Here is a 56,771-nt window from a genome sequence, read left to right as displayed (position 1 = left end):
GATTGGCTTGGCGATGGCCGTTGTCGGAATTGTGATGGTGACCAGTGGAGAGCAGCACAGTACCCCAGCCGACAAGACATCGATCTCAACGACGGTGAGGTGTGAATCATGAATCAATTTATGACGCTCTCGTTTGGTTTTGTGGTGCTGGCGGCGATTGTCGATATTATGGCCAACATGGCGCTGACCCGCTCGGATGGTTTTCGCCATAAAATCTGGGGTGTGACAGCGATTGCCTTGGTACTGGCTGCCTTTACTCTGTTGGCTCAGGCTGTGAAAGAGATTGATCTGGCCGTGGCGTATGCTTCCTGGGGAGCGATTGGTATCCTCGGCACGGCTGTGGGTGGTTCAATTCTGTTTAAGCAAAAACTCAAACCGATAGGCTGGGCTGGGATCTTTGTTGTCATCATGGCGGTGGTGGTAATGAAAACGGCCTAAGCGCAAAACAAAGAAAGGGCGGAAAAACCGCCCTTTTTCATTTTCCAATCACACGATGAAACTGGCTCCGTCCTCTGCGCTGGACACCGTTTGTCGCATCACCCGAAACAGATCGCGCCCCCAGGTGGACTGGTCAGTATCGGCGTTGGTTTCCCCAGCCTGACGCCCGTCCATCTCAGAGAGATTTTGTAACACGCCAGACTGGCAGTCGAGCCGCACCATATCGCCATTTTTGATCAGACCAATCGCACCACCACGCAGGGCTTCTGGTGAAACATGAATCGCGGAAGGGATCTTGCCCGAGGCGCCAGACAGACGTCCGTCCGTCACCAACGCAACCTGATAACCCGCCTTTTGAATGTTCCCCAGAATCGGCATCAGCTTGTGTAGCTCTGGCATACCGTTGGCCGCCGGACCATTGTGTGTCACGACGACGACACAATCACGATTGAGCGCTCCCCGTTGATAGGCTGCCTCGACCTCATGTTGACAGCGAAATACCACGGCAGGCGCTTCAATGCACTGCTGATCCTGTTTCACCGCCGATACCTTGATCACCGCACGTCCGAGGTTGCCACTGAGCACCCGGGTGCCACCCGTGTTCTGGAAAACCTCACCGTCTGCGGCGATCACCTCGGCATTCTGTGTCCCATGGCAAGCCGTCCAGCCCAGCTTGCCATGGACTAAGTCTGGTTGGCTGAGCTGATCATCAAAGGTGCCGAATACGGGGGTGACGTCGCGGTGAAGCAACTGTGACAGATCCAGCCTTCTCATCAGGGCGGGGACGCCGCCGGCTTGCTGGAACGCATTCATGTCTGCCGGACCGTTTGGGTATACCCTGGCCAGCAACGGGACCACATCCGACAGGTCACTGATATCTTGCCAGGTCAGCATCAGACCAGCCGCCCGGGCAACCGCGACCATGTGAATGGTGTGGTTGGTGCTGCCACCAGAGGCGAGTAAGGCGACGATGCCATTGATCAGGCTGTGCGCTGTGACCACATCGGCCAGCGGCCTGAAATGGGCAGAGCCGGATGTCATGGCGGCGACTTTTATTGCCGCTGCGTCGGTCAATGCCTGGCGAAGCGGCGAATGTGGGTGAACAAACGCCGAGCCGGGCAACATCAGACCCATGGCTTCAAAAACCAGTTGATTGGTGTTGGCGGTGCCATAGAACGTGCAGGTGCCGGGGGAGTGGTAGGCGCGGCATTCCATGTCCAGCAGCGCTTCTTTACCCACTTCGCCTGCGGCGTATTTCTGGCGAATATCCACTTTTTCTTCGTTACTGATCCCGGTTGCCATCAGGCCGGCGGGTACAAAGGCGGTGGGCAGGTGGGCATAACTGAGTGCGCCCATCAGTTGACCGGGCGCGATTTTGTCACAGATCCCAAGCAGCAGGGTTGCATCGAACACGTTGTGGCTGAGTGACAGCGCCGTGGCCTGAGCGATCAGATCACGCGAGAACAGTGACATGTCCATGCCCGGTTGCCCTTGAGTGACGCCGTCGCACATGGCGGGCACGCCTCCCGCAACCTGAGCGGTATGCCCATACTGGGCGAGCACCGCTTTGATTTGATCCGGATAGTGCTGGTAGGGCTGATGTGCACTCAACATGTCGTTGTAAGCGTTGATCAGCGCGACATTGGCGTGGGTAAAGTCGAGGATCTGTTTTTTTTCGCTTGAGCAGGAGGCGGCGACGGCGTGCGCCAGATTGCCACAGGATAAACCAGTGCGGCCCTTGCCAGTCCGGGCCTGCTCTTGTGTGCGGCACAGAAACGCAGCGCGCGAGTCTCGACTGCGCTCAATCAACCGCTCAGTCACGGCAAGGACGGTCGGATGGGTCATGCGGCGGCCTCACTCTGTTTGAGCAACAGTTCTGCGGCGTGCGCCACCACGTCATCAATCGATCCCTCGATGCTGACCACTAGTGTGCCTGCTTCGTTGTCCGGGCGCTCCAGTGTTTCGAACTGGCTTTTGACCATGTTCTCTTTCATAAAGTGCCCCTGACGCTGGCGCATACGTTCAAGGATCAGCGCCATATCGCCATCCAGAAATAAGAACGTGACATTCTGGTTGCCATCGCGGATCTGGTCACGGTACTTCTGCTTAAGGGCGGAACAGACGATAATGCCGTGCTCATTCTTGTTTTCCAGGCTGTAGGCAGCATCACGAATGCGCTCCAACCACGGTTTCCGATCGTCATCATCCAGCGGTTGGCCCGAGGCCATTTTTTGAATATTTGCTCTAGGGTGGAGGTCATCACCATCGATGAATTTACGTCCCAGCTTTGCTGCCAGTTGTTCACCAATTGTACTTTTACCACAAGCACATACGCCCATTACAATGACGCTACTACCAGCCATAACGACTCCTTTAAACCAAATTTGCGCGTGATCTCATTTTTAAAATTCACTTCAAAATATGGGTTTATCTTATTGATGTTATCGGTAACATGTTACCGGTAACGTAAATAAATGTGAACTATAACACAAACAATAATTCTGAAAGGTGAACACATGGAGCACATCGCCCAAACATCAGATCCTACGTATCTGTTAACCGTGGCAGCGATAGCAATTGCAGCGCTGCTGGTCTTAATCATTAAGCTGAAAGTTCACGCTTTCGCTTCTTTAACTCTGGTCAGTTTAGGCACTGCCATCGCCACTGGCGTCACCACGGACAAAGTGGTGCCGACCATGCTGAGTGGTTTTGGCGGCACACTGGCTTCGGTGGCATTGCTGGTCGGCCTGGGAGCCATGATCGGTAAGATTTTAGAAGTGACGGGCGGTGCAAAAGTACTGGCCGACACTCTGATTGGCCGCTTCGGAGAAAAGCGTGCGCCGCTAGCGCTTGGGATAGCGTCTTTGTTGTTTGGCTTCCCCATCTTCTTTGATGCGGGATTGGTTGTGATGATGCCGATCATTTTCAGTGTCGCGAAGCGTTTCGGTGGCTCTCCGCTGAAATATGCGTTGCCATCGGCTGGTGCTTTTGCTGTGATGCACGCCTTTGTGCCGCCTCACCCAGGCCCGGTTGCCGCGGCGGATCTGCTCGGCGCTAACATCGGTCTGCTGTTGTTCATCGGTATTCTGGTTGCGATCCCGACTTGGTATCTGGGTGCCTACCTGTTTGGTCTCTATTCAGGGAAGAAGTTCGATATTCCGCTGTCGAAAGCGTTTTTCAACACCGATGCCATTATCGATGAAGCCAAATTGCCTAAGTTTGCCACCGTCATGACCATCCTGATCCTGCCAGTGTTGCTGATTTGTCTCGACACGGGGTTGAATACGCTCTCCGTAGCGGGGGTCATTGACGGTCAGTCTCCGGCGGTCGAGCTGCTGCGTATGCTGGGTAAAACGCCAATCGCGCTATTGATCACACTGCTTGCCTGTATGCTGGTGTTTGCTAAAGATTACGGTATGGCGAAGTTGGAAAAATTGTGTGGTGACTCTCTGGCGCCGATCTGTGCCGTGATTCTGGTGACAGGTGCAGGTGGGATGTTCGGTGGCGTTTTACGTGCGAGCGGTATTGGTGATGCACTGGCGGGCGTGCTGGCTGATACGGGGATGCCTGTGATTGTGGCAGCGTTTGTGATCTCAACCTGTTTGCGTGTGGCGCAGGGCTCTGCAACGGTGGCGCTGACCACCACGGCGGCCCTGATTGCGCCAACGGTCGTCGCCACAGCAGGCTTGAGTGAACTGGATCTGTGCTTTATCGTGATCGCCATTGCTGGTGGCGCAACCGTCCTGTCACACTTTAACGACTCAGGTTTCTGGTTGGTGTCACGCCTGCTGGAAATGGATGAAAAAACCACACTGAAGACTTGGACAGTGATGGAAACTTTACTTGGTGGCATCGCATTTATTATCGTTGCAACATTAAGCTTTATTCTTTAGAGGTTCTTTATGACAACCATTGAACAACGATTGAGAGAAATCAAAATCGTCCCTGTAATCGCGATCAATGACGTCGCCCAAGCTGTGCCGCTGGCGAAAGTACTGGTAGAAAATGGCCTACCGTGTGCAGAAGTGACCTTCCGCACGGACGCGGCCGCAGAGTCAATTCGCCAGATGCGTCAGGCGTATCCGGAGCTGCTGATCGGGGCGGGGACGGTACTGACGACCGCGCAAGTGGATCAGGCTATTGACGCCGGCGCAGATTTTATTGTCAGCCCGGGGCTGAATCCGACCACGGTGAAATATTGCCAGCAACGTGGCATTGCGATCATCCCGGGGGTCAACAACCCAAGTTTGGTTGAGCAGGCAATGGAGCTCGGCCTGCGTACGCTGAAATTCTTCCCGGCTGAGCCATCAGGCGGTGTCTCGATGCTCAAAGCACTGACGGCCGTTTATCCGGTGAACTTTATGCCTACCGGTGGCGTAAACCCGAATAATCTAGCCAACTACCTGGCTCTGAATTCAGTGGTGGCTTGTGGCGGAACCTGGATGGTGCCGACCGACCTGATGGACAAGGGAGATTGGGCAGGTATTGCCGAACTGGTGCGCGCTTTATAGGGCGTGTGCGGCACGAATACGAAAACGGCGACCTGAAGGTCGCCGTTTTTTTGTTTATAGATTTTGCCTATCGAATAGATAGTTACAAGCAATTTTCTTTAAGTAGGAGAGCATGGGAATATAGTTTCCGAAAGCAAGACATGGCAAAGCCAATAACTTAAAGGAAAGCAAAGATTATGATTAATACTAAGATCAAACCATTTAGCGCAACAGCATACAAATCTGGCGATTTCGTTGACATTACAGAACAAGATGTTTTGGGCAAATGGGCGGTATTTTTCTTCTACCCAGCGGACTTTACATTCGTTTGTCCGACTGAGCTGGGCGACCTGGCTGACCACTACGAAGAGCTACAAAAGCGCGGCGTAGAAGTGTACTCAGTGTCGACTGACACTCACTTCACGCACAAAGCATGGCACGACAGCTCAGACACTATCGGCAAAATCAACTACTTCATGCTGGGTGACCAGACTGGCACCATCACCAACAACTTTGGTGTGATGCGTGAAGGTCAGGGTCTGGCAGACCGTGCGACTTTCCTGGTTGACCCAGAAGGTGTGATTCAGGCGATGGAAATCACCGCCGAAGGCATCGGCCGTGACGCAGAAGATCTGATGCGTAAAGTGAAAGCGGCTCAATACGTTGCGGCTCACCCAGGCGAAGTATGCCCGGCTAAATGGAAAGAAGGCGAAGAAACGCTGGCGCCTTCTCTGGACCTGGTTGGCAAAATCTAACCACGCCTAATCTATAAACGTTTGATTACGTTTTAAATTAAAGAGTGGACCGGGTGTTTTACCTGACGACCTAAATGCCCGGTTCGCTCTCCCTTTTATCCAGAGTGACCACTCTTAAGAATCAATAACAAAAAGGTATTCCCGTATGCTAGACCAAGCGATCAAGCAGCAGTTATCACAGTATCTGACAAATTTAAAAGAAGACGTCCGTTTAGTGGTCAGCCTAGATGAAAGCAAAGGCTCACAAGACATCCTCGCTTTGGCTAATGAAATTGCGGAGCTGAGTGAATTGATCAGCGTTGAACGTGACGACGCAGCCAGCGAACGTAAGCCGGTCTTGGCCGTGACCAACCCGAAATCGGGCACGCAGTTGCGTTTTGCCGGTGTGCCTATGGGGCATGAGTTCACCTCGCTGGTGCTGGCGCTGCTGCACTCTGGCGGTCATCCGATCAAACTTGAACCGGCGGTCATTGAACAAATCGCCAAGCTGGATAAAAAGCTCGATGTTGAGGTGTTTATCTCGCTCTCATGTCAGAACTGTCCGGATGTGGTCCAGGCATTTAATATGATGGCGGCCATCAACCCGGATATCCGCGCGACCATGATCGATGGTGCGTTGTTCCAGGACGAAGTGAAAGCGCGAGACATCATGGCGGTGCCGAGTGTGTTCATTAACGGTGAACTGTTTGGTCAGGGCCGTATGACATTGAACGAGATTCTGAACCAGTTAGATGATGGTGCGGCTGAAAAAGCGGCGGCCAGCTTGAATGAAAAAGATCCGTATGATGTGTTGGTTGTTGGCGGAGGACCTGCGGGCGCAGCGGCGGCAATTTACGCGGCACGTAAAGGCATTCGTACTGGTATTGTCGCCCAGCGTTTAGGCGGTCAGGTAATGGATACCATGGCGATTGAGAACTTCATCTCTGTGCAACATACCGAAGGTCCAAAGCTGGCAGCCAATATGGCGGAGCACCTTAAAGAATATGGGGTGGACATCATTACAGAGCAACAAGCAGATAAATTGATGGGCGCGGAATTTACCAATGATGGCAAAGTCCATGTCAATCTGCAAAGCGGCGCCACACTGAAAAGTCAAAGTGTCATCTTGAGCCCGGGTGCTCGCTGGCGTGAAATGAACGTACCGGGTGAGCAGGAATACCGTAATAAAGGGGTTGCATACTGCCCACACTGTGACGGTCCGTTGTTCAAAGGTAAGAAAACCGCCGTGATCGGTGGGGGTAACTCAGGCATCGAAGCTGCCATCGATCTGGCGGGTATCGTTGAACACGTGACTGTATTGGAGTTTGCCGATGTACTGCGTGCCGACCAGGTACTGATCGACAAAGCTAACTCATTACCAAACGTTGACATCATTACCATGGCGCAAACCACAGAAGTGATCGGTGATGGCACTCGTGTGACGGGCCTGCAGTACAAAGACCGCAACAGTGATGAGCTCAAACAACTGGAGCTGTCAGGTATCTTTGTCCAGATTGGTCTGGTACCCAACACGGAATGGTTGAAAGACTCGCAGGTTGAGTTGTCTGCCCGCGGTGAAATCGAAGTAGGCAGTCGGGGTGAAACCAGCATGGACGGTGTGTTTGCCGCGGGTGACGCGACGACGGTTCCGTACAAACAAATCATCATTGCGATGGGTGAGGGAGCCAAAGCCAGTTTGGGGGCCTTTGACTACCTGATTCGCAAACAAGCGTAACGGCAAATCTATCCACTTTTAAACGAGCCCAATCGGGCTCGTTTTTTTATTGGTGATGCTGGCCGCTGGTCAGCTCTGAGCTGACAGACTGCAAAAAGGCCGATATTTTCGGCGCCAAGAACTTGCGCCCGGCATAGAAAGCGTACAGCACAAGGTCGTTGGCAGGATACTCTAAGCTGACGGCTTGCAACTGGCCAGTGGCCAGTTCTGTCTCACACATGGCTTGCGGCATGATGGCCAACCCCAGCCCGCGTATCGCCGCTGCTTTAGCGATGTGACCACTGTTGACCCGGAAAGTAGACTTTGGATGGAAGGTGACAGGTTGTTTGTCACCTTGGAATACCCAAGGCGCACCGTTAAGCGCAGACAAGCTGGTGATGCACGGCATGTGCTGAAGATCACTGAGGCAGCGTGGCGTTCCGTAGCGGTCAATAAGTTCCGGTGATGCGACCACAACACTGGACCAACGACACAGCTCAACAGCGACCCAACCACTGTCCGCCAGTGTGCCGCGATTGTAGGTCAGGATCAGATCAAATCCGTCAAGAAAATCTTCTCTTGGGTGCAAACTGGTATCGCACAGGAACTGAACGTCAGGATACGAGCAGCAAAAATCCACGGCAGCCTGAGCCAGTGGAGGAATGTCAGGCATCAGTACTTTGAGTTGTCCGGTGATATGACGGGTGTGATTACTCACTTCGTGCAGGGCATCATGCAAGGCGCTCAACAGATGCTTGGTCGAACTGTAGAGCTGTTCCCCGGCGCGGGTGGGCGTTACCCGACGGGTGGTGCGTTCCAGTAACTTGGTGCTGAGTTTGTCTTCCAACAGAGCAACATGACGACTGACGTTAGAAGTGGGAATGGAGAGGTGTTCGGCAGCCTGTTTAAAACTGTGCTGCTCGTAAACACACTGGAAGCTTTTCAGCCAGATTGGGTCAATATCATCCAACACATTTATTATCCCATTATGTGAAATTATCAAACCAATTTTACGCCCTTTATCTAATAATCTTCAATTGTAAACTGGGGTTTTGCTTTCAAGGGGCATTGCTATGTTGCACAGTTCTACACTTTCCACTCCGCAAAATACGTCACCATTGTTCATCGCGTTTTTGGTGCATTTTCTGTTAGCGCTGGACGCGCTGGTGATTGTGCCATTTAGTGCCGTGATCACGACGCAACTGGCGGTGTCTGGCGCGCTTGCCGGTTATCTGACCATGGCTTATGCGCTGGCTGCGGGTGTGACGTGTCTGCTGTTTAAAGGCGCAGACAACATTAATACGGAGCGGCGACGTTGCCTGACACTGCTGCTTGGCTTGGCGCTGGTAACAGGCGCGAGTGTGTGGGTGGCATCTTTCGAGTGGATGCTCATTGCCAGAGTAGTGGCCGGGGTGTGTGGAGGTGGCCTGGCCGTAGTCAACCTTAACCTGATGGTGTTGCAGGTCGATGATGAACATCGCAGAAAGCACACCGCACTGTTACTGAGTGCTTTTCCGCTTGCTCTGACACTGGGCGTGCCGTTACTGCTCCTGTTGGCCGGAGATCACTGGCAGTGGTCGTTTGCCATCCTTGCGTTGTCACTGCTTGCGGTGTGGCTGGTATTTTTCTTGATTTGCCGCAGAGTAGCCCCGGGATCTGAGCCTGACAGCGGCGGGCAAAATCCGCGTTTTTCCGAAGCAGTCGCTGAGCGCAGAGTATTGTGGTTTGCTGTTGCCATGATCAGCTCGGCAGTGCTGGGGACGTTTGTGGTATCGACTCAGTTTCCGGTGATGCTGCACCTCAATCTGACCATCGGGGCCGGGCTGCTCAGTGGCTGTTATACATTTGGAGGACTGGGCTCGTTTATCGTCATGCAAACTTACGCCCGCCTGAGGTTAACGTCAGGGCAGTCAGGGCAATGGATATTTATACTGACCGCTGTCATGCTGGGCGTAATGGTCTGTGGCTTCAATACACAGGATGTGTGGTTGGCGGCGGGGGCTTTTGTGTTCTTCATTATCGCCAGTTCTGCGCGAAGTTTAATCCTCGCCACTGAGATGATCGCAACATTACCGATCGCTGTGAGAAATCACATCATCGGAATTCAGAACGCGTTGCAACATTTTGCCGTCGGAGTTGGTGGGGCACTTGGCAGCGCGTTGATCGCCACAGATCGACATGGGCAGCTGGATTTTTCCGTCATGCTTTGGGCTGCGGCGGCACTTGGCGTGGTGCCCGTGTTGCTGTGGCGATACCGGCGTTGGGAATCTTGAGGCACTCAAGAAAACAAAAGCGGCCCAAGGCCGCTTTTGGACAGGATTTGGTGTGGTTTAGCCAATCACCATCTGACCCAGAACGTAACCCAGGCAGCAGGCACCCACGACACCGATCAGACCGACCGACATAAAAGAGTGGTTGAAATACCACTTACCGATTTTGGTGGTGCCGGAGGTATCAAAGTTGACCGTCGCAATATCGGATGGGTAGTTCGGAATGAAGAAGTAGCCGTAGACGGCGGGCATGATACCGATCAGCAGCGCCGGATCCAGTCCGAGCCCGAGGCCAACCGGCAACATCATCCGGGCAGTGGCGGCTTGCGAGTTAACCACCACCGACACAATGAATAGCGCCAGTGCGAACGTCCAAGGGTAGTTCGTCACCATCTCGACAATGCCTGATTTGAATTGCGGCATGGCGTACTGAAAGTAAGTGTCAGACATCCAGGCAATACCGAAAATCGCGATGGCGGCCACCATACCGGATTTGAATACCACACCGTTGGGCACGTTGCGCGGATCGGTTTTGGTTGCCAGCAGAATCACACCGCCGAAACACAGCATCATCATCTGAATCACCACGGCCATACTGATCGGCTTGGAGCCGTCAGTAATGGTGCGGATTTCCGGAACCATGGCGATCACCACAATGGTCAGAATCGATAGCATGAACAGCAGGACCGAATTACGCGCCGAGGTTGGCAGCGTTTCGTCCAGTGACGTGGCAGTGGTATTGAGGATGCGCTCACGCCATTCCGGGTCCTGAAGGCGGGCCTGATATTCGGGGTCGTCATCCAGCTCTTTGCCACGCTTTAAGCTGTACAGTGACATCAGTAACGTGCCGAATAGCGTTGCCGGGACAGTGACCAGCAAAATCGACAGCAGGGTAATGTCGTGCTGAATATTGGACAGTTGTGCCAGATAGTACACCACCGCCGCTGAGATAGGTGATGCAGTAATGGCGATTTGCGAAGCAACTGAAGAGGCGGCCATTGGTCGCTCAGGGCGAATACCGTTTTTCAACGCAACGTCGCCGATGATTGGCATGATGGAATAGACAGCGTGACCCGTGCCGAGCAGGAAGGTCATAAAATAAGTCACAAACGGGGCGATCAACGTGACTCGTTTTGGGTTCTTACGCAGTACCTTTTCTGCGACCTGCAACATGTATTTGAGGCCCCCGGCTGCTTCCAGAATCGAAGCACAGGTCACAACTGCAAGAATGATCAGCATTACGGTAACAGGTGGTGATGTTGGCGGCATCTTGAAGACAAAGACCTCAATCACCAGACCGATACCGGACACGACACCCAGCCCGATACCGCCGTAGCGAGAGCCGATATAAAGCATCAGCAAGAGGAATAAAAATTCCAGATAGAGCATATTAACAACCCCTTATAAAATTATGGTTATTAACATTCTCTTATGTAAGATACCAAAAAAATGAAACTCGCTTCACACAACCTAAGTCACCAAAAATGAAATGCTTTTTATCGGATTTTCAGCACATTATTAGCCGGATTCGTGACGTAATTACGGCGATTTTGTAAGGAGAGTGTTGCGCAATATTAATGTGCCAGTTAACGAAAATAAGCCGGATGCATAAAAATCCCGGCAGACCAGCGTTATTTGACATAGCAGGCAACAAAGCAGCGCACCGCGGTTTCGATAGCGGCGTTTACCTGCTCGCAACTAGGCGGTGGTTGATGAGCAAGCAGTTGAGGCCAGAACACGCTCGCTTTGATACTGCCGATATATTGTTCTACGGCCTGGGACACATTCTCCACTTCCAGGACGCCGGCTGCAACGCCTTGTTTGACCCACACGGTTAAACCGTAACTGTCTTCAATCGCGGCGAATTTTTCCATCAACAGGCGTGAGGTGTGCGGACAACGGATGCACTCTGCCATCACCATACGAGCAGTCATCTGAAAGTCTTCAGTATTGATATAACACAGTTGTTGCTGAGTCAGAGTCTGCAACTGTTTGGCGACTGACACAGAAGGTTCAAACTGCAGGGCTTTTTGGTCATCAAAGCGACATATTAGCTTGTCTACAATAACTTCGAACAGGGCGTCTTTGTTGGGGTAGTACTTATAAAGCGTCCGCTTTGATACGCCGGCCTGTTTGGATATCCCTTCCATACTGGCCTGCTCGAAGCCTTTCTGAGAAAAAACTTCAATGGCAGATTTGATGATATCGTCTTGTTTTATATCGCTTCTTTTGACCATGTGGATACCTGTAGAAGACTGAAGTAAACGATGGTGTTTACTTTTAACCTTGTGATGTCTAAAGTATACACCATCGTTTACTTTTCTGGGTAGCCAAATAGGTCATGAACATGAGTAATGTAATCAAAGCCTCGTTTGTTTCTCTTCTGGGTGTGATGGGTATCAATCAGGCCTCCAGAGCAGACAGGCACAGTGAAGCGCTACAACAGAGTGCGCAGCTTCGTGCGGACCGAATCGCTCGCTCCCCGCAATTTCAAGACGGCAAAGCCATCGCGCGCATGCCGGCCGTACCCAGCCCGGAAAGTATGTCGACCACCATGTGGAAGTTCTTTTTTGAACGTGGGCAACTGAAGCCGCAAGTGCGTCTGCCTCATCACCGGGTGGATTTGGAAGCCCTGGCTGAGCCAAGTGACGCGCTGCGTGTCACCTGGTTGGGACACTCTAGCTTGTTCATCGAAATGAACGCTACCCGGATTCTGGTCGATCCGGTATTTGAGTATGCCTCTCCGTGGGTCGCCAAGAAACTGTTTGACCGCAATGTTGACGCGCCAGTCACTCGCGAACGTTTACCCAAACCAGATGTCATTCTGATTTCTCACGATCACTACGATCATCTGGAAGAAGCGACCATTCGTTACTATGCCGATAAAGAAGTGCTGTTTTATGTGCCTCTGGCCGTTGGCAAACACCTGGAAAAATGGGGAGTGTCGCCGAACCATATCCGTGAGTTTGACTGGTGGGAAAGTCATCAGCTCAGTGGCATTGAGTTTACTTCTGCGCCCGCTAATCACAACTCCGGACGTACCGGATTTGATTCGAACACCACATTGTGGTGCTCCTGGGCGCTGCGCAGTGAACAGGGCGCGTTGTTCTACAGCGGTGACAGCGCCTACGATCAGCATTTCAGGCAGATTGGTGAGCGACTGGGTCCGTTTGACATGGCGTTTATTGAAGTGGCTGCCAACGTTAAAGACGGCAAAGGGTTTCCGGTAGAAAATTGGGGACATATGCAGGCGCGTCACACGTTAAAAGCGTTTCAGGATCTTGGCGCCGACAAATTGTTCCCGGTGCACTGGTCAACCTTCGAATTGTTCTCCCACAAATGGGATGAGCCGATGACGGATCTGATTGCGGAAGCAGAAGCCGCCTCAGCGAATCTGGTCACGCCCATGATTGGAGAGACGATTGAAGTGAAAAAAGAATTAAACACGTCATTTTGGTGGAAAAACCAAGAAATGAATTTAGTTAAAGCCAAGCTAAGTTATCAAAACTAGAATATATAACTAACTGACAAGTAGACAGAATATAATCCAAGCCTGCGAATTGCGGGCTTATTTATATGTCTACTAAATTACTGCTATCTTTTTCATATTTTCTTCATATACTGACCAAATAACGCACAATTTGAAGTGTGTCACATTGGTTAGGGAAGGAGAGCGTATGGAAAAAGAGGAAAGTCTGTTTCAGAAACAACGGATTAAGCGGTTTAACAGCTCTGTATGGACGGTGTTGACCGGCGTGCTGCTATCGCGCACCAGTTACTTCATGGCCTGGCCATTTTTGATTGTATTTTTGTATCGAGATTATGGCGCAAGTGCCATTGATGTCGGTGCCATGTTAGCGGCGTCCGCTTTGGTGGGCGCATTCAGTGGCTTGTATGCGGGTTATTTGTCGGACCGTTTTGGCCGAAAGTGGGTGATGATAAGCGGCAGTGCGGTGGCAGCCGTGTCCTTTTCCGGTATTGGTCTGGCGAGCGAAATCTGGCATTTTTATGTACTGATCATTATTACCGGTTTGATGCGTCCGATGATTGAAGCGCCTTCTAAAGCGGTGATCGGTGACAATCTCCCTAACCTGAAAGACCGTGAACTGGCGCTCAACATCCGTTATTTTCTGCTCAATCTTGGCGGTGCGATTGGACCATTGATTGGTATTTCCCTGGCGCTGGCACAGCCACAAAAACTGTTTCTGGTGACTGGTGCTACATATGTTTTGTATGGTATCTGGGTATTTGTCGGTATCGAGCGACGCAAAAAATTCACCAAGCCGGATGTTTCACTGCTGCCGAATTTTCCAGCCACGCTTAGAGTGATCAGCAAAGACAATATTTTCGTGAAACTGATGCTGGCGAACTTTATCATGATGTTTGTTTATGCTCAGGTGGAGTCGTCGATTCCACAGGTCATCGTACGCAGCCCGATCGAAGACTCGGCGCAACTGATCGCTATGCTGGTGTTGATCAACACCCTGACCATCGTAACTTTTCAGTTTCCGATGTTGAAATGGCTCGAACACGTTCCGTTGTTTGCCCGGACCCGGATCGGTATGGCGTTGATGGGTGTCGCGCAACTGGGCTTTTTATTCACGCCAGTGGACTGGCCGATTGGCTGGGCGTTGGCCAGCTTTATTCTTAGCCTGGGGGAAGTGATCGCGTTCCCGACACTCAATGTCCAGATTGACCGATTGGCCCCACCGCATTTGCGTGGCTCTTATTTTGGTGCGGCAGCACTCTACTCGCTGGGTTTCGCAGTGGCTCCGTTGGCTGGTGGTATCGTGATCGAATCACTGAATCCGAACTGGTTGTTCAGTCTGTGTGCCGTATTATGTGGGGTGATGATTTGGTTGTATTGGCGCGCCGAACATTGCGAAGATACGGTTGAGCGCGAGACCACACAAGCGGAAACCGCCTGAATGCTAAGCCCTCGATTGAGGGCTTATTTACGCCACTTTCTCGGCGGCCAGTGTTTCCAGCCGAGCATATATCAGCCGCCAGAGCAACCACGCCACCAAACTCGCCGCAGTAATCAACACGACACTGTTGTCCCAGTTCTCGACAAAGTGGGTGATATCGCCCTCGGTTTGAGCGATGAAATCATTCATACCAGTATCTTGTTGTTGAGAATGTTGACTTGAGTAGACGTCCTTATCTACTTTTTAAAAATCAATCAATTAAGATTTCCTTTTGTTTGGAGCGATACCGCCTGATACAAGTTCACTGGTGGTACGAGTCTGAAACACAAATTTGATAACTCTCAGAGACAGGCGCACACTTTGCTCTTCTCGTGTTAATGAAGGTGTAGTAATGAAAACTGGAGATAAACAGTTTGCTGTGATTGGCTTGGGGCGTTTTGGTTTGTCGGTTTGTCAGGAGCTGGAAGATTCCGGGGCACAGGTATTGGCGGTTGACATCAACGAAGATCGGGTCCGCGAAGCGGCGGGTTTTGTGACGCAGGCGATTGTCGCCAACTGCACCAATGAAGAGACCGTCTCAGAGCTGAAGCTGAGTGACTACGATATGGTGATGGTGGCCATCGGCGCTGATGTGAACGCCAGTATTCTGACCACTCTGGTGGTGAAAGAAAGCGGGGTGAAAGCGGTATGGGTGAAGGCCAGCGATCGCTTTCAGGCCAAGATTTTACAAAAAATCGGTGCGGATCATGTGATCATGCCAGAGCGGGATATGGGCGTGCGCGTGGCACGTAAAATGCTCGACAAACGCGTGCTTGAATTCCAAGAGCTGGGCAGTGGTCTGGCGATGACCGAGATCATTGTTGGTGCGAAATTGATGGGTAAGACGTTGGGGCAGTTGGCCCTGTGTAAAGTGGCAGGAGTGCAGGTGCTGGGCTTTAAACGTGGTCCGGATATCACCAAGGCGCCGGATATGGATCGTAGCCTGGAAATTGGCGACATTATTATTATTGTCGGGCCGAAAGAGGCGCTGGCCAGTCGGCTGAAACAGTTATGATTTTTTCTCAACGGCACGGGGCGATTTACGCCCTGGACAGTGAGAAAGTTCAAAAGAAAGGCGGCGAGCCGCGCATTATTCTCTTGAGTTTTCTTGGTGTCCTGATCCCGTCGGCACTATTACTCACGTTGCCGGTGTTTTCTGTTTCCGGCCTGAGTCTGACTGACGCGCTGTTCACCGCCACCTCTGCCATCAGCGTGACGGGGCTTGGTGTGGTGGATACCGGTCAGCACTTTACCTTGGAAGGTAAGATCCTGTTGATGTGCCTGATGCAAATTGGTGGCCTGGGGCAGATGACCTTGTCAGCCGTATTGCTGTATCTGTTCGGAGTCCGTCTGAGCCTGAGGCAGCAAGCGTTGGCCAAAGAAGCATTAGGACAGGATCGGAGAGTCAATTTGCGCAGCCTGGTCAAGAAAATCATCGTCTTTGCGATGGTGGCTGAAACGCTCGGCTTTGTGCTTCTCTCACTACGTTGGGTGCCAGAAATGGGCTGGCAAACCGGGATGTTTTATGCGCTGTTTCACTCGGTGTCGGCATTTAACAATGCGGGCTTTGCGTTGTTCTCCGACAGCATGATTGGCTTTGTGAACGATCCACTGGTCATCTTCACGTTGGCGGCGCTGTTTATCTTTGGTGGTTTGGGCTTTACAGTGATCGGTGACTTGTCGAGTAACCTGAAAAAAGGCTTCGCACATCTGCATTTGCATACCAAACTGATGCTAATGATGACGCCAGTTTTGTTGGTGTTTGGCACCATCATGTTCTGGCTGCTGGAGCACAATAACCCGTACACCATGGGGACGCTGAATCCGGGTACCCAGTGGCTGGCGGCTTTCTTTCAGTCAGCCAGTGCCCGGACCGCCGGTTTTAACAGCATCGATCTGACGCAGTTTTCTCAACCGGCGCTGCTGATTATGATTGTACTGATGCTGATTGGTGCGGGTTCGACGTCGACCGGCGGGGGGATCAAAGTCTCGACTTTCTCTGTTGCGATTATGGCAACCTGGGCATTCCTGACGCAGAAACGCTATGTGGTTTTGTTCAAGCGCACCATCAGTTGGCCAACGGTCACCAAAGCGCTGGCGATCATCGTGGTGAGCGGTTTATTGTTAACTACAGCCATGTTCTTGCTGATGCTGACGGAACAGTCCAGCTTCGACAAAGTCATGTTCGAGACTATTTCTGCCTTTGCCACGGTCGGGCTGACTGCCGGGTTAACAGCGGAGTTGTCGGAGCCTGGGAAGTGGATCATGATTGTGGTGATGATTATTGGCCGTATCGGCCCGTTAACACTGGCGTATTTGTTGGCGCGTCCGGAACCATCGCTGCTGAAATACCCAGAAGATAACGTGCTGACGGGGTAATTCAGTCCCCGCCGAAGTGATCCGACAATGCGGCGCGGCGGTTTTTCGCCGGGCCGCCGTTTTCTCTGTCAATGGTATGCTCAAACCCTTGCTTGATAAAGCGTTGAGTCGGGCTGTTGGGCTGCAGGCGTTTGAGTTGGGGTGAGCGCTCCGTTCCGGCCATTTCGTAAATCGAGATGCCACTGCCCGTTTCGACGTAGATGCGTTTGCCGGTAAAATCGTATTGGGTGGCGATCAATCGGCCATTCTTGAACACGCCGTGATCATTGAGTGTCAGAGTATCTGTGTTGTAGACCGGTGTCCCGATCTCAATCCAGGTTCCATAGACATGTTCTGGGTTGGTGTAAGCGCGATAGCTAAAATAGATCAACAGGGCAAACCCGGCGGCAAGCGTCGCCAGAATCAAACCTAAGATAACTTTGATTGCACTCTGTTTTGCCATTCCAGACCCAGCGTCGACTCCTACACCTGTAACGGGATTTTTGACTGCCATTCCTTGCATCCCCGGCCACGAGTTATTCCGTACTCCGTATGACAGAGTGTAATAATTGGCTCAAGGTCGCAAATAACACCAGTAGAAATTTGATCTTCTGCTCAAAGGTTACGGCCTGTTATGCAGCGTTATGGATATCCAGATACGGCGTGACCAGTGACTGAACATCGACGTTGGCGTGCAAACGAGCTGCCAGTAAGTATAGCCCACCGATTTTGCGGTGGAGGAAAAGCGCATCCGCAGGTGGTGTATGCCAATAATCTTTTTCCATACTCAGGACGGTGCCGGCATCACGCAGTCGCTGCGCCAGGCCGCTGGCGGCAAAATCATAATCACCCTGATGCAGCATGGGCTCACACGCCATTCTGACCAGTGCTAAGATGGCTTCCCGCTGCTCTGGAGCAATGGTTTGACTGAAAAAGCCAATCTGAGTCAGAGCAGTATCTAGCTTCTCAGTTTCCCCCTTCATTACTGCCGAGAACGCCATGCGATAGCCTTCGCTGATGGTGGTGCGGTATTCACGGGTCGCGCCGAAATCCAATAGGGCGATTTGTCCGCTGGCATGGTTGTACAGATAGTTGGCAAAGTTGGGATCGGTTTGTACCAACTGAAATTCGAACAACTCGCGAAACAACAGAGAGAGTATGTGGGTCATGACCTGATCCCGAATCGGCTGAGCAGCGCTGTGCAGTGATTCGATCGGCACGCCCTCCACATACGACATGCTTAGGACGGTTTTAGAGCTGAGTGCGGGAAACACTTGTGGCACCACAAATGCCGGGTCGCCACTCAATAGCGCTTGGTAACGTCGCAGATAGTGCGCTTCGCGCACGTAATCGGCCTCGTAATGCAACTGAGTTTTCGCCTCTTCCAGTAGTGGCGCGATATCGACCTCTTTAGGGAGCAGTCCAACCACGTTGAGCAGCGTTCCAACATTGTTGACATCGCTGTCGATACTTTTCTCCACGCCTGGGTACTGTACTTTTACCGCCAGCTTGATGCCGTCATCGGTGTAAGCCTGGTGCACTTGTCCAATCGAGGCGCTGGCGATCGGTTTGAAGTTAAACGCGAGGAACTGCTGTTTCCACTCCTGTCCGAGACCTTCTTCCAGTACCGCCGCCAATTGTTTCGTCAGCATGGGATTGGCGTCTGAACGCAATCGCGCCAGTACTTCGGCCAATTCCGGACTGAGGAGATCGCCTGCATCCATCGATAACATCTGGCCGACTTTCATTGCCGCACCACGCAGATGTGCGAGCTGATCCGCGACCCGTTTAAGGTTATTCGGTGTCAGAAGCAGCTCTTTGGCGGAAGGACGTTTGCCTTGCATCCACTGTTTGGTACCCTCGGAGACCACATTGCCAGTCACGCGCGTGGCAAGAGAGGCAAACTGGCCGAGACGAGACAGTCTATGGGTCGGTATTTTACTTTCTCGCTGTGACATCGTGGCGTCCTGTTGGTTGTGATTCCGTCTGACTTCATTATGTCGGTTGATGACGAAGTTCCCTAAATTATTCTCTTTATACGCGCTCGCTTCCATCTGGTTGCATCGATGAGTCGGTGCTCGTGTACTGCGCCAATTATATTTTCATCAACATCTTGTGCCATTCGAGGTTATCCGATACAACTTGAACTCTCAAATCAGAGACAGGAAAAAACAATGATTAAGGAAAATACTTATTTTGAGGGCGGTGTGAAATCGCTTGGTTTCACCCAGCAAGACGGCGACAGCAGTGTCGGAGTTATGCTGCCGGGTGAATACACTTTTGGTACGGCAGCGCCGGAGCGAATGACGGTTGTGAAAGGTGCGCTGATCATCAAGCGAGCCGGAGACGCAGACTGGCAGACATTTGCTGCTGGTGAGTCGTTTGACGTGGCGGGCGATTCATCGTTTGATCTGAAAGTGGAAGTGGCCACGGCTTATTTGTGTGAATATCTGGGCTGAGCCGGATAAAAAAGCCACGCCGTGGCGGCGTGGCAAACAAAAAGTTGAATGACAGTGGATTATCCAACTTTCTCTTACCAATCGTCCCCGAAAGGACACCTAAGAGGGGTTAGTACAATTCAAACTGACTACTGTTGTAATCCCGGATAGCCTGTTCAATCTCAGCAACGCTGTTCATGACGAACGGGCCATAGTGAACCACAGGCTCGTTAATCGGCTCACCCATAAAGATCAGGACACCACTGTCTTGAGCTGCGTCGAGCGTGAACTCGTCCCCTTTGGACAGCAGTGCCATCTCTCCTTGCCGGACTACGCGATCAGCCAGTCTGACCTCTCCTTTATAGTTGTACAGCATGACAGTATGATTGCCGTTGGTTTGCACTTTTAAGGCTTGTCCGGCTTGCGTGCGCCAGTCCGCTACGGTTGCCGGGACGCCGGTGTCGACCAGTGGTCCGGTCAGTTGCTGTCCTTCCAACCGGAGCTCTCCCGCCAGTAACCTGATCAGGCCTTCACTGGCAGAGTGATGTTCGGTGATGGTTTCCGGTTGAAAGTCGTGGTATTGAGCCGGTTGCATCTTGTTTTTGGCGGGTTGGTTAATCCAAATCTGGAAACCGTGCAGAGCTCCATCCTGCATAATGGGCATCTCACTATGGATGACGCCACGGCCTGCCGCCATCCACTGTGCGCCGCCACTTCTCAGCTCACCGAGGTTCCCCATGTGGTCACGATGTTGAAAATGCCCTTGCAGCATATACGTTAAGGTTTCAATCCCGCGGTGAGGGTGAGGCGGAAATCCACCAACATAGTCGGCTTTGTCGTCCGATTTGAGCTCATCCACCATCAGAAACGGTGAGAATCGCGCATTATCAAAACCGGCAACACGACGGATTTTAACGCCGTCACCGTCGGACGTGGCTTGTGACGGAATAATTTGTTGAATGATTCTCGCTTGGCGCATAACGGCCTCCTTAGTGTGTATGCAGGCAGTGTAGCGCGGTAAATTGCGGTCGTGAGGGCGGGCTTTTCGGTGGTCTTATTCGATAATTTCGAACATCAACCGAGGAATAAGCACAATTTACACTCTAGTTACTGCACTATACTGAATTTGAAAGGATTCGCTGAGGAAGAGGAGGTTGTATGGCCGTAACACGCAGAGATCCTGTTCCCCACCATGGTTACGACGAGGAGAATGATTTCACCACAGATCAACGCCGTCGGTACACTCAGGTGGCGAATACCGCTGTCAAACGCCGTCAGGAGCAAGATGAGATCCCGGTTCACAAACGGAAACGGGCTGCGGTGATCCGGCGGGCGAAGCGCATCAACCGCAGTTCACATAAAGTAAAATATGCACTGGCAATGCTAGCGATCCTGGCGGTGGGTTTGTCGGTTATGTACCTGAGTGGCTGAACTCATTTCTGAGCCAGGCTCTGAGTTGCAGCACGTGTTCGTTCTGCAGCTTTTCTCTCTGACAGGTAAAATAAAAATCCTGATGCGGGTTAGTTACCGGCTGGCCTATCTCTCTCAATAAACCGAGTTTAATGTCATCACGCACAAATAAGCGGTGTGTGACGAATACGCCCAGTTTTCGTATCGTCGCCTGCACGGCCTGAATAGAGGCTGAGAAAGAGAGATTGTGTCCTGACGTTGGAAGTGGAAGCTGGTGCGCATCACACCAGACTTGCCAGTCGTGTTTGCGACGTTCATTGGCTGCGATGATCGCGGGATAAGTATTTAGCAGCTCAGCAAGCTCGATGGGGTTATCTCGCTCAAGCAAATCCGGGCTGCACACCATCACCAATTCATCTTTGCCCAACAATTCACAGTAATAATCCTGCCATTCGTCGGTGTGACCGTGAATGATGGCAACGTCTACTCCTTCCTGTTCCAGAACAAAGCTACCTACCAGGGTGGAGATGCGTACGTCGATATTGGGCGCAAACTGATTGAAGCTGTGTACCCGTGGGATCCACCAGTGCATGGCCAGTGAGTTGACCATGTTAAGTGTCAGCCGATGCGAGTGGCGTTTTTCGATCAGATTCTGAGTGGCAACAACGATCTGCTCCAGCGCCGGCGCAATCTGTTTGTAGTATTGCTTACCATTGGCGTTGAGTGTGACGTTGCGACCTGAGCGGTGAAACAGGGGCTGATCCAACTGCGTTTCCAACGATTTGATCGCCTGGCTGACGGCAGAATGACTGACATTTAGCGCTTTGGCGGCCTCGGTCATGCTGCCGGTTTCAGCTACCGCGACGAATGAATACAGCGATTTGAGTGGTGCGAGTTTTTTCATAAGTAAGTTTTTCTTACAGGTTTGGTTAATATTACTCGTTTTTTATTCGCCGGTCATCTCACTACACTACGGGGCAGAAGAGGAGAGAAGTATGTCCCGTTCATTGCGTCCTGTTGTATTTATGCTGTCATCGACATTCAGTCTGTCGCTGACAGGCTTATTGTCTAAGTATCTGGCTGAAGCGATGAATGCTCAGTTGTTGAGCTTTATGCGTTTTGTGGTGCCAGCCCTGATGTTGGCTGGGTTAATGATGCTGACCCGGTTTAATTTACCATCCAGAAGCATGTGGAAGCCGATGTGGATAAGGGCATTGTGTATCGCGGCTTGTCAGGTCTGCTTTATTGTTTCATTACAACATTTGTCCCTGGTTGAGAGTGTGGTGTTGTTCAGTACCGGACCCTTGTTTATTCCAGTGTTAGAAAAACTGATTTTTTCGGTCCGGTTGAGCTGGCTGACGCTGTTCGGGCTGTGCATGACATTCGGTGGTGTGCTACTGCTGGCTGACGATGTGTCTGGTATTCAGTTGCGTCCAGAGTTGTTGATTGGACTGGCGGCCGGACTGTTTAATGCCGGCTCTCAACTCAGCTTATACCGTGCCAGCAAGGGAGGGATGCGAGCCATTGATATCAACTTCTGGACCTTCGTGTGTGCAGCGGTGTTGTTGTTTCCCGTCCTGGTCATTTCGGGAATCAGCTTAAACCCACAAGTATGGGTCGCCCCGCAAGCCAGCACGGTCGCCATTGTGGTCGCATTGCTGACCGCATCTGTGCTGATCGTAAATACCCAGGTATTTCGTTCAAAGGCGTATCAACTGGCGGAATCAAACTCACAACTGGCCCCGTTGATTTTTACCAATCTGCTGTTTACCGCGGTGTGGCAGTTCTGTTTCTTTGATGAGCGTTTCACCGCATTGCAATTGATGGGGATTTCACTCATTGTCGCGGCCAGTGCGGTGAATGTGATTGTCCCAAAGCTGATTCGACGTCGCACCCGTTCACAAACCGGTGAGCTGAATCCGGGGACCTGAATCTGAGGGGCAGGAAAAGCCATCAAGTGGCGCTGACCGCTTGATGGCGTTATAAACAGGTTTTACTTGGCAATTAAACCGTAAGGCATGCCAAGAAAAATGCCTGGATTTGAGGTGAGGGTTGGGGCGACATTGACGCCTTGCCAGTCCAGTAACATGATCGCCAGTACATTGCGATGTTCACCATATTCAAGATCGAAATCGCCGGTGGTTGAGGGAATCATGCCATGGCGTAAGTCGAGCGATGCCTGGATCGCCCGGCGTGTTTTTTCAACCACAGGATCATTATCCAATCCGGCGAGCAGGAAAGTCAGTCCAACTTCAGCGATGACATCTTCCTTAGCTCTGAGCAAAATTGTATCGATGTTGCGTCGCATGTAGTCGTAAATCCACGGGTACTGTTGCTCATCGATCTTATGCTGATAGTACCGTGAATCGGCAAACACAATGTGAGTCATGCCATAGAGCTTGTTGCCGTACTGTTGTTTGGTCAGTTCACTGTCTTCGGAGTCAGGATAGGTTTCGCGGAACGTTTTAATAAACAAATCTACGACGTCTTGTTCCCCCAATTGACGCAACCAGAATGCTTGATTGGCCAGTTGCGCTGCCCAGGCTTTCACCATCTCTTTATTACTGACATACTTGGTAAAATCGTACTGGCGCAGCAATTGACGCAACTGTTTGTCTTTGACATGTTTGAGGCCATATTCGTCTGCCCGAGCCATAGAACCCAGTAAACCGACCCCGATATACAAATACTCCGGCATACTTTTGGTGGCGTTGTAGCGTCGCACACTGCGCTCGTCTTTGTCGTCGAGGTAAGCGTTGAGCCGCTTCTCTGAATAAAGAATCACTTGCTCCGGGGTATTGATCTCTTCAGCACATTCGTTCAAGCGGCTGGCCACACGGGCCAAATCACTCCAGATGGCGGCGGCGTACTTGGGATCGAGCGTTTGACGATACATTCGCAGCGCATAATGCCCTTCTTTAAACGCAGGTAGCGTGTAGAGTTGGGTTTCGTAGGTGTGGCGGATTATGTCCGCGGATTGTTGGTAAGTGGTTTGAGATTCATTCAGTGCCAATGCTGACGCCGATACAAGCAAGACGGCACTGGCAGTAAACGACAGATAAAGTTTTTTGAGCAGCATATCAGTGAACACGTAAACGAAAGTTAATGTAAGTTTAACAACTATTTGCGTGCCGTATGCCAGCCATAAGTCAATATTTAATATTTATACAAAATTGTGATCAAAGCGAATTTATCTGACGGAAAGTCAGGTTAATACGTGCAGATTTTGGCTGGGCGGTTTTAGGGACGCAATGGCGCCAGAAGTGCTGCGTTTCTCCACTCATGATGAGCAGGGAACCATGATGCAGATCCAACTGGCGCCTTTCGCCATTGTGTTTGTGTTTGAGCACGAAACGTCGGCTATCGCCAAGATTTAAAGAGGCGATCACCGGGTTGCGGCCGAGTTCAGGTTCATTGTCCTGATGCCAGCCCATCGAATCCTGCCCGTCTCGGTACAAGTTCGCTAGCACCGAATTAAAACGCGTGCCGCTTGCGGCTTCACAGCGTTGCTTTAGCTCCAGCAACAAAGGGAACCAAGGCAGAGGTTGCATTGTCAGGCCAGAGTATGTGTACTCCGCATCGCCATACCAGGCCTGGAGTCTCGGTTGCGCCACCTGGCGGCCAAACAGGTTGATTGACTCTTGTTGCCACGGCACCTCATTTTGCAGATGTGCGAACACATGATCAGCTTCCTCCGCAGAGAGAAAATTGGCAGACCAGAGCAGGGTGCCATTAGTCAGATCAATCGTTTCTATAAGCGAATTGGGCGTGGAAAATAAATCCAAAATACGTATCCTTGACCAGATAATAATCAACAAAATGTGCAATCTGTAACTGATTACGTTATGTTCTGTTACACGATAAACTCGCTCGGTGTGTGGTTGCTTATGCAAAATAGTCTCACCGAGTGATTTACATAACCAGCATAAATACCATTGCCGGACACATCATAAAAATCATAACCGGTGAAGTGAAAAATGATCAACGACAGTTTGGCTGAACGCGTGCATAGGGGAATTTGAATGTCGCATGGTTCACGCAGACATTGGTCTGTCAGCTTGCTGTTTGCGCTATTTTTAGTCAGTTCGGTCGCGATGATCGAACTGATTGATTACAACCAGAAATCGAAACTAGAGGACGAATTGCTCGAAGAAGGGCGCAAAGATTTGGCCTCGATTCGCTCACGTCTGGAAGCCACAATGTTGGCGGATATCTACCGGATCCACAGTCTGACGTCGTTTGTCAGCCTCAACCCGGAACTGACTCAGTTTAACTGGCAAACACTGGCGGCCAGTATGATTCAGGAAAGCCGTCATGTCCGCATCATCGGCCTAGCACCGAATGATGTGATTCACTACATCTATCCATTGCAGGGCAATGAACGGGCACTCGGGCTGGACTACCGGAAAGTGCCGGAGCAATGGTATTCGGTCAAAAAAGCGCGAGATATTAAGCAGATTTTTATTTCTGGTCCGGTCCCTCTGATTCAGGGGGGGCAGGCACTGATCGTACGCCTGCCAATTTTTACCGGCAGCGCGGATAACCCGGTGTATTGGGGCGTCGCCAGTATGGTGATTGATCTTGACGGCTTACTGGAAGACGTCGGTGTTCAGGACTTTGACCAGAGTTATCATCTGGCGATTCGTGGACGTAACAGCCTCGGAGCGAGCGGAGATATCTTTTATGGGGACGCCTCGACGTTCAATCGTGCGTTCAGCGTACAGACGGTCTTTTTTCCTTATGGTACTTGGGTGATTGCCGCATCGGAGCAGTCCAATCAACTCAGTCAGCTGCCCTGGTATCAGGTGCATCTGGCCCGGGTGGTTGGCTATCCGGGGTTAGTGCTTATCCTGATTGCTTTTGTGACTATTTACCGTCTTTACCGGGCGGCCAATCGACGTTCTTTGCACGATGAGTTGACCCATTTACCCAATCGGCGCTACTTCATGTTTACCCTGCAACGTCACTTCGACAATGCGCTGAGAAACAAAGATGTGCAGAAGACATTCTCGGTGCTCAATATCGATTTGAACCAGTTTAAAGCCATTAATGACCAGTATGGTCATGCTGCGGGTGATCTGGTGCTCACTCAGGCGGCGAGACGCATCAGTCGTTCACTGCGTTCGTCGGACGTGGTTGCGCGTATTGGCGGGGACGAATTTTTAGTGCTGCTGCCGCGGATCAGCCGAGAGGAAGACGTTATCGCGGTGAAAAACAAAATCCAGCAGGCTTTGTGCTCCATTCCGGTTGAGTACGAGGGGCACCATATTCCGATTCATGTCAGCATCGGCTCAGCATTGTATTCGCACGAGCACCTGACAATCGATGATTTACTCAAAGATGCGGATCAGCAAATGTACAGTGAGAAACGTCGTAGCCGAGCGGCGTAACAGTGTGTCTTATACTGATAAGTGTATGAGTAAACCTGGTTGAGGAAATGAGCCGTGCGTCCGTTATCTGAATGGTTAGAAGCCTATGGTGAGAATCACCAACATCCGATTAACCGGGCAATTCACAAAGTGGCCGTCCCGGGCATCTTTCTCTCTGTGATTGGTCTGATTTGGTCCATCCCGGCGCTGCCGATGCCCAATGTGAATGTCAACTGGGTGTGGTTACTGCTGATCCCTGTGATGATTTTTTATTTCCGCCTCTCAACGAGTGTTTTCCTGATGATGCTGGGCTTTTCACTCGCCTGCATTGGTTTGATCTGGTCGATGGAACTGCTGGGCTGGCCGGTGTTGTCGGTTTCTCTGCTGATGTTTGGCGTGTTGTGGATGCTCCAGTTCATCGGTCATAAAATCGAAGGAAAGAAACCGTCTTTCCTGGAAGACGTGCAATTTTTGCTGATTGGTCCGATCTGGGTGTTCCGTAAACATTAGTTTTTGCATTATGCGATTGATGGTTTTTGCAAAACGTTTTAGTTTTGCAAAATGCAAAGGCGTTATGCATGGTGTTTGGCTGAAACTGCACTTTATTTAACCGAAATCAGGCCGAAAATTATTTTTTAAAAGTTGGCACGCATCGTGCTTTACTTAGAGTGACCCTTATTAAGCCGAGGGTCACCTAGCCAACTGACGTTGTTAGTGAACCTTACATTTGTTCACACTTATACATAGCCAATCACGCTCATTGTGATTGGCTTTTTTTCTATTTGGCCTCCCTACTTGATTATTCGTCGCCCTGACAATGGCTGTAGCAGCTTGGTTTACGAGGGCAGACCGCTCCTCGCGAGCAAATCACCCGAGCATCGTTGGCGATACCGCGCTCTATCCACTTGATATTGAGGATCTTGGCAATGGTAATAAACTCTTTACGAATGTGAGGCGGAATCGTTGCCGTGCCGCCGTGCGATACGCAGAGTTGTTTCAAGTCTTCCGCAATTTCCAATGAGTTTCCACCCTGTGCGTCAATCGCTGGGTTGAGATCGATCCCCGCACACAGCACCCGGTTGTTGCCCGCGGGATCGGTCATATTGACCGACTCACAGCAATAAATTCTCGGCTCGTCGCCAACGTTGAGAATGGATATTTGTGCCGAGCTGCCTGGCTGAGGCTCAGAGAGGCGACGGAAAACGGCCCAGTGTTGACACGGGTCGTTCACCTTACGCATGTTTCCCCAAGGCAATGGAATACCATTACCCCGATAAACCGCTTTCAGCTTGTTTTGACCGTACGCATCAAAATAATGCCAGTGTGGGTAAGGGGAGACTACGGTCATCCGTCGCATCGCAACCGAAGGCGAGACTCCGGCTTTGGTATGCACATCAATTTCATAGCCGTTGCGATCCAGTAATTGGCGAAACGGTACTTTCGGGCACAGCAGGGCGCCCGCGAAAAAGCTTGACTCGAAATCTCGCCACGCCTGCAAAATATCCTGTGAATTGAGTTCAGAGGTTTGTGGGGCGGTATTGGCATCCTCCCAGCTGTTGGTGTGACCGACAGACAGCACATTCTTCAGCCCGTCACGACTGTGCAACACGCAATGGCCAATGTACACCGCCAGATCGTATTTCAGCCGGGTTGGGTAATCGCGCAGGATTTCGTTGAGGTAAATCGTGCCCGGTGGTTCAAAAAAGGAGGTAATCAACTGTTTGGCGCTGACCCCCAGTTCATCAACCACGTCTTCTGGCGTCCGACTGGTCCAGCGGATAGTCAGTCCCAGGCTTTTGGCAATATCAATGATGTCTTCAACTGATAGATTGAGTCGTTTCAGACCCACTTCTTCCGCCGCCCGCTCCAAATCCGGAAAATGGTTCTGGTTATTTTCCTGATGCGCCCGAATCAGCAGGTGGGCAAACTGACGCCCGGTAATACCGGTCTGGGAGAGCATTTCTGGAATGGCAATTTGCAGAATGTCGTTGGAGAACAAAAAGCTTGGTTCAAGTGCCATACCGCTGATCCCGCCTCGATTGCCTTTGTCAGGGGTAATCGCAGACTGCTCTGGCTCGTCGTCTAAGAACCAGGCAGGATCTTTTTGGAATACTTCGGCGATCACCTCCAGCATATCGACGCTGGGAACTCGTTTCCCCCGCTCAATCATCGACAGGTAAGAGACCGATGGCGCGTACTCAGGGTTAACCCGTATGCATCTCGCGGAGAGATCTTCCATGGTTAAGTGATTGCGTTTTCTAAGGTTTCTAATTTTTGTCCCTAAAAAATGGGACTGACGAACCAGGCTTTTTGACAGCGACATTTTGTAAAATTCACATTGTAAAATTTTTGTTGTGAAATTGTAGTCAAAATTCCGCTAGTCTACCAAGTAAGCAAGGTCACAAATTCGCCACGGAATGAAACACGAGTTTGGAATATTTGCTCTAGGACAGATTTTTTTGCAGCAGTCACCACCCGTTACAAAGGAAGGGCTGGTCGGAGAGAGGGAAAGACTATGAATATGCTGACATTCGATAAAAACGAAATCCAAAAACAACAAAAGCCATTTATCGCTGAAGCCGTCTTTGCCGTCGAGACGATCAGCGCTCACGAGCAGATGGAAAAACAGAAAAAATCCAAGCAACTGCTGGATCGTCTGTTCCCGCTGGAAGCCGGTTCGCATCAGGACGTTACCTGTTATGTTATCGACTACTGCCACGTGATGGCGTATTTCAAAGACGGCCGCCACAGTGGCTTGAAGCACCCCAAGCAATTTGTGGCTTATACCGGCGGCAAAGAAGAGCCCAAGTCAATTCTGTTCCGCGATGGCAGTGGTAGTCATGTTGAAGTGATGTTTGGTTGCCACAAAGGCACTGGCTGTGTGGAGTTGATTGATATTGACGACATTCAGTTGGAAACGTGCACCACGCTCGCTCAGACTTGCAATGAGACCCCGCTGGCGGCGATGCGTCACTGGATCAGCCTGGTGAAAGGCGATGAGAAAGGCAAACCGCACGCGTGCAGTGAAGATAAAGAGTACACCGCTAAAAATGGTGACGATTATCATCTCGATTACTGCTACCACCTGTAATGGGCGGGAGCACCACCAAAAGCCAGCCTTGTGTGCTGGCTTTTTTGTGGGCGCGAGTTCAGAACAGGCGCCGTTTTAGCCCGGCTTTTTCGAGAATGCGGGTGGAGATTTCTTCAACCGACAATGAGGAAGTATTGATATACGGGATCGCCTCACGACGGAACAGAGCTTCAACGGTGTGAAGTTCGAGTTTGCACTGCTCCGTGCTGGCGTAATCGCTGCCGGAAAGGCGGTTTTCACGGATTTCAGTCAGTCGCTCCGGATCGATGGTCAGGCCGAACAGCTTGTGACGGTACACTTCGAACTCCGGCAACAGACGCAGTGATTTGACGTCTTCGGCAATAAACGGGTAGTTCACCACCCGCAGACCAAACTGCATCGCCATGTACAAACTGGTTGGTGTTTTGCCGCTACGGGAGACCCCAAGCAGAATGATGTCGGCGTGCTCCATGCCCTTTAGGGTGATGCCATCGTCGTGCGCCAGGGTGTATTCGATGGCGGCGATACGGTCAAAGTAAGTGTCTGAGTCTTTACCGACACTGCGTGAGCGTTGCAGTTTGGGTCGGGGAGGCATCTGAATGTCTTCCTGCACTTTCTGCACAATGCTTTCCAGTACGTCGTAGCTGTGGGCGGGGGCCTGAAGCAATTTACGCCGGACATCGGGCACCACAATCGAAAAGAACACCAGCGGTTTATGACCGGACTGGCGGTAGGAGTGTTCAATGGCTTTGACTACGTCGTCGGCGCGATCTTTGCTGTCGACAAACGGAAAGGTTTTTTCGTTGGTGTTGACCGGGAACTGACCCAGTACAACATGCCCTAATGTTTCACATGTAATCGCGGTTCCGTCAGAAACATAGAACACATCACGACTTTGAGTATCTATTTGCATTTTTGTTTAAAGTTTAAAAATCTTTTGAGTAGGATGTAACACATAATACAGATAATAAAACCCGGCGTTCAATTACGTCCCCCACAGCTTTAAACATTCTTTGTGAATTTTTTTCAGCTCGTACGTAATCGTTTGCCTTTAGTCCCTACAAAAGCTGCAATGTTTCTGGAGAAAGACATGCAAAAGAACACCCTCTGGTTCAATAGCCTATCCATGGAAGATGTCGATAAGGTCGGCGGTAAAAACGCCTCACTCGGCGAAATGGTCTCTAATCTGGCCAATGCCGGTGTGTCGGTACCCAACGGTTTTGCGACAACCTCATACGCGTTTAACCAGTTCCTTGACCATGAAGGTCTGGACGAACGCATTCACTCGCTGCTGGATGAACTGGACGTTGATGATGTGGACGCTCTGCGTAAGACAGGTGCCACCATTCGTCAATGGGTATTAGAAGCCCCGTTCCCTGCTGATCTTGAGCAGGATATCCGCGACAACTACGTTACTCTGATTGAAGGTAACACTGAGCTTTCAGTAGCAGTGCGTTCATCTGCGACCGCTGAAGACTTACCAGACGCTTCGTTTGCTGGTCAGCAGGAAACGTTTCTGAACGTCAAAGGCATCGACGCGGTGCTGGAAGCGACCAAACACGTTTATGCCTCTTTGTTTAATGACCGCGCTATTTCTTACCGGGTGCACCAGGGGTTTGATCACCGTGGTATTTCCCTATCGGCCGGTATTCAACGTATGGTGCGCTCTGACAAGGCCTCTTCAGGTGTGATGTTCACACTGGATACGGAGTCGGGCTTTGATCAGGTTGTCTTCATTACTTCTGCCTGGGGTCTGGGCGAAATGGTGGTGCAAGGGGCGGTGAACCCAGATGAATTCTACGTCCACAAGCCGATGCTGGAAGCCGGTCAGCACCCGATCGTTAAGAAGACGTTTGGGTCTAAGCTGACCAAGATGATTTACGCCAACAGCCAGGAAATTGGTAAACAGGTAGAAATCATCGATACCTCGGCCCAAGAGCGGAACCAGTTCTCGCTCAACGATGACGAGATCAAAGAGCTGGCCAAACAGGCAATGATCATTGAGAAGCACTATCAGCGTCCGATGGACATCGAGTGGGCGAAAGACGGCATCGATGGCAAGTTATACATCGTTCAGGCGCGCCCTGAGACGGTCATGTCGCAAAGTGAACAGAATGTGATCGAGCGCTATGAGCTGAACAACAAGGCGGACGTGCTGGTCGAAGGCCGAGCAATCGGACAGCGTATCGGCAGCGGTGCTGTGCGTCTGGTGGATTCACTGGATCAGATGTCACTGGTTCAGGAAGGGGACGTGCTGGTCACGGACATGACGGACCCGGACTGGGAACCGGTCATGAAGAAAGCGTCGGCCATCGTCACCAACCGTGGTGGGCGTACCTGTCATGCGGCGATCATCGCGCGTGAATTGGGCATTCCGGCCATCGTTGGTTGTGGCAATGCAACAGACAGTCTGACCGACGGTACCACAGTGACCGTGTCTTGTGCGGAAGGGGAAACCGGTTATGTTTACCAGGGTGAGCTGGCGTTTGAAATTAAGCGCTCTGCTGTGGATGAACTGCCATTGCTGCCCACCAAAGTGATGATGAACGTTGGCAACCCGGATCGTGCGTTCGACTTCGCTCAGATTCCGAACGAAGGTGTTGGTCTGGCACGTCTTGAATTCATCATCAATAAGATGATTGGTATTCACCCGAAAGCGTTGTTGAACTTTGATGCACAAAGCGATGAACTGAAAGCGGAAATTACCCAGCGCATTCGTGGTTATCAAGATCCGATCGACTTTTACGTCAGCAAACTGACCGAAGGCATTGCTACGATTGCAGCGGCATTCTGGCCGAAACGCGTGATTGTGCGTATGTCGGACTTTAAGTCAAACGAATACAGCAACCTGGTGGGTGGGCAGCATTACGAACCACACGAAGAGAACCCAATGCTGGGCTTCCGTGGTGCGTCGCGTTACATCTCTCCGGTATTTGAAGACTGTTTTGAGTTGGAAACTCAGGCCATCAAGCGTGTGCGCTATGAAATGGGTTTGAAAAACGTCGAGATCATGATCCCATTTGTTCGCACACCGAGCGAAGCGGCGTCGGTTATCGACCTGCTGGCGAAGTTTGATTTGCGTCGCGGCGACCAGGGGCTGAAAGTGATCATGATGTGTGAGTTGCCATCCAATGCGGTCCTGGCAGATGAGTTCCTCAAGTATTTTGATGGTTTCTCTATCGGCTCAAATGACATGACCCAGCTGACCCTTGGTCTTGACCGTGACTCTGGTGACGTGGCGCATTTGTTTGATGAGCGCAACCCTGCCGTGAAAGCCATGCTGAAAATGGCCATTGACGCGGCGACCAAAGCCGGTAAATACGTCGGTATTTGTGGTCAGGGGCCATCGGATCACGATGATTTGGCCGAATGGCTGATGGAGCAGGGCATCAGCTCAGTCTCACTCAACCCAGACACGGTGATCGATACCTGGCTCAAACTTGGTAACGTCAGCGGTAAATAGTGTTGTATACGCATACAAAAGCGCCCTATGGGGCGCTTTTTTTGTGCCGGGCTACTTAGGTGCACCTATGTGCAGGCAGCGGCGGGCGTAGTGTTTCGGGGTGATATTGGCCAGAGCACGAAACTCACGGGTCATGTGGGCCTGATCAGCGAATCCCAGATCTGCGGCTAAATCGGCCAGTGGCGTTGAGGGGGAGCGTTTGAGCTGTTCGAGAGCCTGTTTGACCCGAATCAGCCGCTGATAATATTTGGGTGTCATGCCCATCCAGGTTTGAAAATGGCGCTCTATCTGACGCAGTCCGACCGTTGCCGGCGCGCTTGGGTTTGAGTGCGTATGCTGGACCAAGCGAACAACCTGTTTACGTTCGTCGCCATCGTGGACGAAGTGCTGCTGTGCATACTGGTACAGAACACGGAGGCGGCCATTGTGGCCTTGGCAGTGGCGCATTTGTTCATACAAGGGGCTGAGCCGTGTGTGGATGTCGGGCTCCTGTTCGCTGCGAACAGGCTGCTCGAAGCGTTTGCCGAGGCATTGATACCCCATCGCCGGATGAAAGCGGATACCAGCCATCAGCGTACCGGCAGGCAGAATGACCGTCTGAGCTTTGAGGCTGACCGGCAGCAATACGATGCCCGGAGCGTGCCACGCATCGGCAAAAAAGACGTCAGCGCCAAAATTGAACAGCACGCCGCTGCCGGCATCACCGAACAGCAGCTTGTCAATCGGTTCATCATGTTCTGAAGATACGTAAACAGACCATATTCCCTGAATATGGTCTGCGGTGCGGCCCTGAGGCTGATACAGTCTGAAATCCATGCGTTGCTTGAGTTACTCCGGTCGGTAGCGGCCCACTTGTGGCTTGAAGACTTTGACAATACGATTCCAACTATTGATGGCATTGATGGCAATTGTCAAATCCACCAGGGCGTGCGGACCAAAACAATCCAATACCCGTTGGTATTCGTCGTCGCTGACGATTGAGCCTGCCGTTAGATGTTCTGCCCAGCCAAGAGCGGTGCGTTCCTGCTCGTCGTACATGGGCATATCCCGCCACGCGTTCAAGCCAAAGATCCGCTCCGCCTGTTCCCCGTATTTCAATGCGTCTTTACTGTGCATATCAATACAAAAGGCGCACTGATTGATCTGTGAGACTCTGAGTTTAACCAATTCCCAGATCCGGACAGACATGGTTTCCGACGCCTCGAACTGGCGACGGAAGTAGCTTTCCTGTTGCATCAGTATGTCCATCGCTTGCGGAGCGGTATTGTAGTAATCCAGTCGTTTCATGCTGCTATCTCCTTGCTGAAGTGAGTCTCTACGATAATCTGGTGTGAACGGGGAATATTGAAGATTTCCGACATTGGTAACAAAGTGCTTGATATCGGAGAAAGCGCCGCTTGCCCCGGGTTGGCTATCCAGCCATTGTCTGAGCGTAAAATTAGGGTAAGCTCAGAGCTCTGTTCCCTGTGTAATCCTGAGGTAATCATGATCGCTTCCGCTGAATACGCCGATATTGCCGAGGTGGTGAAAGCGCTCCATACACCGCAATTTACCTCGCGGCTGATAGCTTGGTTGCAGGCTCAGATCACGTTTGACTGCGCTGTGATCCTGGGATACCGACAGGGCAAACACCCTATCTACCTGTATGACTCGATCCCGTCACAACGCGAACTGCTGTTTCAGCGCTATCTGACCGATTCATTTCTTAAAGACCCGTTTTATCAGGCGATCCTAGACGGTTCCGCTCCCGGAGTTTACGGGCTGAATGATGTGGTGCCGGTGGCCGGGGAGTACCGGGATTATCAGCAAGAGTTTTATCGTCAGACTGGCTGGCAGGATGAACTGTGCGTCACGATTCAGTTGGACGAAGGTCGTTGGGTCGTGATTTATCTCGGCTTGCTACAACATGGTCGTTTTAGCCTTGAGGGCCGGCAACGGTTGCAACACGGTTTCCGTCTTGTTGAAGCGCTATGCCATCAGCAATGGCAACAGCAAGCCTTTGTGCTGGCGGAGGCACCGCTGCACCAGCCAGGGATGGCATCGGCGTTGCAAGCGGCGCTCGCTAGTTTTGGGGCTGACAGGCTGACACAGCGGGAGCAGGAAGTCACCGCGCTGTTGGTTCAGGGACTCGATTCCCAAGAGATTGCCGAGTCTCTTGGGATTGGTATCGGTACGGTCAAAAACCATCGTAAGCGCGTGTACGCGCAGCTCAATGTGCGGTCACTCAGTGAGCTATTTCAGCTATTTCTCAATCATATGCTGGCGGCGCCATGGATGTGTGATCCCAAAGAACCAAAATAAAGCTATACAATATGCGGTTTCTCTGTATACTGAGCCGCTGCTCTGATATAGAGAGCTGTTAATGCTACATCTAGTTAAAGTTACATCTCAGCAATGGTTCGGCTCTGCTCGTTACCTCTGCTGTGCCCTTTCGCTTTATTGAGACATTAAATAGCGTTTGTTTTCAGTAACCGTATCAGGCGATAAATTTTTTTAATACTCTCAGAGGTTATTATGTCAAATTCAGTGACAGGTACAGTTAAATGGTTCAACGAAACTAAAGGTTTCGGTTTTATTTCTCAAGACAACGGTGGCAAAGACGTATTCGTACACTTCAGCTCAATCGTTTCTGAAGGTTTCAAAACTCTGGCTGAAGGTCAGAAAGTAACTTTCACTGTTGAGGAAGGCCAGAAAGGTCCTCAAGCTAGCAACGTTGTTGTAGGCTAATTACTCAATTTATGATAAACGGCCGGGGTTGTTACCAACCCCGGCCGTTTGTTTTTCCAGCATTGCCCCCTCTTAGTTTCGTCCCTCTTTCAGCGTTTACGCGCGTTTTATTCCACTTGTTTTGAATAATCTGTCTCATCCTTAATGATTTGCCGAGATTTTCACTCCTAAGGCCTGTTTCGTGATACTGTAGATTAACGGCTGTTTCAGGGACTTTACCTTTATTCATGCTGAAAACGGGTATTTTCCGATATCAAAGGCAGCTTGGCGGCGTCGGAAGGCGACGCGGATACATATTCTAACAGGCCACGCTTTGGCTCACTCACGTCAGGAAGGTAGGTATGTCACAAGGAAAAAAGACAACGAAAAAGAAACGCGACAAGAACAGCGAAGCACGCGAATCGGCTGGCACAGTGCAACGCAAAGTACGCAGAAGAATCGAAGACATCATGGAACAGCGTGAGTTTGAGCGTCAGTTTGAACTGTAAAGCCGGCTGATTGCAGTAATTGTCCCTATAGGGATATCGAGTCCGCTGCTCAATCTGGTTAGTCTGTGAAAAAATACACACAGGCGGAACCATGACCTCGATTTTAGATGACCTTCAACAACGTGGCCTGATCGCACAGGCCACCGATCTCGATACACTCCACTCTCTGCTCACCGAACCACAAGTGATTTACTGCGGCTTCGATCCGACCGCAGGCAGCCTGCATATTGGTCACCTGGTGCCACTTATCCTGATGCAGCGTTTTAGACAAGCAGGGCACAAGCCTCTGGCTTTGATTGGCGGAGCGACCGGTATGATTGGCGATCCGAGCTTTAAAGCCACCGAACGCATGCTCAACAGCGCCGAGACGGTGCAAGGCTGGGTCGCCCAACTGGCACAACAAATTCGCGGTATCCTCCCGGCGGAGGACGCGGTGGCCTTTGAGGTGGTGAACAACGCCGACTGGATCGGCTCGCTAAACGTGATTGAATTTCTGCGTGATATCGGCAAGCACTTTTCCATCAATGCGATGATGAATCGCGAGTCGGTTCGTCAGCGTTTGGAGCGTGCGGAACAGGGCATATCCTTTACCGAATTCAGTTACGCGTTGTTGCAATCATACGATTTTGCCTACCTCAATCGACACCATGGCTGCACACTGCAAATTGGCGGTAGTGACCAATGGGGTAATATTGTCAGCGGGATCGATCTGACCCGGCGACTGAATGGCAATAAAGTGTTTGGTATGACACTGCCATTGATCACAAAAGCCGATGGCACCAAATTCGGCAAAACCGAAGGTGGGGCGGTGTGGCTCGATGCCAGACAAACCTCACCGTTCAGCTTCTACCAATTCTGGCTCAATACCAATGATGACGATGTGTACCGTTTTTTACGCTACTACACTTTTTTGTCGCTGGATGACATTGAGGCATTGGAAGTCGAAGACAAACAGCGTGTGGGTAAGCCACGGGCTCAGCAAGTGCTGGCCGAGCAGGTGACTCGGTTTGTGCATGGTGAAGATGGGCTCAGCAGTGCTCAGCGTATCACTCAGGCGATGTTTGATGGTCAGTGGCAAACACTTACGCAAGCTGAGCTCGCACAGATTGCTCAGGATGGCCTGCCCGTTACGGCGATTGAGGCGAGTATTTCGCTTTCACAAGCACTGGTCACGAGTGGCCTGGCAAAATCGCGTCGTATCGCACGTGAGTTGATCAGCGACGGAGCCATTCGTGTCAATGGTGAGCGAGTGCAACACGACAACCTCAGTGGTTACTTTGCCTTATTCGATCGTTATTGGGTGATTCAGCGAGGCAAAAAAAGCTTCCACTTACTTTGTTTGCAATAGTGCAGTCGCGGTCAGCCAATAGTTGGCCGCATCAGCTTTGTCTGGACGTCGTAGCGTAAATGACGAAATTGACGTATTTGAGCGTGGATTTCGTCACAAGGGTCGATATCATAAGGAGACCTCGCCAGCACAGTGTTAACTGCCTGGCACGACTTTTCTCTGAGTGAGATGCATGGACAGAATCAGCGCACTGAAAATATTTGTTTCAATCGTCGAACAGGGCAGCCTGTCAGCGGCAGCCAAACACCTGGATATCGAACGAACCAAAGTATCCCGCCACCTTTCTGAGCTGGAAGAGTGGGTTGGTACCCGCCTGCTGCACCGTACAACCCGTACTCAGAGTTTGACGGAAGCTGGTGAGCAAACACTGGAACGTGCCTACCAAATTCTGAATTTAACCGATGACATCGGAGCCATTTCAGATCGACAACACAATACCCTGTCCGGGCGGCTGAGGATCACCTGCAGCTATTCGATGATCGATGCGTTTCTGCTTGCTGCCATCAACGACTTTTGCGCACTATGGCCTAAGGTGCAGATTGAACTGGTGGTGGCTGATCGCAGCATTCACTTGGTCGAGGAAGGCATCGATCTGGCCGTGCGCATCAGTAACGACCTTGATCCCAATGTGATTGCGCGCCAAATCGGGGTGTGTCGCTCGGTAGTCGTCGCTGCGCCCGAGTACCTCAGCAAGCACGGCACACCTGATTCGCTTCAAGCGCTGCGCGCGCACAGTTGTCTGACGTTCAGCTATTTTGGCAAAAGTGAATGGCATTTTGACAAAGGGGGCAACAGTGAGTCCGTGCCGGTAACGGGCCAGCTGACGGCCAATATTTCAACGATTCTACTCAACGCCACGCTCAGTGGCGGTGGCGTGAGTATGCAGCCGCTGGCCAGTGTACAGCCATACATACGTTCTGGTGAGCTGGTGCCATTGCTGACTGACTGGGAACCGAGACAGTTGGGGGTGCACCTGGTGTATTCCAACCGCCGCCAGGTCACGACGTTATTGCGCCAGTTTATCGATTTTGTTGTGGAGCGGATGCACCGGGAGCCGGTGTGGAACAGCGCTTAAATGTGCGTAAAATGAAATAGTGTTCGGTAATATATACCAGTATTGTTGCAAAATATGCACTAGTTATGTGCGAGAGCGTGGCTATTTCTTTTTCGTTCAGTTGGTAAAGTAGGCCTCGTTAGTTACTGATGAGGCAAAAACTATGAAACCTGTTACCACACTGATTTTAACCACCGCTCTGGCTTCTGGATCTGCAATGGCAGACCTGACTCTGACCACCTATAACCCTCAGGATAAAGGCATCTTTCCTGTCGCTTCTACTCTGATTGAGGGAGAGAAAAACGCCGTTCTTTTTGATGCTCAATTTGGTGTAGAAGAAGGGAAACACGTTCTGGATATGATTCAGAAATCGGGTAAACAACTTCAGGCAATCTACATTACTGCAGGCGACCCGGACTTCTACTTTGGCTTAGAGCCGATCGTTAAATCGTATCCGGACGTGAACATCTATGCCACTCAGGCGGTGGTCGATCACATCAAGCGTACTAAAGATCAGAAGATCAGCTACTGGGGCCCGATCTTAGGTGAAAATGCACCAAAATCCGTTTATGTGCCGCAAGTGTTCAACGGTAACATTAGCCTGGAAGGGGAAAGCATTGAACTGAAAGAAGGCGGTACGCATCAGGCTTATTACTGGATTCCTTCACTGAAAACTGTACTGGGTGGCGTGTCTGTGGCGTCAGGTGGTCACGTTTGGATGGCGGATGCTGCGACACATGAGAAACGCATCGAGTGGGTTCAGGGACTGGATCGCATGCTGGCACTGAAACCGACACGCGTGATTCCGGGTCACTACATTGGTGAAGAGCCTGCGGGCACAGACGCCGTAACGTTTAACCGTGATTACGTCGCGACTTACGACGTTAACGTGGCAAACTCACAAAATTCTGCTGAACTGATTAAGAAAACGATGCAAGCCTACCCTCAGTTTGAAGCGGATGCCGGTTTGGAACTGGGTGCTAAGGTTAGCATGGGTGAAATGAACTGGTAATCCCTGCTTAACCTGATGCAACACGGCTTTTGTAAAGAAGCCGTGTTTTTATTTATCGTCTAATCGAAAAGAGAATCCATGCAACTGACTCAGAGCGGAACCACCAAACCTTCGCTGTTTCTTTATATTATTCTTGGCGCCATCGGAGCCCTGACCCCGTTCGCCATTGACATGTATTTGCCGGCGATGCCGGCGATCGCCGAGGATCTTGCGGTGCCAGCCAGTGCGGTGCAGATCACGTTGACCGCTTATTCCATTGGTTTTGCGCTGGCCCAGATGATCCATGGCCCATTATCAGACAGCCTGGGCCGCAAACCCGTGATGGTGGTGGGGACTTTGCTGTTTGGTTTGGGTTGTGCGCTGGCGGCCAACGTACACTCAATTGAAATGTTTATTGCGCTACGCATCGTTCAGGGAATGACGGGCGCGGCCAGTGCCGTGGTGCTTCAGGCGTTAGTTCGGGATATGTTTGACCGCGAAGATTTCGCTCGTACCATGTCGTTTGTCAGCCTGGTGGTGACGGTTGCGCCGCTGGTGGCCCCCCTGGTTGGTGGCTATCTGTCGTTGTATTTGGGCTGGGAATCGATTTTCTATGTTCTGGCGTTGTTGGCTCTGATTATTGTTGTGCTGGTGGCATTCTGTCTGCCGGAAACGCTCAGTGCCGAGCATCGGCGTCCGTTTGAACTGAGGGCGACGCTGGCGGCGTATGGTGCTCTCTCACGCGATATGCGAGTGCTTTGTCTGGTCTTGTGTGGTGCGTTTTCATTTGCCGGAATGTTTGCTTTTCTGACCGCAGGATCGTTTGTTTACATTACGCTTTATCACATTCCGCCGGAGCATTTTGGCTACTATTTTGCCCTGAATATCGTCGTGATGATGGTGATCACCAGCATCAACGGACGCTACGTTAAAAAAGTTGGCATTCCTGCGATGCTCCGGGTTGGGCTGGGGATGCAGGTGCTGGCCGGAATGGGTTTAGTGTTGGTGGAATTGCTGGGGCTAAGTTACCCGTTTATGGTGGCCTGCATCATGATATTTGTCGGCAACGTTGCTCTGATTGGCAGTAACGCCATGGGGTTGCTGATGAGTGATTTCCCTCAAATGGCAGGCACAGTGGCCGCTGTGGCCGGGACGCTGCGCTTTGCCCTGGCAGGAATTGTCGGCGCTTGTGTTTCTATGTTGTCTCACTATGGCGCCATGCCAATGGCCGTCGCGATGTGTTTGTGTGGTGTTGGGTCATGGGCGACATTCCATTACGCCAGTCATCACCTTGCAGAATCCTCCGCTGATGCCTGATGTCATTTTGATCTTCAACAAAAAGCCCCGCATTGCGGGGCTTGTCGGTTAAGGCTGGCGGTACAACCGCGCTGGTGGTGTGGCTCAGCTGTTTTGCTGTCGCTGCGTTTGCTTGCGTTGCAATTTTTCCTGACGCTTTTGCTCCGCTGTTTTGACGGCATCGCCACCCACATGGTTTTCACCACGCTCACGGGCGAGCTGCACCTGCTTTTCGCGCTCACGGAAACGGATCACTTGCTCTTCACTGTGTGTGCCGTGGCATTTCGGACAACTGACGCCTTGTTCGAATTTGTCGGACTGTTTATCTGCTTCTGTGATTGGCAGGCGACACGCGTTACACAGGTCGTATTCGCTCTTTTCCAGTTGATGGTTGACCGCAACACGGCCGTCAAACACATAGCAGTCACCTTGCCACAAGCTCTCTTCTTCAGGCACTTCTTCAAGATACTTCAGGATGCCGCCTTCGAGATGGTAAACCTCGTCGAAGCCCTGTTCTTTCATGTAAGCGGTGGATTTTTCACAGCGGATTCCACCTGTACAGAACATCGCGACTTTCTTGTGTTTGCTCGGGTCCATGTTCTGTTTGACATAATCCGGGAACTCACGGAACGTCTCGGTTTTTGGGTTAACGGCGTTCTGGAACGTACCCAATTCGATTTCGTAGTCGTTCCGGGTGTCGACCACAAACACTTCTGGATCCGAAATCAGGTCATTCCATTCCTTGGGTTTGATATAAGTGCCGACCACGTGACGAGGGTCGATGCCTTCAATGCCCATGGTGACGATTTCCTGTTTGAGTTTGACCTTAGTGCGGTTAAATGGCTGTTCATGATTGAGTGACTCTTTATAGCTGATGCCCGCCAGGCGAGAATCTGCGTTTAGCCATGCCAGTAGCGCATCAATACCTTCACGGGGGGCGGCCACTGTGCCATTAATACCCTCTTTCGCCAGCAGCAATGTACCGCGCACCTGATGTTGTTCCATCAACTCTCTTAGAGGCTCCCGAAGCTCCTGATAATTTTCCAGCTCGACGAACTTGTACAGAGCACAGACAACATAGTGATTCATGACGATTCCTTTTAACCGCTAACATAGAAATTGGGGCGCATTGTAACCAAGTAATAATACGACAAATACCGACAGTTAATAGGGGTATAGCGCGTGAGGGGAAAAGATGTCAAAAACCAACCACCTGGCCGGTGGTTGGTGTGATGTTAGCGGCTTTAGGCCAGTGTGGCTGCGGTCTGGTTGCCCATTGCGATCAGTCGGTCAAGAATGTGTTCGCCATCCGCGCGCAGACCATTGTGCTCATATTCGTTGGTGATCCACGCCTTGGCGTTTGGCATCAGTGCCAGGGTTTCACGGCTGATGTCCATTTCGACAAACATATCGTCGGCGTACACCGCGCAACTGACCGGCACTTTATTGTTCGCCAACTGTTTCTCGTCGTACAGGGCAGCCCAGTCGGATTTCTCTGCCAGCATGTCTGCGGCGGCTTTGAGCGGCTGCAAGTTGATGTATTGATCGAACATCCATGGGAATACCATCTCACCGGTAAACAGGAACGGCTGGCCTGTTTGATAGTTGAATTCGGGGTGTTGCTGACGAACCCGATGGGCACTCCATGACGAGGCAAAGCCCTGGCAGTAAATCGACTCGTGCAAAATGGCATAAATCGGGTGAGTCTGAAATGACTGCTGCATCAATATTTCATTGAGAAATTCGTAACGCAGGCGCGGCTGCCCGTCGATCTCAACCAAGGCGTTTTCCAGTAGGTAGTAGGTTGGCAGGAAGCTGTCACTGACCCCGAAACTGATGCCGATTTGCTGGAACTGTTCGACGGTCAGGCGCTGGCCGTTGGGCAGGAACTCTTCGTGTTGCAGTAGATGGTCGGCGATCTTTTGGCACTGCGCCTGCGCTTGAGGAAATTGCTGGAAAAAAGCCTGATTTTTCTCTTTAGTACGTTTGAACGTTGCGTGATAGACGTCATCGGCATGGCGTGAAATCGAGGGTACACCACCGGTGATGTAGCTGCGCAGCAAGCTCTGTGGAAACATTGATAAATAGGTCAGTGAGCAGAAACCACCGAAACTCTGACCCAGAATTGCCCACTGTGTAACGCCCAACTGCTCGCGGATGAATTCGGCGTCCCGCACAATGTTATCGGCGCGAAAGTAGCTCAAATATTCCGCTTGTTGTACGGGACTCATTGTTGCCAGTGTCTGATGGCTAATGACCGAACTGTTGCCAGTACCACGTTGGTCGAGCAGCAACACCCGATAATCCTTCAGAGCCCGTTTGATCCAGCCAGTGTTGCCATTCTGTCGTGGGGAAGGGAAACCAGGTCCGCCCTGAAAATACACCAGCCACGGCTTATCTGCATGGCGGTCGCCAGCTTGGGTGACTTCACGGGCAAAGACGTGGATGCGTCCCTTCTCGCTGTGGTGGTAATCCAATGGCACATCGAAATAGTGCGGGACGTAATGCAAACCTGCGTCAACAAAAGCTTGAGCAAACATGAGATTCCTTTTTTGATTTTGGATTGGGTCCTTATGGCGGCTAGTCTGCCGTAAAACCGTCGAGAGTGACAACAATAAATCCCTTTGGACATGTGTCGTTGCACTCAGAGTAAGGTAAGCGAAGTCTGGCGCTCAAGCTTCATGCAAGCCTTTGATCCGCTGGCTTACAAAGTGGATCGTCCCCGTCCATTTTATGAGACTCAAGGGCGCGGCCTGCCTGTTCTCCCTGTATTGATGAGTGGGGGCACTCTTGTCCATCTCCTCATGAAAGGATTATTCACTCTTACCAAATAGTGAATTCAATTGGCATGGGATTCTCGCCAATTTCTATCCTGATAAGCTTTTCTCATCCGAATCTACAAGATGAATTGAGAGCACATAAAGAGGCCACTATGACTTTATTATTTGAACCGACCCAACTGAAACAACTGTCACTGAGCAACAAAATTGTGATGGCGCCGATGACACGCGCGCGCAGCAGTCAACCGGGCAATATTCCCAACGCCATGATGGCCGAGTATTACGCGCAGCGTGCGTCTGCCGGCTTGATCATTACCGAAGCGACGCAGATCTCAGATGACAGCCAGGGCTACTCATTTACACCGGGTGTCTACACCGAACAGCAGGTTGAAGGCTGGAAGTTAGTGACTCAGGCTGTGCATGCTAATGGCGGCAAGATCTTCAACCAATTGTGGCATGTTGGTCGGGTTTCTCATCCGGTCTTCCAGCGCGGGCAAGCGCCGATGGCGCCTTCGGCGCTTAAGCCGGTGGATACGCAAGTGTGGATCGCGAACGAACACGGTGACGGTGAGATGATCGACTGTCCGACACCGCGCGCGATGACTCAGGCCGACATTGAACGCGTGATTGAAAACTTCGCCCATGCTGCCAGGCAAGCCGTACGCGCCGGTTTTGATGGTATCGAGATCCACGCAGGTAATGGCTATTTGATTGACCAGTTTCTGCGCACCAATTCTAACGCACGCACGGACGAGTACGGTGGCAGTCGCGAAAATCGTATTCGCTTTTTACTCCAGGTGGTTGACGCCGTCAGCGCAGCAATAGGTGCCGAGAAAGTGGGTGTACGTCTGGCGCCATTCATCACGTTTAAAGACATGAACTGTCCGGATATCGTCCCCACCATACTGCTTGCTGCCAAAGCTCTGCAAGACAAAGGTGTTGCGTATCTGCATTTGTCGGAAGCTGACTGGGATGATGCCCCCACGATTCCAGAGTCATTTCGTCAGGCACTGCGCCTTAACTTTACCAACTGCATCATCGTCGCTGGCCGTTATTCGATTGAGCGAGGCGAAGCCGTGCTCGCGAAAGGGTATGCCGATTTGGTCGCGTTTGGCCGCCCGTTTGTCGCCAATCCGGATCTGGTCACCCGAATGCAGCACAACGCGCCGTTGGCGGAACTCGATCCGGCAACTTTATTTGGTGGCAATGAAAAGGGGTACAGCGATTATCCCAGTCAATTTTAAAAAAATATTTGAAAATCATTCAACGCGCTGGTGGTTTTTCCAGAAGGAGCCGGGCGCTATTGTAGCTGCCATCGCAATATGAATAACTGAATATCTGGAGAAAATTATGTCTATTGTTCAGGCCGCACAATCCCGTTACTCAACCAAAGCTTTTGATGCCAGCCGCAAAATCCCGGCGGATAACGTCGACGCCATTAAAACGTTGATCCGCATGAGTCCGTCTAGCGTGAACTCACAGCCATGGCACTTTATTGTCGCCAGTAGCGACGAAGGTAAAGCGCGTATTGCCAAGGCAACGCAAGGGGGCTACGCCTTCAACGAACGCAAAGTGTTGGACGCTTCTCATGTGGTGGTGTTTTGCGCCAAAACCAGCATTGATGAAGCGTATTTGCAGGCGCTACTTGAGCAGGAAGACAAAGACGGCCGCTTTGCCAATTCGGAGGCGAAGCAGGGTATGCATGGTGGACGCTCTTTTTTCGTCAACATGCATCGTTTTGATCTCAAGGATGCCAATCACTGGATGGAGAAACAGGTTTATCTGAATGTTGGTACGCTGCTGCTGGGTGCGTCGGCGATGGATATTGATGCTGTACCTATCGAAGGTTTTGACCCGAAAATTCTCGATGAAGAGTTTGGGTTGCGTGAAAAAGGTTATACCTCAGTTGTGATTGTGCCGCTGGGCTATCACAGCGAAGACGATTTTAACGCTAAGTTGCCGAAATCGCGCTGGGACCACCACACGGTGATGACGGAGCTGTAACCATGATTCATTTAATTGCGGAAATTAAAGCCGCCTCCGGTTGTGAGGCGGCACTGGAAGCTTTGTTAAAGGGCTTACTTGAACCTACACGGGAAGAAAATGGCTGCTGTCAGTACGAGTTGTTTGCCGATCAGCAGATCCCGGGGCTGTACATAATGCAAGAAATTTGGTGTTCACAAGAAACCCTGGACCAACATTTGGTCAGTGAGCACTTCAACCATTTCAAACTAGAATCAGACCGTCTTGAACTGGTCGAATACGTACAACTGCGTCCGATGAATTTCATCGGCTAAAAATAAAAATGTTAGGGAGAATGATGATGTCTGTGCCTACCACAATGAAAGCGATCGGTTTTACTCGCTCACTGCCGATCAGCGATGAGCAAAGCTTGTTCGAATATGACACGCAAGTACCGACACCGGGTGACTATGATCTTCAGGTGAAAGTTAACGCGGTGTCCATTAATCCGGCGGATGCGAAAATTCGTTGCCGCGCCGCTGCTGACAAAGTGCTCGAAACCCCCAGAGTGGTTGGCTATGACGCGGTGGGTATCGTAGCGGCTGTCGGGGACAAGGTCGACGGTTTTGCGCCAGGTGACCGGGTCTACTATGCCGGTGATGTGACGCGACAAGGTTCTCACGCGGAGTATCAGCTAGTGGATGCAAGGATTGCTTCACACGCACCGCACAGCCTGACGGACCCACAAGCGGCCGTAATGCCGCTAACGGTATTAACAGCCTGGGAGGCTTTGTTTGACCGGTTACGGATTACGCCGAGCGAGAAAAAATCTCTGCTGATTATTGGCGGGGCGGGCGGTGTTGGTTCGATTGCCATTCAACTGGCGAAACAACTGACTCATCTTACGGTGATTGCAACTGCTTCGCGACCTGAAACTCAGGCATGGGTCCGGGAGATGGGCGCAGACCATGTGGTTGATCATCGTGACTTGGTCCACTCAATGAAAGCGCAGGGTTTGGAAACGGTGGACTACATTTTCAATGTCGCCGACACCAAAGGCCACTGGGATGCGATGGCGGAATTGATCACGCCTCAGGGAATGATTGCATCTATTGTTGAGTTTGATGGCGGGGTGGATTTATCCAAATTGCAGGGCAAATCGGCTGGTTTTATATGGGAACTGATGTTCACCCGTACCTTGTTTAAAACCGACGACATGGCCAAACAGCGAGATATTCTCTTTCAGGTTGCGAATCTGATTGATGCCGGCCGAATTCGCTCCACGCTGACTGACACCATTGAAGGTTTTGGCGCCGAGCAACTGAGGCAGGCTCATGAGCTGATTGAAAGTGGCCGTGCTATCGGTAAGATCGCCGTTAACTTCGACTAACGATACACCAGTAAACTCAGACACTTAAACGTCGATGGCTGCCAGAACCATTTTGCGTTGCTGGCAGCACTTTTCCCGCACAAACGCCTGAAAAGCGCGAATGGTCGGCGTCAACAGACGACGGTCTGCGCACACCATGTAAATGGGCACTGACCCACCGTCCCATTCGGGCAGAATTCGCACCAGTTTCCCATCCAAAATGTCTTGGCTGATGTCCATCAATGATTTATTGGCAATGCCTTTGCCTTTGAGGGCTTGACGATGCACAACCTCACTGTCGTTGCTGGTTGGATTGCCTTTGACAATCACGCTTTCGGTGTCCTGCTTATGGTTCAGCGTCCACTTGTTATAAAGGCTGTCGGAGACCATGTAACACAAGCAGTTATGTGCGAGCAGATCGGTGGGCTGAGTGAGCGCCGGGTGGTTGGCGACGTATTCCGGAGAAGCACACAGAATGCGTTCATTCGCCGTACACAGCGCAATGGCAATCAGATTGGAATCGGCAGGCTCACCATAACGGATCGCAATGTCGACGGGTTTGGAATACATGTCGGTCAGACTGTCTGACAACTCAAGTTTGATGTGAACATTTGGATGCAACTCGATGAATTCATCGATCCAGTTGAGGAGCATATTGCGGCCAAAATCCGACGGGGCCGTAATGTAAAGATGGCCAGCCAGCTCTCCCCTTGAGCTGGCGATCTGGTCCAGACCTTCTTGCAGAGCGTGCAGTGCCGTCTGAGTTTTTGTGAGGAATATCTCCCCTTCATTGGTCAGGCGGAGACTGCGGGTTGAGCGGACAAAGAGTGGAAAACCTATCTGTTCTTCCAGTCGTTTGACTGAAGCGCTGATGGCGGCCGGTGTCAAATCCATGCTGTTGGCGGCTTTAGAGAAGCTGCCTTGTCGTGATGTCTCTACGAAGATATTGAGGTCGTTCAGTGCCTTCATGTCTGATCCGAAAAGGTTGGGGAGGTTTGACTATAAAACATCTGCCAGACGAACTGAACCGCTGTCTGTGGGTTAGTCGTCGTACGGGACTTTGCTCATTTCCCACATTTTCAAGGTTGACTGTGGATTCATGCAGTGGCCATAAAGAATCTGAATTTTGGGTTCAAACGGTTCACCGATGTAGGTGGTACGAACCAGTTCGCCAGTTTTCAGGTCCACCTGACTACTGACCCGGCCTTTGAAATTCTGAAAGATGGCGAATTGATCGCTCTGATAAACCAGTTGATCCTGATAAAACAGAAAATAATCGGCGGTGTCCGTCAACTCACATCTTAGCGGGGCGGTATTGAACTGAGCGGGCGTAATCGGACTGATCGTCAGCAGCGCCAGCGTGATAAGTCCTTTGGATGTGAAATAACGCATTGTGCCATCCTCACCTGCGTAACCTGATTTAAGTATAGATGGCACAGAGCCCTGATGGGCAGGGCTCTGTCGTAGATTTATTGTTGGATCTGGTAATCGAAGGAAGGAATGATTATTTCGACACGGCGATTCTGTTTGCGGCCTTCACGTGTTTTGTTGGACGCTTTCGGCTCAAGTTCACCGCGCCCTTCAACCGAAATCCGTTGTTGTTCGATGCCACGTTGCTGCAGAGCGTCCGAGACCGATTGGGCGCGCTTTTCTGAAATCATCTGATTGTACTGCTCGCTGCCGGTGGAATCGGTATGGCCGATAATCACGACTTCAGATTCCGGATACTCTGCCAGGAAATCGACCAGTTTATCCAGCACCGGAGCGCTTTCTGGTTTTAACTCGGTACTGTTGAGTGCAAAGTAACTTTCACCTAGTGTTGTCGTCTGGTAGGTTTTGTCGACCCATGTAGGTTCCGGTTCAGGCTCAGGCTGCTCGACCACCATTACTTCCGGTTCGACAACGGGGGCTGGCTCGGCCTGAGATGCTCCACCAAAGGTATATACCACGCCAAGCGTTGCGGAATTACCGGCAGCACGCACCACGTCATTGTTCATGTCGGTGAGTGTCTGGTATTCCAGACGAACCAGTACGTTCTGATGAGAGTCAAACTCCAGGCCCACAGCCCCTAAGTAAGACCAGTCGTTCTTGCTGCCATAATCGACATAAGCCCCACCGAGCTTACCGTAAAGCGAGATGTCATCCGTTAATGCAAGATTGGCTTTTGGGGCGAGCGTAATGGCGCTGATATCATCTTTCATTGAACCATTCTGAAATTCGCCCAGGTAATCGTATCCTGCTTCCAAAGAGAGGAAGTCCCACATCTGATAACCGAGGAAGGCGCCGACGGTTGAGTCTTCGTCGTCACACACCGAACTGGTACAGGAATCATCTAACCATGATTTACCTACTTTTGCTCCGACATACACTTCTGAAAACGAAGGTGCGGATGCAAACATGAGCGAAGTTGAAATTAGGACTGCTAGCTTTTTCATTATATTTTCCTTAATTAATGATTAGCATTTGATCAGCGGAAATATTCGCTGTGCTAAATTTTTTATCTTGTAGGGAAATAAAAGACGCGTCATGTGTCTTCGTTAGAGATACTAGGTTTTGTGCCGAAAGTAATTGTTAGGTTTTATGCAAGTTAACGAAAAATATTAATTTTTATTATGTGGGAAATGAAAAGATCATCAGATGAACGTTTTTTGTTATTTATTTGATTTTTATTGAATTTATTGTTATTTGTTCATCTTTAATCGAACAATGAACGTCATGTTTATGTCCGCCGGTGAAAGTTATGTAAAAAAGCAGCCCTTAATCAGGGCTGCAATAAAGAAACAAAACATGGTTATAAGAAAAAGGATGGCATCATATTAAATCTACTTATGTGTCAGCCTTTTCTGAATTAACTGTATTTGGCTGAGCCAGTGTATTGGCCGCTGCGTCTTCCTGTTGTTCGAGCTGGATCCAAAACACAAACAGTTCATACCAAATTGCCAGTATGACCGCTCCCAGGAACAAGCCGACAATGCCATAGAACAACATGCCGCCAATCGCACCAATCAGGATAATGGGCATCGGCACGTCTACGCCACGGCCCATTAACATAGGTTTAAGCAGGTTTTCCGACAGGGCGCCGACCACTACCCAAACGGTAAACAGGGTGGCGGTGGTGCTGTCTTGCATCACGTACATGTAGATGATAACTGGTAAAACGGCAATCAGTGCCGGGAGTTGAGCAATACATAAAATCATCAGGATCAGTGTCAGCAGGCCCGCAGCCGGGATGCCAAAGACGAAGAATCCGGCACCAATTAACAGCGCCTGTATGGCTGCGACACCGACCACGCCCAGCAAGACACTTTTTATGGTTGCGGCAATCAGCGATGTCCAACGCTCCGCATTCTTACCCGCAGCGCGCACGGCAACGGTCTTCAGCGAGTTAGCGATCTGTTCGGCGTAGGTCATAAAACCCGCGGCAATCGCCAGCGAGATGATGAACAGGAGCAGGCCGCCGAGCGCACCGCCGAGCACACCAGCAAATGAGGATACCGCCGATTTGATTTCCGGCAGGAAGGTTTGAATGGCTTTTTCCAGGTTGGTAGCGAACAGAGTCCATACCTCGAACAGCTTATCGCCGATCACCGGAATAGCAGAGATTTTGCTGCTTGGCCCCGGGATGGTAATTTGGCCTTGCTGCAATGTTTCAAGTACCCGGGTTGCTCCTTCATAAATGGAACCCGAAATCATCACAAACGGCGTCACCAATAAGGCGATCCCCAGCAGGGCGATGGTGGTGGCTGCCAGACCACGACGCCCACCATACCAGCGTTGGATTTTCAATGTGAGTGGCATCAGGGCGACGGCGATAATCGCTCCCCAAATCACAGGGATGATAAACGGCTTGATAATATCGTATGTAAACATCAGCAGTATCAGCAGCAAGCCGATACGAATCGCTGATTCCACCATATTGCTGATGAAAATCTTGCTTTGTTGCTGTTCCAGTTGTTTATCCATTTTTCTTTACCTGATTTTCAATGTTAGAACTGACAAGGCTGGAAACCACGATCGCCATGTAAAATACGCCGGCAATGGCTTCCAGATAAACGATGACCTGAGCGATCGGTGTGATTGGGCTGATATCGCCATAACCCAGCGTGGTGAGGGTGACGAAACTGAAGTAGGCGGCATTGGAAAAATTCTCTCCCCAGGACTGGGCGGTTAGTCCGGTGAACGACTGAGGAGAGAATTCTAGAATGACCAGATAGACAATCGCCCACATCAGACCGAGCAATAAAAACAAGGCGACTGAGCCGATGACTTTGTTGGTATCTACTTTTCCGTTGAACAGAATCTGCCGGGCGATGGACTTAAAAGTGCCGAAGAAGAATGCGAAGGTCAGGAGCAGCGACACCACATCCATACTCTTGACACCCAGCAGGTTGCGAACTGCGATAGCGACGACCCAGGCACATACCAGCGTCACCAGAAATCGGTACCAGTTTTTATCAAAACGCAAACTGACCAGGCAGACGATGAACGTGACGATCGTAAACAGGGTCAGAATCTGCTCAAGCACGCCACTGCCGACCACCTGCGCCAGAGCGGCGCTGATCAAAAGCGAAGTCAGGGCCAGCGTAAGATAGAAAAAATTATTTTCCTGATTGATGTTTTTAAGCGGTTGTCCGATTGCCATGTTGTTTTCCTGTGCTGATGTCCGGTTCACTGCTGAGTGCTTTGATTGTCGGCGATGACCATGATTGAGGCGGTCAGACCGAACCTCAGGTCCACGCCTTGCGGCAGCTCGGTGATGGTGATTCGTACCGGAATCCGCTGTGCGAGACGGATCCACTGAAAGACCGGGTTTACGTTCGGCAGCAGGTTATACCCTACGGTTCCGTCTTTCGGGGCGATGCCCCAGCCAATCGAATCCACACGTGCTTTAATCGGTGTATCCGGATGCGACATCAGAGTAACTCGGGCTTCACTGCCTGGGTGGATGTTGGCTAACTGATTTTCGCGGAAGAAGCCGAACACCCAGAAACTGCTGCTGTCGATCAGAGCCAGCAATGGTTGGTTGGCTACGGCTTGTGTTCCGGTGCGAATATCCAGGTTGGAAACGAAACCATCTACCGAGGCGTAAACCTTGGTATAGCTTAGGTTAAGTTTGGCGGATTTCAGTTGTTCTTCGGCGGCCTTGATCTGCAGGAGTGATTCTTCGTAGGCGATTTCGCGACGGATCAGATCCTTGTGAGACACCGCGCCTCTGTCTTTTGCCCGGATATCTTTCAGTCGGTCATATTCGATTTTTTTACCGCGAGAACTGACGATGGTTTTTTCCAATGACACTTGGGCTTGTGACAGCGCCACCTGATAGGTTTCAGGATCGATGACAAACAGCAGATCCCCCGCTTTAACTGGCTGGTTGTCCGCCACTGCAACATCGACAATGGGGCCGGAAACCCGCGGAGCCACTTTAATCACATTTGCCCGAACCTGCCCATCGCGAGTCCACGGATTGTTAAAATAGTCCTGATATTTTTGGTAGCCAAGCCAGATGGCCCCACCCAGGATGACAATGTTTACAGCGATGATAAGGAATTTTTTCATCTTGTTGGGTACCTAAAATTTTAAGAAAAAGCTGTCGATAGCAACGACGTACATCACCAAAATGGCCATAAAGGTCAACGATGGATAGGCTACAAATCGGGAGAGCCGGGTCTTGTTGAAAATCAGTACTGTGATCCAGGTCGCCGTGACCGCAATCACCAGCACCAGCAGCAATGGTGAGTAATAGATATCTCCCCAGGAGAGTTCATGTGGCATCACTGCACCTCCCGCATATTGACGCTTTGCACGTGAGGCAATACGCGCGCTTCGGGGGCCAGTGTGCCCTTCCAGTCAGTGCGCTCGCTCATCTGCTTCGCCAGATCGTCATTGACGAAGGGTTTGCCTGAGTAGGCTTGCCAGCCTCCACCAAGCGCTTTGTACAGTGCAACGACCTGATTGGCGACATTGCCTTTAATTTGCGCATAACTGTCTTCACTGCGAGTCATTTTCTCGACCGAGTTCAACAGTCGTTCAAACGAGATCTGACCGTTTTCATACTGCGTCATTGAGATATTGAAGGCGCGAATCGAGGCGTTGACTGATTGCAAACGCAGTGCTTTTTGCTGCAAATACAAGTCATACGCATCAATGGCGTTAGTGACTTCCTGAACCGCCTGCAGCACTTTCTTGTTGTAGTTGGTCAGGGTTTCCTGAAAACGGGCGTCTTCATAGCGGATGTTGTTCTTCACCCGTCCGTACTGGAAGATATTCCAGCTGAATGTCGGTCCTGCTGCGAGGGTTAAGGAATCACTGAAACTGAAGCTGCTGCCATCGGGTACGGTGCTGTTTATGCCGATGGAGCCAAACAGCGAAAAACTGGGGTACAACGCCGACTGAGCAATGCCAATCTGGGCACTCTGAGCGCGCGCTTGCAGTTCGGCGACCTGAAGATCAGGGCGGCGCATCACCAAGTTCGCATTGATTGCCGTTTGTAGTTGCGGCGGACGTGGCACCAAAGAATCGCTGTCATCGCCTGAGAGTGCTTGCTTACTGCCGGTTGCCTTAAACTTTGCCTCATACGCGGCCAGCTTGGCGCTCAAGTTATTGCCATCTAGAAGTGGCAGTACTTCCTCAGGCAAAACGCCGAGCAGCACTGCCAGAGCGTTGCGCGCCTGACGCTTGGCAATCTCCAGTGAAGGTAGGGCAGCTTTGGTGGTGTACAGCTGGTTTTTGGCCTGCTGTACATCCAACTCAGTGACGTTGCCGGAGTCGTATTGTACTTGTGTGATGTTGACGACTCGCTCCTGAATTTCAATATTGCGTTGTGACAGCAGGATCCGCTCCTGGAAGGTACGGTAATTAATGTAATTACGAGCCACTTCTGCCGTGACCGTAATCATGATGTCCTGATAAGAAGTAATCGAGGCGTAATAGGTCGCCTGTGCAGATTCGATACCGCGCGCGTATTTTCCCCACACATCCATTTCCCATCCGGCATCGAAACTCACTGCCGCATTATTGAACGAGTTTTCATTTTGGTAGAGACGCGTCAGGTTGCCCGATACTGTCTGAACTTGAGGGTATTGCAGGCCGTCGGCAACGCCGAGCAATGAGCGGGCCTGCAAGATACGTAACCCGGCCGCTTCCAGATCGAGATTTTGCGCCCCGGCTTGCTCAACCAATTGGTTTAATACCGGATCGTGAAACTGTTGCCACCACAGTGCGGTGTCATTCTGTGCTTGTTGAGTATCGTCCTGCGTCCAACTGGCTGGCAAAGCGAGTGGTTGGGGGCCGATGAAATCCGGCCCAAGCGTGGTACACGCGGTCAATCCGCAAAGGGGTAAAATGAGCCAATAGGGTTTGAGGGAGAGTGTCATATCGTGTCTACCTCAAAAACGTTTTTGTTTTAAGTTCACCCAATCGATATCCTCATAGGTTGCTTTACACTGTTTGAGAGCTTCATACACATTACGCTTTAAATTCAGCAGGATATAAAACCCCGCTATCTCTGAATAAGCGTAGTCAGTGAAATCAAGATCCGTGAAGAATTGTTCCAGTCTGGTTTCAAACTCCTGATACTCGGCGTCGAACGTACCGAAGCGATGATTCAGGTCGCTGGTGTGGTGATCCCGGGCTAACGCCAGCGCCATGGCAGGTAGGATATCGTCGCGGTTACCCGAGCGAAGTTCACGTAGCAATCGGTTGTCTTGCAACTGATGTTCGGCTTGGATCATAATTTTGAGATGGCTACTAAGCACCTGACAGGCATCGGTAAAGGCTTTAACGCTCTCCGGAGTGATCGTTGAGAATAGTTTATGGTTGAGTTTGGTCCCCCACATCTGAAGCTTGCTGCCGGACGTCGTCAGGGTTTTCAGATGCAGGCTACGTATGGTGCTCGAGTACCAGTCGTTTTTCTGCGTTTGGTACGCCGTGAAAAGCGCGTTGACATGGCGAAAGTAGCGCTCTTTTAGCGTCACAAACAGATGCTCGGGCCGTGATGAAAACGGAAAGTAGTGGGAGAAAATGATCATGAATACGACCATGTAAAACAGCATCATGATGGTCATTATGATACTGAAGTTGTAAGTCATTTGATTGTTGAGCCCGAGTATGAATAGCCCCAGCAGAAAGAAAATCGTAACGGGACCTTTGAACAGGTAGAAGCCAACGAAGGCATAGATAAAAATAAACGCGCCCAGTTCGGCGGGTAATTCCAGTTGGGGTAACACAAACACATAAGATGGCACGGCGAACAGAAAGCCGAACGTAAACAGTACCAACAGCATAACTGGGTGCACTGGCACAAAGGACAGCAGGGACATGTAAATGGTTGAGAAGACCACAAACTGGTAGCCCCCGGGAGGGTTCAGATAGATCCAAACGGCGCCTGCCACCCAATAGGTCACAAAAACTTTGATGGCTGTTTTGCAGTTTTCGGCATCCCACCACAAAAACCGTTCAGCTTTGCGTTGTAACGGCGGATCGAAGGAAATGCGGTTGGTCACTGAGTCAATGCAACTGATGGTTTCAGTGAGCCTAGACAGGTTCTGGTGCAGTTGGTTGATCACATAGCCCAATGTCAGGGCTGAGCCTTTTTCAACGTGGCTTGCGTTGGTGAGGGCGTCTTGATTGTAGGTCGTTTGGTGAGAGTCCGTGCGATAAGGCGTTCCCTGGTTGTCCCAAGCGGTTTGGCTGGCGTGAAACAATGCATCAATTGCAGCAATGGATTCGTCAAAATTACTGAGGAGCGCGCGGTCCTCTGGGTGGATAAAATGACTTTGCGCGGTGATCACCAATTGTTGGCTGATCGACTGGTAATAATGCAGTGTCAGTTGCCACTCTTTTAGATACGCTGATATTTCACTGCATTCATGACTGACGGTATAAAAGTGTTGTTCCAGGGCCGATTGCGCGTTGAAAACGTTATCTATTAACTCGGAGATATCCTCTGAAGACGTATCACTTTTATCAGTGGTTATTGGCGGTGAGCCCGCATTATATTGTGCATCTTGATGAGTAGATAGTTGCGTTTTAATACGGAGATTATTGATGATGGCATGAAATAATTGTCGTTGTGCTTCATTGAGTTTGTCGGATAATTTCCTTAAGTTTTGCTCTGTTTTAGTCGGAAATAAAAAGGTGCCGACTAATGTGTATATCACGATACCAAACATTGTCATGTAGGCGCGATCTACCCCATAAATAAATGCACCCTCGGCATCACCACCATTGGCCATCATTAACGTAGTGACACCGGTGAGCATAAACAGGGTCGGATCTTTCTGATAGGCATTGCGGAAATAAAAAATGAACGCCACCACAACCGATACCGTCAACATATAGAGCAGGCGATCTTGCGCAAACCAGCCCACCAATAACAAACCTAACACCGCTCCTGCGAGTGTGCCTAATAAACGCAATGTGCCTTTGGCCAGCGACTCCCGGGTACCGCCGGTCGACGCAATTAACATCACTGTGGTTGCAGCCGTGGACGCTTGTGGCCAGCCCAATGCAAAAGGAATCAAAAAGGCTAAAGTGAGGCTGAGGGCGGCCTTGGTTGCAAATTTTATTTTTTCATTCATCTTGTTTTGTTTCTGCTTCGGCCATTCACGCAATAAAGTGTAGACGCCGGGTTACCGTATCACCTGACTATTAAAACTTTACTATTGATTAACCTGAAAAAATGAGGCGAGACTATAAAATCTGAACTCCTTTCTTTTGTAAGGGTAATGTCAAAATCCTTGTATTAATATGACTCAATAAATAATACATATGCGTTAAGATAGGTTGGCTGCCTATACTTATTAAACAGAAGTGAAATTGGTCTCAAAAATAAAATTTTTCTGATAATTTCTTTTGCATTAATATTTTTATGATCCAGATCTAAGAAAACATAAATTAATAAATGTGGGTGAGAAATTTTTGATGAAGTACAAAAAATAAATATAGTTTATTTTCATCTTTCATACTTTTTTGGAACGCGCGACAAATACTAATGCAATACCGCCTAATACTAATGCACTGGTGGTGATATTGAGT

General features: G+C 50.8%; 56 protein-coding genes (1 of these 56 running past the window's edge). 29 read left to right on the top strand and 27 right to left on the bottom strand.

All coding sequences use genetic code 11. From position 1 onward, the window contains the following. Both CAG64_RS16875 and mdtI read left to right on the top strand, forming a co-directional pair. On the top strand, window positions 1–112 hold the end of the coding sequence (locus CAG64_RS16875; RefSeq protein ID WP_161454896.1) for an SMR family transporter. The gene continues 266 nt to the left of window position 1, outside the view; only the last 112 of its 378 coding nucleotides appear in the window; its start codon lies off the left edge, out of view; its stop codon occupies window positions 110–112. Then, the gene (gene mdtI, locus CAG64_RS16870) at window positions 109–438 is read left to right on the top strand and encodes a multidrug/spermidine efflux SMR transporter subunit MdtI (protein WP_021706039.1); all 330 of its coding nucleotides are present in this window, start codon (window positions 109–111) and stop codon (window positions 436–438) included. Before CAG64_RS16875 ends, mdtI begins: the two co-directional genes overlap by 4 nt. 48 nt (window positions 439–486) lie before the next feature. Here mdtI and edd read toward each other — a convergent pair whose 3' ends face one another. Together edd and CAG64_RS16860 are read right to left on the bottom strand one after the other, a co-directional pair. Beyond that, on the bottom strand, window positions 487–2,283 hold the full coding sequence (gene edd / locus CAG64_RS16865) for a phosphogluconate dehydratase (protein ID WP_161457744.1): 1,797 nt from the start codon (window positions 2,281–2,283) through the stop codon (window positions 487–489). After that, window positions 2,280–2,801, bottom strand: a complete 522-nt coding sequence (locus CAG64_RS16860) for a gluconokinase (RefSeq protein WP_021706041.1) — start codon at window positions 2,799–2,801, stop codon at window positions 2,280–2,282. The genes edd and CAG64_RS16860 overlap by 4 nt, the downstream gene beginning before the upstream one ends. Before the next feature lie 153 nt (window positions 2,802–2,954). Between CAG64_RS16860 and CAG64_RS16855 the strand changes: the two genes are divergently transcribed. The 4 genes from CAG64_RS16855 (at window position 2,955) to ahpF (ending at window position 7,397) form a co-directional block, all read left to right on the top strand. Beyond that, window positions 2,955–4,331 carry a GntP family permease gene (locus tag CAG64_RS16855; protein ID WP_161457743.1) on the top strand — a complete coding sequence of 459 codons (1,377 nt, stop codon included), beginning with the start codon at window positions 2,955–2,957 and terminating at the stop codon, window positions 4,329–4,331. A gap of 9 nt (window positions 4,332–4,340) precedes the next feature. Continuing rightward, complete coding sequence (locus tag CAG64_RS16850) at window positions 4,341–4,949, top strand: bifunctional 4-hydroxy-2-oxoglutarate aldolase/2-dehydro-3-deoxy-phosphogluconate aldolase (RefSeq protein ID WP_161457742.1); 609 nt, start codon at window positions 4,341–4,343, stop codon at window positions 4,947–4,949. 176 nt (window positions 4,950–5,125) lie between these two features. Then, window positions 5,126–5,683 carry an alkyl hydroperoxide reductase subunit C gene (ahpC, locus tag CAG64_RS16845; protein WP_021706044.1) on the top strand — a complete coding sequence of 186 codons (558 nt, stop codon included), beginning with the start codon at window positions 5,126–5,128 and terminating at the stop codon, window positions 5,681–5,683. 145 nt (window positions 5,684–5,828) lie between these two features. Continuing rightward, the gene (gene ahpF / locus CAG64_RS16840) at window positions 5,829–7,397 is read left to right on the top strand and encodes an alkyl hydroperoxide reductase subunit F (protein WP_161457741.1); all 1,569 of its coding nucleotides are present in this window, start codon (window positions 5,829–5,831) and stop codon (window positions 7,395–7,397) included. A 46-nt stretch (window positions 7,398–7,443) separates the two neighbouring features. Here ahpF and CAG64_RS16835 read toward each other — a convergent pair whose 3' ends face one another. Then, window positions 7,444–8,349: a LysR substrate-binding domain-containing protein gene (locus CAG64_RS16835; protein WP_161447826.1), complete on the bottom strand. Its 906-nt coding sequence runs from the start codon at window positions 8,347–8,349 to the stop codon at window positions 7,444–7,446. A gap of 100 nt (window positions 8,350–8,449) precedes the next feature. On the opposite strand from CAG64_RS16835, the gene CAG64_RS16830 reads away from it, so the two are divergent. After that, entirely contained in the window at window positions 8,450–9,649 is a 1,200-nt protein-coding gene (locus tag CAG64_RS16830; protein WP_161447824.1) for an MFS transporter, read from the top strand. Window positions 9,650–9,706: 57 nt separating this feature from the next. Here the strand turns inward: CAG64_RS16830 and CAG64_RS16825 are convergent, their stop codons facing one another. Then, entirely contained in the window at window positions 9,707–11,035 is a 1,329-nt protein-coding gene (locus CAG64_RS16825) for an anaerobic C4-dicarboxylate transporter (protein ID WP_021706048.1), read from the bottom strand. A 242-nt stretch (window positions 11,036–11,277) separates the two neighbouring features. Then, complete coding sequence (locus CAG64_RS16820; RefSeq protein ID WP_161447822.1) at window positions 11,278–11,883, bottom strand: TetR/AcrR family transcriptional regulator; 606 nt, start codon at window positions 11,881–11,883, stop codon at window positions 11,278–11,280. A gap of 110 nt (window positions 11,884–11,993) precedes the next feature. On the opposite strand from CAG64_RS16820, the gene CAG64_RS16815 reads away from it, so the two are divergent. Further along, a complete protein-coding gene (locus CAG64_RS16815) occupies window positions 11,994–13,157 on the top strand; it encodes an MBL fold metallo-hydrolase (RefSeq protein ID WP_161447821.1) in 1,164 nt (387 codons plus the stop codon). 166 nt (window positions 13,158–13,323) lie between these two features. Beyond that, window positions 13,324–14,574 carry an MDR family MFS transporter gene (locus CAG64_RS16810; RefSeq protein WP_161457740.1) on the top strand — a complete coding sequence of 417 codons (1,251 nt, stop codon included), beginning with the start codon at window positions 13,324–13,326 and terminating at the stop codon, window positions 14,572–14,574. A 27-nt stretch (window positions 14,575–14,601) separates the two neighbouring features. Here the strand turns inward: CAG64_RS16810 and CAG64_RS16805 are convergent, their stop codons facing one another. Continuing rightward, window positions 14,602–14,763, bottom strand: coding sequence for a hypothetical protein (locus CAG64_RS16805; RefSeq protein ID WP_161457739.1), 162 nt, complete (start codon window positions 14,761–14,763; stop codon window positions 14,602–14,604). A 202-nt stretch (window positions 14,764–14,965) separates the two neighbouring features. Between CAG64_RS16805 and CAG64_RS16800 the strand changes: the two genes are divergently transcribed. Further along, a complete protein-coding gene (locus CAG64_RS16800) occupies window positions 14,966–15,628 on the top strand; it encodes a potassium channel family protein (protein ID WP_161454940.1) in 663 nt (220 codons plus the stop codon). After that, window positions 15,625–16,992, top strand: coding sequence for a TrkH family potassium uptake protein (locus CAG64_RS16795; RefSeq protein ID WP_161457738.1), 1,368 nt, complete (start codon window positions 15,625–15,627; stop codon window positions 16,990–16,992). The genes CAG64_RS16800 and CAG64_RS16795 overlap by 4 nt, the downstream gene beginning before the upstream one ends. A 1-nt stretch (window position 16,993) precedes the next feature. Here CAG64_RS16795 and CAG64_RS16790 read toward each other — a convergent pair whose 3' ends face one another. Together CAG64_RS16790 and CAG64_RS16785 are read right to left on the bottom strand one after the other, a co-directional pair. Continuing rightward, entirely contained in the window at window positions 16,994–17,434 is a 441-nt protein-coding gene (locus tag CAG64_RS16790; protein ID WP_021706055.1) for a DUF2850 domain-containing protein, read from the bottom strand. 169 nt (window positions 17,435–17,603) lie between these two features. Next, the gene (locus tag CAG64_RS16785) at window positions 17,604–18,929 is read right to left on the bottom strand and encodes an ABC1 kinase family protein (protein WP_161457737.1); all 1,326 of its coding nucleotides are present in this window, start codon (window positions 18,927–18,929) and stop codon (window positions 17,604–17,606) included. A gap of 216 nt (window positions 18,930–19,145) precedes the next feature. On the opposite strand from CAG64_RS16785, the gene ppnP reads away from it, so the two are divergent. Further along, complete coding sequence (gene ppnP / locus CAG64_RS16780) at window positions 19,146–19,430, top strand: pyrimidine/purine nucleoside phosphorylase (protein WP_021706057.1); 285 nt, start codon at window positions 19,146–19,148, stop codon at window positions 19,428–19,430. A 109-nt stretch (window positions 19,431–19,539) separates the two neighbouring features. Here ppnP and CAG64_RS16775 read toward each other — a convergent pair whose 3' ends face one another. Then, entirely contained in the window at window positions 19,540–20,388 is an 849-nt protein-coding gene (locus CAG64_RS16775) for a pirin family protein (RefSeq protein WP_161457736.1), read from the bottom strand. Window positions 20,389–20,567: 179 nt separating this feature from the next. On the opposite strand from CAG64_RS16775, the gene CAG64_RS16770 reads away from it, so the two are divergent. Next, complete coding sequence (locus tag CAG64_RS16770; RefSeq protein WP_021706059.1) at window positions 20,568–20,840, top strand: hypothetical protein; 273 nt, start codon at window positions 20,568–20,570, stop codon at window positions 20,838–20,840. Here the strand turns inward: CAG64_RS16770 and CAG64_RS16765 are convergent. After that, window positions 20,821–21,723: a LysR substrate-binding domain-containing protein gene (locus CAG64_RS16765; RefSeq protein ID WP_161457735.1), complete on the bottom strand. Its 903-nt coding sequence runs from the start codon at window positions 21,721–21,723 to the stop codon at window positions 20,821–20,823. The two genes, CAG64_RS16770 and CAG64_RS16765, sit on opposite strands and share 20 nt — an antisense overlap. Before the next feature lie 91 nt (window positions 21,724–21,814). Here CAG64_RS16765 and CAG64_RS16760 point away from each other — a divergent pair, with 91 nt between their 5' ends. After that, window positions 21,815–22,750, top strand: coding sequence for a DMT family transporter (locus CAG64_RS16760; protein WP_161457734.1), 936 nt, complete (start codon window positions 21,815–21,817; stop codon window positions 22,748–22,750). A 62-nt stretch (window positions 22,751–22,812) separates the two neighbouring features. On the opposite strand, the gene CAG64_RS16755 is transcribed toward CAG64_RS16760, so the two are convergent. Next, window positions 22,813–23,898 carry a DUF3541 domain-containing protein gene (locus CAG64_RS16755; RefSeq protein ID WP_161457733.1) on the bottom strand — a complete coding sequence of 362 codons (1,086 nt, stop codon included), beginning with the start codon at window positions 23,896–23,898 and terminating at the stop codon, window positions 22,813–22,815. A gap of 100 nt (window positions 23,899–23,998) precedes the next feature. Next, window positions 23,999–24,604 carry an alpha-ketoglutarate-dependent dioxygenase AlkB family protein gene (locus tag CAG64_RS16750; protein WP_202601018.1) on the bottom strand — a complete coding sequence of 202 codons (606 nt, stop codon included), beginning with the start codon at window positions 24,602–24,604 and terminating at the stop codon, window positions 23,999–24,001. Window positions 24,605–24,841: 237 nt separating this feature from the next. On the opposite strand from CAG64_RS16750, the gene CAG64_RS16745 reads away from it, so the two are divergent. Continuing rightward, window positions 24,842–26,209 carry a diguanylate cyclase gene (locus tag CAG64_RS16745; protein WP_161454932.1) on the top strand — a complete coding sequence of 456 codons (1,368 nt, stop codon included), beginning with the start codon at window positions 24,842–24,844 and terminating at the stop codon, window positions 26,207–26,209. Between the two features lie 54 nt (window positions 26,210–26,263). Continuing rightward, complete coding sequence (locus CAG64_RS16740; protein ID WP_161457732.1) at window positions 26,264–26,698, top strand: Mpo1-like protein; 435 nt, start codon at window positions 26,264–26,266, stop codon at window positions 26,696–26,698. 289 nt (window positions 26,699–26,987) lie between these two features. On the opposite strand, the gene CAG64_RS16735 is transcribed toward CAG64_RS16740, so the two are convergent. Further along, complete coding sequence (locus CAG64_RS16735) at window positions 26,988–28,511, bottom strand: DUF3612 domain-containing protein (RefSeq protein WP_021706066.1); 1,524 nt, start codon at window positions 28,509–28,511, stop codon at window positions 26,988–26,990. 192 nt (window positions 28,512–28,703) lie between these two features. Between CAG64_RS16735 and CAG64_RS16730 the strand changes: the two genes are divergently transcribed. Next, window positions 28,704–29,279 carry a hypothetical protein gene (locus CAG64_RS16730; protein ID WP_021706067.1) on the top strand — a complete coding sequence of 192 codons (576 nt, stop codon included), beginning with the start codon at window positions 28,704–28,706 and terminating at the stop codon, window positions 29,277–29,279. A 58-nt stretch (window positions 29,280–29,337) separates the two neighbouring features. Here CAG64_RS16730 and ppsR read toward each other — a convergent pair whose 3' ends face one another. Beyond that, complete coding sequence (ppsR, locus tag CAG64_RS16725; protein ID WP_161457731.1) at window positions 29,338–30,171, bottom strand: posphoenolpyruvate synthetase regulatory kinase/phosphorylase PpsR; 834 nt, start codon at window positions 30,169–30,171, stop codon at window positions 29,338–29,340. 159 nt (window positions 30,172–30,330) lie between these two features. Between ppsR and ppsA the strand changes: the two genes are divergently transcribed. Further along, on the top strand, window positions 30,331–32,721 hold the full coding sequence (gene ppsA, locus CAG64_RS16720) for a phosphoenolpyruvate synthase (protein WP_161457730.1): 2,391 nt from the start codon (window positions 30,331–30,333) through the stop codon (window positions 32,719–32,721). Between the two features lie 51 nt (window positions 32,722–32,772). Here the strand turns inward: ppsA and CAG64_RS16715 are convergent, their stop codons facing one another. Both CAG64_RS16715 and CAG64_RS16710 read right to left on the bottom strand, forming a co-directional pair. Continuing rightward, window positions 32,773–33,537, bottom strand: coding sequence for an AraC family transcriptional regulator (locus CAG64_RS16715; RefSeq protein ID WP_161457729.1), 765 nt, complete (start codon window positions 33,535–33,537; stop codon window positions 32,773–32,775). Window positions 33,538–33,549: 12 nt separating this feature from the next. Beyond that, complete coding sequence (locus CAG64_RS16710) at window positions 33,550–34,008, bottom strand: carboxymuconolactone decarboxylase family protein (protein WP_237668171.1); 459 nt, start codon at window positions 34,006–34,008, stop codon at window positions 33,550–33,552. A 195-nt stretch (window positions 34,009–34,203) separates the two neighbouring features. On the opposite strand from CAG64_RS16710, the gene CAG64_RS16705 reads away from it, so the two are divergent. The 7 genes from CAG64_RS16705 (at window position 34,204) to CAG64_RS16675 (ending at window position 40,646) form a co-directional block, all read left to right on the top strand. Then, a complete protein-coding gene (locus tag CAG64_RS16705) occupies window positions 34,204–35,022 on the top strand; it encodes a LuxR C-terminal-related transcriptional regulator (protein WP_161457758.1) in 819 nt (272 codons plus the stop codon). A gap of 213 nt (window positions 35,023–35,235) precedes the next feature. Next, the gene (gene cspE, locus CAG64_RS16700; protein WP_021706074.1) at window positions 35,236–35,448 is read left to right on the top strand and encodes a transcription antiterminator/RNA stability regulator CspE; all 213 of its coding nucleotides are present in this window, start codon (window positions 35,236–35,238) and stop codon (window positions 35,446–35,448) included. Between the two features lie 341 nt (window positions 35,449–35,789). Further along, window positions 35,790–35,936: a hypothetical protein gene (locus CAG64_RS16695; RefSeq protein WP_040902812.1), complete on the top strand. Its 147-nt coding sequence runs from the start codon at window positions 35,790–35,792 to the stop codon at window positions 35,934–35,936. Between the two features lie 91 nt (window positions 35,937–36,027). Further along, window positions 36,028–37,284 (top strand): tyrosine--tRNA ligase, encoded by a 1,257-nt coding sequence (gene tyrS, locus CAG64_RS16690; RefSeq protein WP_161457728.1) that lies wholly within the window; start codon window positions 36,028–36,030, stop codon window positions 37,282–37,284. A 172-nt stretch (window positions 37,285–37,456) separates the two neighbouring features. Then, window positions 37,457–38,359 carry a LysR family transcriptional regulator gene (locus tag CAG64_RS16685; protein ID WP_161453593.1) on the top strand — a complete coding sequence of 301 codons (903 nt, stop codon included), beginning with the start codon at window positions 37,457–37,459 and terminating at the stop codon, window positions 38,357–38,359. Window positions 38,360–38,501: 142 nt separating this feature from the next. Beyond that, on the top strand, window positions 38,502–39,350 hold the full coding sequence (locus CAG64_RS16680) for an MBL fold metallo-hydrolase (protein ID WP_161457727.1): 849 nt from the start codon (window positions 38,502–38,504) through the stop codon (window positions 39,348–39,350). A 78-nt stretch (window positions 39,351–39,428) separates the two neighbouring features. After that, window positions 39,429–40,646 carry a Bcr/CflA family multidrug efflux MFS transporter gene (locus CAG64_RS16675; RefSeq protein ID WP_161457726.1) on the top strand — a complete coding sequence of 406 codons (1,218 nt, stop codon included), beginning with the start codon at window positions 39,429–39,431 and terminating at the stop codon, window positions 40,644–40,646. A gap of 84 nt (window positions 40,647–40,730) precedes the next feature. Here CAG64_RS16675 and trhO read toward each other — a convergent pair whose 3' ends face one another. Both trhO and CAG64_RS16665 read right to left on the bottom strand, forming a co-directional pair. After that, window positions 40,731–41,714 carry an oxygen-dependent tRNA uridine(34) hydroxylase TrhO gene (gene trhO / locus CAG64_RS16670; RefSeq protein ID WP_161453596.1) on the bottom strand — a complete coding sequence of 328 codons (984 nt, stop codon included), beginning with the start codon at window positions 41,712–41,714 and terminating at the stop codon, window positions 40,731–40,733. A gap of 155 nt (window positions 41,715–41,869) precedes the next feature. Further along, window positions 41,870–43,165, bottom strand: a complete 1,296-nt coding sequence (locus CAG64_RS16665) for an alpha/beta fold hydrolase (protein ID WP_161457725.1) — start codon at window positions 43,163–43,165, stop codon at window positions 41,870–41,872. 392 nt (window positions 43,166–43,557) lie between these two features. Here CAG64_RS16665 and CAG64_RS16660 point away from each other — a divergent pair, with 392 nt between their 5' ends. The 4 genes from CAG64_RS16660 (at window position 43,558) to CAG64_RS16645 (ending at window position 46,757) form a co-directional block, all read left to right on the top strand. Then, entirely contained in the window at window positions 43,558–44,649 is a 1,092-nt protein-coding gene (locus CAG64_RS16660) for an alkene reductase (protein ID WP_021706081.1), read from the top strand. Between the two features lie 106 nt (window positions 44,650–44,755). Then, entirely contained in the window at window positions 44,756–45,409 is a 654-nt protein-coding gene (locus CAG64_RS16655) for an oxygen-insensitive NAD(P)H-dependent nitroreductase NfsB (RefSeq protein WP_021706082.1), read from the top strand. A 2-nt stretch (window positions 45,410–45,411) separates the two neighbouring features. After that, window positions 45,412–45,702: a putative quinol monooxygenase gene (locus CAG64_RS16650; RefSeq protein WP_021706083.1), complete on the top strand. Its 291-nt coding sequence runs from the start codon at window positions 45,412–45,414 to the stop codon at window positions 45,700–45,702. 26 nt (window positions 45,703–45,728) lie between these two features. Further along, entirely contained in the window at window positions 45,729–46,757 is a 1,029-nt protein-coding gene (locus CAG64_RS16645) for a zinc-binding alcohol dehydrogenase family protein (protein WP_161448043.1), read from the top strand. Between the two features lie 24 nt (window positions 46,758–46,781). Here the strand turns inward: CAG64_RS16645 and CAG64_RS16640 are convergent, their stop codons facing one another. From CAG64_RS16640 to CAG64_RS16600, 9 genes are all read right to left on the bottom strand, one after another. After that, complete coding sequence (locus CAG64_RS16640; protein WP_161448041.1) at window positions 46,782–47,705, bottom strand: LysR family transcriptional regulator; 924 nt, start codon at window positions 47,703–47,705, stop codon at window positions 46,782–46,784. Window positions 47,706–47,777: 72 nt separating this feature from the next. Continuing rightward, window positions 47,778–48,128, bottom strand: coding sequence for a hypothetical protein (locus CAG64_RS16635; RefSeq protein ID WP_021706086.1), 351 nt, complete (start codon window positions 48,126–48,128; stop codon window positions 47,778–47,780). Between the two features lie 77 nt (window positions 48,129–48,205). Further along, the gene (locus CAG64_RS16630; RefSeq protein WP_161448039.1) at window positions 48,206–49,171 is read right to left on the bottom strand and encodes an OmpA family protein; all 966 of its coding nucleotides are present in this window, start codon (window positions 49,169–49,171) and stop codon (window positions 48,206–48,208) included. A gap of 391 nt (window positions 49,172–49,562) precedes the next feature. Next, complete coding sequence (locus CAG64_RS16625) at window positions 49,563–50,699, bottom strand: AI-2E family transporter (RefSeq protein WP_161488384.1); 1,137 nt, start codon at window positions 50,697–50,699, stop codon at window positions 49,563–49,565. After that, on the bottom strand, window positions 50,692–51,378 hold the full coding sequence (locus CAG64_RS16620) for a potassium channel family protein (protein WP_021706089.1): 687 nt from the start codon (window positions 51,376–51,378) through the stop codon (window positions 50,692–50,694). Before CAG64_RS16620 ends, CAG64_RS16625 begins: the two co-directional genes overlap by 8 nt. Window positions 51,379–51,404: 26 nt before the next feature. Then, window positions 51,405–52,292, bottom strand: a complete 888-nt coding sequence (locus tag CAG64_RS16615; RefSeq protein WP_161488385.1) for an HlyD family secretion protein — start codon at window positions 52,290–52,292, stop codon at window positions 51,405–51,407. 12 nt (window positions 52,293–52,304) lie between these two features. Continuing rightward, on the bottom strand, window positions 52,305–52,508 hold the full coding sequence (locus tag CAG64_RS16610; protein ID WP_021706091.1) for a DUF1656 domain-containing protein: 204 nt from the start codon (window positions 52,506–52,508) through the stop codon (window positions 52,305–52,307). Continuing rightward, window positions 52,508–54,109: a TolC family protein gene (locus CAG64_RS16605; RefSeq protein WP_161488386.1), complete on the bottom strand. Its 1,602-nt coding sequence runs from the start codon at window positions 54,107–54,109 to the stop codon at window positions 52,508–52,510. Before CAG64_RS16605 ends, CAG64_RS16610 begins: the two co-directional genes overlap by 1 nt. 12 nt (window positions 54,110–54,121) lie before the next feature. Beyond that, window positions 54,122–56,314, bottom strand: coding sequence for an FUSC family protein (locus CAG64_RS16600; protein WP_161488387.1), 2,193 nt, complete (start codon window positions 56,312–56,314; stop codon window positions 54,122–54,124). Window positions 56,315–56,771 lie beyond the last annotated feature (457 nt).

It is taken from the genome of Vibrio sp. V38_P2S17PM301 (assembly GCF_009904845.1).
Taxonomy (GTDB): Bacteria; Pseudomonadota; Gammaproteobacteria; order Enterobacterales; family Vibrionaceae; genus Vibrio; species Vibrio proteolyticus.
The sequence above is the reverse complement of the archived record's forward strand: the minus strand, read 5'-3'. Positions and strand labels throughout refer to the sequence as shown.

Excerpts from the sequence above, each read along its gene's own strand:
- CAG64_RS16820 (WP_161447822.1), bottom strand. The coding sequence starts at position 11,883 with ATGGTCAAAAGAAGCGATATAAAACAAGACGATATCATCAAATCTGCC.
- cspE (WP_021706074.1), top strand. The coding sequence starts at position 35,236 with ATGTCAAATTCAGTGACAGGTACAGTTAAATGGTTCAACGAAACTAAA.
- CAG64_RS16600 (WP_161488387.1), bottom strand. The coding sequence starts at position 56,314 with ATGAATGAAAAAATAAAATTTGCAACCAAGGCCGCCCTCAGCCTCACT.
- CAG64_RS16655 (WP_021706082.1), top strand. The coding sequence starts at position 44,756 with ATGTCTATTGTTCAGGCCGCACAATCCCGTTACTCAACCAAAGCTTTT.
- CAG64_RS16635 (WP_021706086.1), bottom strand. The coding sequence starts at position 48,128 with ATGCGTTATTTCACATCCAAAGGACTTATCACGCTGGCGCTGCTGACG.
- CAG64_RS16815 (WP_161447821.1), top strand. The coding sequence starts at position 11,994 with ATGAGTAATGTAATCAAAGCCTCGTTTGTTTCTCTTCTGGGTGTGATG.
- mdtI (WP_021706039.1), top strand. The coding sequence starts at position 109 with ATGAATCAATTTATGACGCTCTCGTTTGGTTTTGTGGTGCTGGCGGCG.
- CAG64_RS16665 (WP_161457725.1), bottom strand. The coding sequence starts at position 43,165 with ATGTTTGCTCAAGCTTTTGTTGACGCAGGTTTGCATTACGTCCCGCAC.
- CAG64_RS16630 (WP_161448039.1), bottom strand. The coding sequence starts at position 49,171 with ATGAAAAAGCTAGCAGTCCTAATTTCAACTTCGCTCATGTTTGCATCC.
- CAG64_RS16745 (WP_161454932.1), top strand. The coding sequence starts at position 24,842 with ATGTCGCATGGTTCACGCAGACATTGGTCTGTCAGCTTGCTGTTTGCG.
- trhO (WP_161453596.1), bottom strand. The coding sequence starts at position 41,714 with ATGAATCACTATGTTGTCTGTGCTCTGTACAAGTTCGTCGAGCTGGAA.
- CAG64_RS16695 (WP_040902812.1), top strand. The coding sequence starts at position 35,790 with ATGTCACAAGGAAAAAAGACAACGAAAAAGAAACGCGACAAGAACAGC.
- CAG64_RS16795 (WP_161457738.1), top strand. The coding sequence starts at position 15,625 with ATGATTTTTTCTCAACGGCACGGGGCGATTTACGCCCTGGACAGTGAG.
- CAG64_RS16855 (WP_161457743.1), top strand. The coding sequence starts at position 2,955 with ATGGAGCACATCGCCCAAACATCAGATCCTACGTATCTGTTAACCGTG.
- CAG64_RS16850 (WP_161457742.1), top strand. The coding sequence starts at position 4,341 with ATGACAACCATTGAACAACGATTGAGAGAAATCAAAATCGTCCCTGTA.
- ahpC (WP_021706044.1), top strand. The coding sequence starts at position 5,126 with ATGATTAATACTAAGATCAAACCATTTAGCGCAACAGCATACAAATCT.
- CAG64_RS16680 (WP_161457727.1), top strand. The coding sequence starts at position 38,502 with ATGAAACCTGTTACCACACTGATTTTAACCACCGCTCTGGCTTCTGGA.
- CAG64_RS16715 (WP_161457729.1), bottom strand. The coding sequence starts at position 33,537 with ATGGATTTCAGACTGTATCAGCCTCAGGGCCGCACCGCAGACCATATT.
- ppnP (WP_021706057.1), top strand. The coding sequence starts at position 19,146 with ATGATTAAGGAAAATACTTATTTTGAGGGCGGTGTGAAATCGCTTGGT.
- CAG64_RS16625 (WP_161488384.1), bottom strand. The coding sequence starts at position 50,699 with ATGGATAAACAACTGGAACAGCAACAAAGCAAGATTTTCATCAGCAAT.
- CAG64_RS16650 (WP_021706083.1), top strand. The coding sequence starts at position 45,412 with ATGATTCATTTAATTGCGGAAATTAAAGCCGCCTCCGGTTGTGAGGCG.
- CAG64_RS16765 (WP_161457735.1), bottom strand. The coding sequence starts at position 21,723 with ATGAAAAAACTCGCACCACTCAAATCGCTGTATTCATTCGTCGCGGTA.
- CAG64_RS16755 (WP_161457733.1), bottom strand. The coding sequence starts at position 23,898 with ATGCTGCTCAAAAAACTTTATCTGTCGTTTACTGCCAGTGCCGTCTTG.
- CAG64_RS16770 (WP_021706059.1), top strand. The coding sequence starts at position 20,568 with ATGGCCGTAACACGCAGAGATCCTGTTCCCCACCATGGTTACGACGAG.
- CAG64_RS16735 (WP_021706066.1), bottom strand. The coding sequence starts at position 28,511 with ATGTCGCTGTCAAAAAGCCTGGTTCGTCAGTCCCATTTTTTAGGGACA.
- CAG64_RS16685 (WP_161453593.1), top strand. The coding sequence starts at position 37,457 with ATGGACAGAATCAGCGCACTGAAAATATTTGTTTCAATCGTCGAACAG.
- ahpF (WP_161457741.1), top strand. The coding sequence starts at position 5,829 with ATGCTAGACCAAGCGATCAAGCAGCAGTTATCACAGTATCTGACAAAT.
- CAG64_RS16785 (WP_161457737.1), bottom strand. The coding sequence starts at position 18,929 with ATGTCACAGCGAGAAAGTAAAATACCGACCCATAGACTGTCTCGTCTC.
- CAG64_RS16615 (WP_161488385.1), bottom strand. The coding sequence starts at position 52,292 with ATGAAAAAATTCCTTATCATCGCTGTAAACATTGTCATCCTGGGTGGG.
- CAG64_RS16825 (WP_021706048.1), bottom strand. The coding sequence starts at position 11,035 with ATGCTCTATCTGGAATTTTTATTCCTCTTGCTGATGCTTTATATCGGC.
- CAG64_RS16640 (WP_161448041.1), bottom strand. The coding sequence starts at position 47,705 with ATGAAGGCACTGAACGACCTCAATATCTTCGTAGAGACATCACGACAA.
- ppsR (WP_161457731.1), bottom strand. The coding sequence starts at position 30,171 with ATGCAAATAGATACTCAAAGTCGTGATGTGTTCTATGTTTCTGACGGA.
- tyrS (WP_161457728.1), top strand. The coding sequence starts at position 36,028 with ATGACCTCGATTTTAGATGACCTTCAACAACGTGGCCTGATCGCACAG.
- edd (WP_161457744.1), bottom strand. The coding sequence starts at position 2,283 with ATGACCCATCCGACCGTCCTTGCCGTGACTGAGCGGTTGATTGAGCGC.
- CAG64_RS16760 (WP_161457734.1), top strand. The coding sequence starts at position 21,815 with ATGTCCCGTTCATTGCGTCCTGTTGTATTTATGCTGTCATCGACATTC.
- CAG64_RS16730 (WP_021706067.1), top strand. The coding sequence starts at position 28,704 with ATGAATATGCTGACATTCGATAAAAACGAAATCCAAAAACAACAAAAG.
- CAG64_RS16710 (WP_237668171.1), bottom strand. The coding sequence starts at position 34,008 with ATGAAACGACTGGATTACTACAATACCGCTCCGCAAGCGATGGACATA.
- CAG64_RS16800 (WP_161454940.1), top strand. The coding sequence starts at position 14,966 with ATGAAAACTGGAGATAAACAGTTTGCTGTGATTGGCTTGGGGCGTTTT.
- CAG64_RS16810 (WP_161457740.1), top strand. The coding sequence starts at position 13,324 with ATGGAAAAAGAGGAAAGTCTGTTTCAGAAACAACGGATTAAGCGGTTT.
- CAG64_RS16620 (WP_021706089.1), bottom strand. The coding sequence starts at position 51,378 with ATGGCAATCGGACAACCGCTTAAAAACATCAATCAGGAAAATAATTTT.
- CAG64_RS16610 (WP_021706091.1), bottom strand. The coding sequence starts at position 52,508 with ATGCCACATGAACTCTCCTGGGGAGATATCTATTACTCACCATTGCTG.
- CAG64_RS16675 (WP_161457726.1), top strand. The coding sequence starts at position 39,429 with ATGCAACTGACTCAGAGCGGAACCACCAAACCTTCGCTGTTTCTTTAT.
- CAG64_RS16605 (WP_161488386.1), bottom strand. The coding sequence starts at position 54,109 with ATGACACTCTCCCTCAAACCCTATTGGCTCATTTTACCCCTTTGCGGA.
- CAG64_RS16775 (WP_161457736.1), bottom strand. The coding sequence starts at position 20,388 with ATGCGCCAAGCGAGAATCATTCAACAAATTATTCCGTCACAAGCCACG.
- CAG64_RS16790 (WP_021706055.1), bottom strand. The coding sequence starts at position 17,434 with ATGGCAAAACAGAGTGCAATCAAAGTTATCTTAGGTTTGATTCTGGCG.
- CAG64_RS16830 (WP_161447824.1), top strand. The coding sequence starts at position 8,450 with ATGTTGCACAGTTCTACACTTTCCACTCCGCAAAATACGTCACCATTG.
- ppsA (WP_161457730.1), top strand. The coding sequence starts at position 30,331 with ATGTTTCTGGAGAAAGACATGCAAAAGAACACCCTCTGGTTCAATAGC.
- CAG64_RS16860 (WP_021706041.1), bottom strand. The coding sequence starts at position 2,801 with ATGGCTGGTAGTAGCGTCATTGTAATGGGCGTATGTGCTTGTGGTAAA.
- CAG64_RS16660 (WP_021706081.1), top strand. The coding sequence starts at position 43,558 with ATGACTTTATTATTTGAACCGACCCAACTGAAACAACTGTCACTGAGC.
- CAG64_RS16645 (WP_161448043.1), top strand. The coding sequence starts at position 45,729 with ATGTCTGTGCCTACCACAATGAAAGCGATCGGTTTTACTCGCTCACTG.
- CAG64_RS16805 (WP_161457739.1), bottom strand. The coding sequence starts at position 14,763 with ATGAATGATTTCATCGCTCAAACCGAGGGCGATATCACCCACTTTGTC.